Annotated in this window: 39 protein-coding genes, 2 tRNA genes and 2 pseudogenes (1 of these 43 only partly in view); 22 read left to right on the top strand and 21 right to left on the bottom strand. The window is 53.7% G+C overall.

Annotated features, from left to right (window positions below):
- Window positions 1-21 precede the first annotated feature (21 nt).
- Window positions 22-972: a hypothetical protein gene (locus tag L2731_RS08630; protein ID WP_249252703.1), complete on the bottom strand. Its 951-nt coding sequence runs from the start codon at window positions 970-972 to the stop codon at window positions 22-24.
- A 639-nt stretch (window positions 973-1,611) separates the two neighbouring features.
- Here L2731_RS08630 and L2731_RS08625 point away from each other — a divergent pair.
- The 3 genes and pseudogenes from L2731_RS08625 (at window position 1,612) to L2731_RS08615 (ending at window position 3,137) form a co-directional block, all read left to right on the top strand.
- The gene (locus tag L2731_RS08625; RefSeq protein WP_249252702.1) at window positions 1,612-1,896 is read left to right on the top strand and encodes a hypothetical protein; all 285 of its coding nucleotides are present in this window, start codon (window positions 1,612-1,614) and stop codon (window positions 1,894-1,896) included.
- Window positions 1,897-1,954: 58 nt separating this feature from the next.
- Window positions 1,955-2,551 (top strand): annotated as a pseudogene (locus tag L2731_RS08620) (glutathione S-transferase family protein).
- 88 nt (window positions 2,552-2,639) lie between these two features.
- Complete coding sequence (locus tag L2731_RS08615) at window positions 2,640-3,137, top strand: P-loop nucleotide/nucleoside kinase family protein (RefSeq protein WP_249252701.1); 498 nt, start codon at window positions 2,640-2,642, stop codon at window positions 3,135-3,137.
- A gap of 1,147 nt (window positions 3,138-4,284) precedes the next feature.
- Here L2731_RS08615 and L2731_RS08610 read toward each other — a convergent pair.
- The gene (locus L2731_RS08610) at window positions 4,285-4,689 is read right to left on the bottom strand and encodes a VOC family protein (RefSeq protein ID WP_249252700.1); all 405 of its coding nucleotides are present in this window, start codon (window positions 4,687-4,689) and stop codon (window positions 4,285-4,287) included.
- A 136-nt stretch (window positions 4,690-4,825) separates the two neighbouring features.
- On the opposite strand from L2731_RS08610, the gene L2731_RS08605 reads away from it, so the two are divergent.
- Together L2731_RS08605 and L2731_RS08600 are read left to right on the top strand one after the other, a co-directional pair.
- A complete protein-coding gene (locus tag L2731_RS08605; RefSeq protein WP_249252699.1) occupies window positions 4,826-5,086 on the top strand; it encodes a DUF5062 family protein in 261 nt (86 codons plus the stop codon).
- Between the two features lie 149 nt (window positions 5,087-5,235).
- Complete coding sequence (locus tag L2731_RS08600) at window positions 5,236-7,842, top strand: cation-translocating P-type ATPase (protein WP_249252698.1); 2,607 nt, start codon at window positions 5,236-5,238, stop codon at window positions 7,840-7,842.
- On the opposite strand, the gene L2731_RS08595 is transcribed toward L2731_RS08600, so the two are convergent.
- Window positions 7,808-8,680, bottom strand: a complete 873-nt coding sequence (locus tag L2731_RS08595) for a universal stress protein (RefSeq protein WP_239885984.1) — start codon at window positions 8,678-8,680, stop codon at window positions 7,808-7,810. The genes L2731_RS08600 and L2731_RS08595 overlap by 35 nt on opposite strands.
- Window positions 8,681-8,802: 122 nt before the next feature.
- Here L2731_RS08595 and L2731_RS08590 point away from each other — a divergent pair, with 122 nt between their 5' ends.
- Entirely contained in the window at window positions 8,803-9,996 is a 1,194-nt protein-coding gene (locus tag L2731_RS08590) for a cation:proton antiporter (protein WP_249252696.1), read from the top strand.
- Between the two features lie 90 nt (window positions 9,997-10,086).
- On the opposite strand, the gene L2731_RS08585 is transcribed toward L2731_RS08590, so the two are convergent.
- Window positions 10,087-14,637, bottom strand: a complete 4,551-nt coding sequence (locus L2731_RS08585) for an ATP-binding protein (RefSeq protein WP_249252695.1) — start codon at window positions 14,635-14,637, stop codon at window positions 10,087-10,089.
- Window positions 14,638-14,757: 120 nt separating this feature from the next.
- Here L2731_RS08585 and L2731_RS08580 point away from each other — a divergent pair, with 120 nt between their 5' ends.
- Window positions 14,758-15,669, top strand: coding sequence for a LysR family transcriptional regulator (locus L2731_RS08580; RefSeq protein WP_239849558.1), 912 nt, complete (start codon window positions 14,758-14,760; stop codon window positions 15,667-15,669).
- A 61-nt stretch (window positions 15,670-15,730) separates the two neighbouring features.
- Here the strand turns inward: L2731_RS08580 and blaOXA are convergent, their stop codons facing one another.
- Window positions 15,731-16,726 (bottom strand): class D beta-lactamase, encoded by a 996-nt coding sequence (gene blaOXA, locus L2731_RS08575; protein ID WP_249252694.1) that lies wholly within the window; start codon window positions 16,724-16,726, stop codon window positions 15,731-15,733.
- Between the two features lie 302 nt (window positions 16,727-17,028).
- On the opposite strand from blaOXA, the gene L2731_RS08570 reads away from it, so the two are divergent.
- The 6 genes and pseudogenes from L2731_RS08570 to L2731_RS08545 all read left to right on the top strand — a co-directional run.
- The gene (locus L2731_RS08570; protein ID WP_041510003.1) at window positions 17,029-18,177 is read left to right on the top strand and encodes a C15 family peptidase; all 1,149 of its coding nucleotides are present in this window, start codon (window positions 17,029-17,031) and stop codon (window positions 18,175-18,177) included.
- Between the two features lie 57 nt (window positions 18,178-18,234).
- On the top strand, window positions 18,235-18,807 hold the full coding sequence (locus L2731_RS08565) for a SprT family zinc-dependent metalloprotease (RefSeq protein ID WP_249252693.1): 573 nt from the start codon (window positions 18,235-18,237) through the stop codon (window positions 18,805-18,807).
- 231 nt (window positions 18,808-19,038) lie between these two features.
- Window positions 19,039-19,773, top strand: coding sequence for an endonuclease (locus L2731_RS08560; RefSeq protein WP_415837063.1), 735 nt, complete (start codon window positions 19,039-19,041; stop codon window positions 19,771-19,773).
- A gap of 3 nt (window positions 19,774-19,776) precedes the next feature.
- A complete protein-coding gene (rsmE, locus tag L2731_RS08555; protein ID WP_041510001.1) occupies window positions 19,777-20,508 on the top strand; it encodes a 16S rRNA (uracil(1498)-N(3))-methyltransferase in 732 nt (243 codons plus the stop codon).
- A gap of 39 nt (window positions 20,509-20,547) precedes the next feature.
- Window positions 20,548-21,495, top strand: a complete 948-nt coding sequence (gene gshB, locus L2731_RS08550; RefSeq protein ID WP_249252692.1) for a glutathione synthase — start codon at window positions 20,548-20,550, stop codon at window positions 21,493-21,495.
- 12 nt (window positions 21,496-21,507) lie between these two features.
- A pseudogene (locus L2731_RS08545) lies at window positions 21,508-22,824 on the top strand (alkaline phosphatase); the annotation flags it as partial.
- A 444-nt stretch (window positions 22,825-23,268) separates the two neighbouring features.
- On the opposite strand, the gene L2731_RS08540 reads toward L2731_RS08545, so the two are convergent.
- Genes L2731_RS08540 through L2731_RS08530 form a run of 3 tightly spaced genes read right to left on the bottom strand, consistent with a single transcriptional unit; the run spans window position 23,269 to window position 27,383 of the window.
- On the bottom strand, window positions 23,269-25,746 hold the full coding sequence (locus L2731_RS08540; RefSeq protein WP_249252691.1) for a putative bifunctional diguanylate cyclase/phosphodiesterase: 2,478 nt from the start codon (window positions 25,744-25,746) through the stop codon (window positions 23,269-23,271).
- A 4-nt stretch (window positions 25,747-25,750) separates the two neighbouring features.
- Entirely contained in the window at window positions 25,751-26,962 is a 1,212-nt protein-coding gene (locus L2731_RS08535; protein ID WP_249252690.1) for a hypothetical protein, read from the bottom strand.
- The gene (locus L2731_RS08530) at window positions 26,946-27,383 is read right to left on the bottom strand and encodes a type 2 periplasmic-binding domain-containing protein (protein ID WP_239849551.1); all 438 of its coding nucleotides are present in this window, start codon (window positions 27,381-27,383) and stop codon (window positions 26,946-26,948) included. The genes L2731_RS08535 and L2731_RS08530 overlap by 17 nt, the downstream gene beginning before the upstream one ends.
- Before the next feature lie 182 nt (window positions 27,384-27,565).
- Between L2731_RS08530 and L2731_RS08525 the strand changes: the two genes are divergently transcribed.
- The 4 genes from L2731_RS08525 (at window position 27,566) to L2731_RS08510 (ending at window position 33,396) form a co-directional block, all read left to right on the top strand.
- On the top strand, window positions 27,566-28,594 hold the full coding sequence (locus L2731_RS08525) for a methyltransferase (RefSeq protein ID WP_249252689.1): 1,029 nt from the start codon (window positions 27,566-27,568) through the stop codon (window positions 28,592-28,594).
- A 453-nt stretch (window positions 28,595-29,047) separates the two neighbouring features.
- Entirely contained in the window at window positions 29,048-30,718 is a 1,671-nt protein-coding gene (locus L2731_RS08520) for a flagellar assembly protein A (protein WP_249252688.1), read from the top strand.
- Window positions 30,719-30,832: 114 nt separating this feature from the next.
- On the top strand, window positions 30,833-31,933 hold the full coding sequence (locus L2731_RS08515) for a site-2 protease family protein (RefSeq protein ID WP_249252686.1): 1,101 nt from the start codon (window positions 30,833-30,835) through the stop codon (window positions 31,931-31,933).
- A 500-nt stretch (window positions 31,934-32,433) separates the two neighbouring features.
- Window positions 32,434-33,396, top strand: coding sequence for a LysR family transcriptional regulator (locus tag L2731_RS08510; RefSeq protein ID WP_249252684.1), 963 nt, complete (start codon window positions 32,434-32,436; stop codon window positions 33,394-33,396).
- A gap of 194 nt (window positions 33,397-33,590) precedes the next feature.
- On the opposite strand, the gene L2731_RS08505 is transcribed toward L2731_RS08510, so the two are convergent.
- From L2731_RS08505 to nrfD, 3 genes are read right to left on the bottom strand one after another with little or no spacing between them, the layout of a single operon-like run.
- Window positions 33,591-36,665: a molybdopterin-dependent oxidoreductase gene (locus L2731_RS08505; protein ID WP_249252682.1), complete on the bottom strand. Its 3,075-nt coding sequence runs from the start codon at window positions 36,663-36,665 to the stop codon at window positions 33,591-33,593.
- Window positions 36,666-36,669: 4 nt separating this feature from the next.
- Entirely contained in the window at window positions 36,670-37,386 is a 717-nt protein-coding gene (gene dsrO, locus L2731_RS08500) for a sulfate reduction electron transfer complex DsrMKJOP subunit DsrO (protein ID WP_239849545.1), read from the bottom strand.
- 9 nt (window positions 37,387-37,395) lie between these two features.
- A complete protein-coding gene (nrfD, locus tag L2731_RS08495) occupies window positions 37,396-38,292 on the bottom strand; it encodes an NrfD/PsrC family molybdoenzyme membrane anchor subunit (RefSeq protein WP_249252680.1) in 897 nt (298 codons plus the stop codon).
- Window positions 38,293-38,494: 202 nt separating this feature from the next.
- Here nrfD and L2731_RS08490 point away from each other — a divergent pair, with 202 nt between their 5' ends.
- Window positions 38,495-38,806 carry a hypothetical protein gene (locus L2731_RS08490; RefSeq protein WP_249252678.1) on the top strand — a complete coding sequence of 104 codons (312 nt, stop codon included), beginning with the start codon at window positions 38,495-38,497 and terminating at the stop codon, window positions 38,804-38,806.
- A gap of 26 nt (window positions 38,807-38,832) precedes the next feature.
- Entirely contained in the window at window positions 38,833-39,510 is a 678-nt protein-coding gene (locus tag L2731_RS08485; RefSeq protein ID WP_249252676.1) for a TorF family putative porin, read from the top strand.
- A gap of 160 nt (window positions 39,511-39,670) precedes the next feature.
- Here the strand turns inward: L2731_RS08485 and L2731_RS08480 are convergent.
- Together L2731_RS08480 and L2731_RS08475 are read right to left on the bottom strand one after the other, a co-directional pair.
- A tRNA-Leu gene (locus L2731_RS08480) sits at window positions 39,671-39,757 on the bottom strand.
- Window positions 39,758-39,808: 51 nt separating this feature from the next.
- Window positions 39,809-39,893: transfer RNA gene (locus L2731_RS08475), tRNA-Leu, on the bottom strand.
- A gap of 310 nt (window positions 39,894-40,203) precedes the next feature.
- Here L2731_RS08475 and L2731_RS08470 point away from each other — a divergent pair.
- Complete coding sequence (locus L2731_RS08470) at window positions 40,204-40,332, top strand: DUF3149 domain-containing protein (RefSeq protein ID WP_011867043.1); 129 nt, start codon at window positions 40,204-40,206, stop codon at window positions 40,330-40,332.
- Between the two features lie 106 nt (window positions 40,333-40,438).
- Here L2731_RS08470 and L2731_RS08465 read toward each other — a convergent pair whose 3' ends face one another.
- Window positions 40,439-41,050 carry a superinfection exclusion B family protein gene (locus tag L2731_RS08465; RefSeq protein WP_249252675.1) on the bottom strand — a complete coding sequence of 204 codons (612 nt, stop codon included), beginning with the start codon at window positions 41,048-41,050 and terminating at the stop codon, window positions 40,439-40,441.
- A gap of 229 nt (window positions 41,051-41,279) precedes the next feature.
- Here L2731_RS08465 and L2731_RS08460 point away from each other — a divergent pair, with 229 nt between their 5' ends.
- On the top strand, window positions 41,280-42,920 hold the full coding sequence (locus L2731_RS08460; RefSeq protein ID WP_249252674.1) for a sensor histidine kinase: 1,641 nt from the start codon (window positions 41,280-41,282) through the stop codon (window positions 42,918-42,920).
- 16 nt (window positions 42,921-42,936) lie between these two features.
- On the opposite strand, the gene pepT is transcribed toward L2731_RS08460, so the two are convergent.
- Window positions 42,937-44,166: a peptidase T gene (gene pepT / locus L2731_RS08455; protein ID WP_249252673.1), complete on the bottom strand. Its 1,230-nt coding sequence runs from the start codon at window positions 44,164-44,166 to the stop codon at window positions 42,937-42,939.
- A gap of 112 nt (window positions 44,167-44,278) precedes the next feature.
- Window positions 44,279-45,091 (bottom strand): tRNA cyclic N6-threonylcarbamoyladenosine(37) synthase TcdA, encoded by an 813-nt coding sequence (tcdA, locus tag L2731_RS08450; protein ID WP_249252672.1) that lies wholly within the window; start codon window positions 45,089-45,091, stop codon window positions 44,279-44,281.
- Between the two features lie 366 nt (window positions 45,092-45,457).
- Here tcdA and L2731_RS08445 point away from each other — a divergent pair, with 366 nt between their 5' ends.
- Window positions 45,458-46,516 carry a porin gene (locus L2731_RS08445; protein WP_249252671.1) on the top strand — a complete coding sequence of 353 codons (1,059 nt, stop codon included), beginning with the start codon at window positions 45,458-45,460 and terminating at the stop codon, window positions 46,514-46,516.
- Window positions 46,517-46,697: 181 nt separating this feature from the next.
- Here L2731_RS08445 and L2731_RS08440 read toward each other — a convergent pair whose 3' ends face one another.
- From L2731_RS08440 to L2731_RS08420, 5 genes are all read right to left on the bottom strand, one after another.
- Window positions 46,698-46,961, bottom strand: coding sequence for a DUF5676 family membrane protein (locus tag L2731_RS08440; RefSeq protein ID WP_160793719.1), 264 nt, complete (start codon window positions 46,959-46,961; stop codon window positions 46,698-46,700).
- A gap of 107 nt (window positions 46,962-47,068) precedes the next feature.
- Window positions 47,069-47,617, bottom strand: coding sequence for a c-type cytochrome (locus tag L2731_RS08435; protein WP_249252710.1), 549 nt, complete (start codon window positions 47,615-47,617; stop codon window positions 47,069-47,071).
- Between the two features lie 65 nt (window positions 47,618-47,682).
- Entirely contained in the window at window positions 47,683-48,048 is a 366-nt protein-coding gene (locus L2731_RS08430; protein WP_239849537.1) for a hypothetical protein, read from the bottom strand.
- Between the two features lie 32 nt (window positions 48,049-48,080).
- On the bottom strand, window positions 48,081-48,860 hold the full coding sequence (locus L2731_RS08425; RefSeq protein WP_249252709.1) for a copper resistance protein B: 780 nt from the start codon (window positions 48,858-48,860) through the stop codon (window positions 48,081-48,083).
- Window positions 48,861-48,973: 113 nt separating this feature from the next.
- Window positions 48,974-49,143: the end of a copper resistance system multicopper oxidase gene (locus L2731_RS08420; RefSeq protein ID WP_249252670.1), read on the bottom strand. It continues 1,657 nt past the right edge of the window; the window shows 170 of its 1,827 coding nt (coding positions 1,658-1,827); its start codon lies beyond the right edge, outside the window; its stop codon occupies window positions 48,974-48,976.

The raw sequence follows: 49,143 nt of genomic DNA, 5'->3' as shown, positions 1-49,143 counted from the left end.
TTACAGTCAGCTGAGACCACATCAATATAACGGTGGGCTAACACCTAATGAGTCAGAGCGAAGATACTGGCTTGAATACAAAACCGTGGCCAATTTTAGTTGACCACTACAAAAGCCGATACCCAATGCCAACGTAAACCAATAGCCAAAATCCGTCGCTAATGAATACTGGAAGTAATGCCAACTTGGAAAGAGCTGTCTTTGGCTCAACGTTTTATCGGCTGCATCCAACATTGCACCGGTGTTTGTGCCACCAATAACTCCACTGATGGTGAAGTTATGCCAACTGTAAAGTACCGCAAACGAGACCAATATTGAGCATCCATAAATCAAGATTTGCTTGGCGTAACCCATTCGGTCCTGTGCCCAATAAAAAGAAACAAGCACCATCGCCAAGAAGGTTGGAATGTATAAAGAGGCTTTTAGTGTGATTAACGCCGCTACTGAAGTGAAAACGCCCACGGCAACTGAGCTACGCCAAGAAAGCTGATTACTAAAAACATAATACAAAGAAAGCATTATCAAAAAAGTCGCAATAGGGTCAGTTCTAAAACTTGCCCCCATACGCACGTTGAATGAAAACGCAAAGTAAGAAAGTACCGCAAACAAAGCCCCCGAAACACTGCATTGGAGGCGACAGAGCCTGTATATACACAGTCCTGTACCCATTTGAAAGGCGATCATAACCAATCTGGCCGCAATGATTTGATCGACTTCATTGTTAGACACATAGCGTATCCAAGTGAAGAAGTGAATATGAAAGGTCTGAATATTGCTGATAGTTTCACCATTGATAAATTGGTGAACGAAAGAAAGGAAATAAAATTCATCCCAGTTTATTTCGTAGCGAAACGCCACATAAAGACGAGCGGCAATGGCAAAAAAAAGCACCGCCCCTAATATTAAAGCTGAATGAGGAAATATATCGCTCTTTGAATGGTTGGACTTGCCTATCCGATCGGTTGTTTCCATAGGTACACAATTCTTGTTGATCTACTTACCGTCCATGGCCTTTATATAATACTATAATTTTCTTCAATAATTTTTCGAAAATGCTAGTAGCCAGTATAGTTGTTACCAATCAATTATGCAGAATTGTTACTCAACTTGCTCAAAGCCAAAGAACACCACTCGCACAGCCAAGTCATTAGATAAGTACGGGACGCAGTACAAGAGTTACACCACATAGAAGGTCAGGACGGCGTTCAAGATCGAGTACATATTCCCCATTAACCCCAATCTAAAATCCTAGATTACTGAGTTGCTCACACCAGGGTGGCCCTCTATTCTCACTCTAAGACTTACTCTACCTGACTTCCTGCGTCATGTAGTTTCAGCAACTTTGTCGACGGCGTCATCGGTGCGATCTTTAGCTGTTTTTTGGTAGATTGACATCTGATTCTACTCACCCAACTCTTAGCCCTAACTCATACCTGACTCGCACTCTAATCCAGTATGCCATTGGTAATGCCATTTTGAGTATGAATACCAGCCCAGTGATTAGCACTCGTATTTTGGGTGCTTTTGGAGTTTGCCAGGGCATTAGGTACGCTTGATTTTTCCGATCTGACACCCATTTAAATTAAGACGATGAATTGATAGGGTAAGCAAATGGGTTTTGTTGGGCGATTAGGTGGTTGGGAGCCACTGCTGAGCTATTTTATGCTGGGTACTCTGTTTATCCTGCTGATTTTAGGGTTGGCAAGGTTAATCCGTTGGGCCAAGAGGATGCCCGCCGGCGCCTATCTCGCCTTGGCGCTGTTTCCTCTGATTTCACTGTTTCCTATCCCGCCCAGCGAGATCAAAAAGTTGCAACGTATCAAACAGGAAGAAGTAAAATGGGATCAGGAGTCCGGCGACCCGGCTGGCGATGATCCGCCTTCAGGTGCTTTGTAATTAGCGAGTTCAGTAAAAAGCGTCTGTTTGGCAGGCGCGAAAGACCTAAGGAGTATGTGTGAAAATCTACGGTGATCTACAATCTGGCAACTGCTACAAAGTCAGGTTGTTATGTACCCTGTTAGGGATTAAACATTAGTGGATTCATGTGGATATTCTCGCGGGCGATACCGGCAATAGTGAGTTTCTGGCCAAGAACCCCAACGGCAAGATCCCCCTGCTGGAGCTCGACGATGGCCGCTGCCTCTCCGAGTCCAACGCCATCCTAAACTTCTTAGCCGCAGGTAGCGAACTGCTTCCAAAAGACAGCTTTACGCTTGCCAAGGTGCAACAGTGGCAGTTCTTCGAGCAATACAGCCACGAACCCTTTATCGCCGTGGCGCGCTTTATCGCTAAGTATCTCGGGCTGCCCGACAACCGCCGCGCCGACTACGAGGCTAAACAACAAGGCGGCCATAAGGCGCTGGCAGTAATGGAAGCCCAGCTACTCAAGACACCCTACTTAACCGGCGAGCAGCTAACCACGGCCGATATTGCGCTATATGGCTACACCCATGTGGCCCACGAGGGCGGTTTCGACCTTACCCACTACCCGGCAATTCAAGCCTGGCTTGCGCGTATCGCCTCTCAGCCCCAGTATGTGGCCATGGTCTAATCTTCTGTGATGGCCGGTGCAGTGGCGATGGCTTGAGTATCTGGTAATCGCCGAAGCATCCAACAATGGAAAAACGAAAGGACGCTAGATGACACTACAGGGAAAACTCTTCTTTTTCTGCGGTAAGATGGGCGCAGGCAAGTCGACAAAGGCTAAGCTTATCGCCGATGAAAACAGCGCAATTTTACTGTCGGAAGATGAATGGCTGGCGGCACATTTTCCCCAGCAGATTCAGTCATTCGATGACTATATTAGCTACTCAAACCGAATCAAACCCTTCATCAGGCGACATGTGGCGCAGCTGATAAACCTTGGCACTAACGTGGTGATGGATTTTCCCGCCAACACGATAAGGCAGCGGCTATGGTTTGCCTCGCTATGCAATGAACTTGGCTGTGACCATGAGCTAGTCTACCTCGACCTGAGCGACCAGCAGTGCCTGACGCATATCAATAAGCGTCGCCAGGAGCAGCCCGAACGGGCGCGCTTCGATACAGAGGCCATGTTCCATCACGTCACGCAATATTTTGAGCCACCAACTGACGATGAGGGGCTGAACATCACACTTGTTGAAGGCGATGCCTAGGTAAGGGTGTATGGTTGGCACTTCCTTTATTTGCTTAAATAGAATTTGGCTGCATTTTAGTTTATTAAAAATGTTTGAGGGTCGTACCTTCATGGCTATCTAGCGCCTGCCCGGCAAGGGATGCCAAAGTACTCGATAGATAATGCCCGAAGCATTGATTGTAAACGCTCAGCATAGCTGTGGTAGGTTAAGTGAATTTGAAGGTCTTACCTTCGCCGTAATTAATAGCCTGCGGCTCGCTTATGTGCAGATACATCTGCTACACGCCATGAATACTTCCTTGTAGGCTCGACGATGGCATCTGACCTACATGGACGTAGGAAATGCCAATAAATGTAGGGAACATTTTTGGCCCTGCCATCGACGTCCGCAGATGCATCTACACCCGGTATCTAACGTCTCTTCGATTTAGCGTCATTGGGTGCCCATTGGTGAGAAACATTTGGCCACATTTGTATTTACAGGGGACTTGAAGGTCGTACCTTCATTGCTATCTATCGCCTGCCCGGCGGGGGCTGTGCAAGCACTCTTTTGGCACGCCGAGGTTCCGTCCCTGGAGGCTTCACGGCGGCGTCCATGCCGCCGAGAGCCAAAAGCGTGCTTACACCCGTATCTAACATCTCTTCGATTTAACCTCATTGGGTACGCGTTGATACAAGCGATTATTTTTAAGAAAAAAGCGCACTGATATGTGATATAGCTTGTTGATTGCCACTACAAACTGCCAAATGCAGCTCAATCGAAGAGATGGATAACTAGGTGTAAACATGCTTTTGGCCTTCGAAATCATGGATGATTTCGCAGAGCATCCATGGATGGACTTGCTGCGTGCCAAAAGAATGTTTGCACATAAGGCCTGCTGCCAAGCAATTGATTAACCATGAGGCTATGGTTTAAAGCTCCCATCCAAGCACCTAAGTCAGGTAGATGCAAAACATCAAACTGAAGCAACACTTCATTCAATCTGTCACAAATGTGTAAGCACACAAGGGTCGCTCTTTTGCGTCCCTGCAAGCGCGACATTAGTGCATCCATGCACTGCACCTGCTGCCAAGCAATTCAAAACAACTTAGGTTAACGCTACAGGTTAGTCATTTAAAACCATAAATATCCCCAACTTGAGAATGAGGAGTCTCAGCTACTCCAGCTACCCCTTCGCCAACTTCAACTCCACCACATTCCCCTCAGGGTCATGGATATAGAGGGATCGCCCAAATCCTTGGGCGCCATAGCGTCTGGCAAAGCCTTGGGTGGCGATGCCGTGATGGGCTAGGTAATCCAGCAACGCCTGTTCCTCCATGGCCTCGATGAGCAGGCAGATGTGGTCGACGTTGCGGCCATCCTGCACCGGAGGGCCGCCTCCGAGCCTGCCCAGCTTGCTGTCGCAGGTGACGATATCGATCAGCGCCTTGCCCGCCCTGAGTTGTGTGAGCCCCTCCTCTGGCAACTCGCGCTCCAGTTGGCAGCCCAGTATCCCCTGATAGAAGGCCAGCATGGCGCCCAGGTCTGTGGTGCGAAACACCAGATGGTCGATTCCTCGAATGCTTAACATAGTCACCTCATTTTCCTTGTCCCTCATCAGTATAGTCGCCGATAAATGAAGATAATCACTCACTTGTGACAATTGCCGGTAGGCGAAAGCGTAAAATTGGCGTAGCTTGTCTCTATCAGGCCTAAGGAGATACGTGATGAAACAGGGTAAGCACGACGCACAGCTGTTAAAACTGGCGCTGGAGATAGGCATAGGCTACGCCAAGAAACGCGGCTTTAGCGATTTTGGTCAAGGCATCTCCCCCAAGGACAAGGTGGAATGCATCTACCGCCTGTTGGTGCAGGACAAGCTCATCCAGCCCCTGGCCACGGATAAGGAAGATGGCCCCAACATGAAACACAAGTTGATCCTCTGGATCCATCGCCAGCTCCCCGAGGATCACCCCCTCAAAGAATAACCCTAAGCCTGAGCATGGCGGGCCATTCAGACCTTTGCTCGCCCTCAAGCCGTTGATCTCTATCAAACCTTAGGCCGATTCCCGGCAGCGAGGGCTGAGATGAGCTATAGATCTAGCATCACCTCAGCCTAAATGCACAAGGAGTTTCCGTGGCCGGGCCAGGACTCTCGAGTCAAGTGGCGGCCGAGCGGCTCGAACAACATGGGCCTAATTGCCTGCCCAAGCCGGCAAGACTCAGCTTCGTCCGCCTGTTTATCCTGCAATTTAAGAGCGCCTTCATCTACGTGCTGCTCGCGGCCTTCATCGCCTGTCTGCTGCTGGGTCAGTTACTCAATGCCATCTTTATCTTCGCCGTGCTGCTACTCAACGCCATCATAGGCACAGTGCAGGAATACTCGGCCCAGCAGGCGGCCGACGCCCTGAGTAAGATGGTGCCCTCCCAAACCAAGGTGATCCGCGACGGCCACCCCAAGCTGGTCGACAGCATGAGCCTGGTACCCGGCGACTATATTCTGCTCACAAACGGCGATCGCATCGGCGCCGATATCCGCATCGAGCACCACAACCAGTTTAAGGTGGATGAGTCGGCGCTCACCGGCGAGTCGCTGGCGGTGAACAAGACAGATCTCGCCTTCGCCGGCACCCTGGTCACCCATGGACGGGCCGAGGGCGAAGTGGTCGCCACCGGCGCCCGCACTCAGATAGGCCAGATAGCCGCACTGGTGCGTCAGGGCGGCAGCGCCAAGCCCCCCTTGATGCAGCGCATCGAGCGCTTCACCCTGATCATCGCCATCGCCACCTTAGTGATCATCGCCCTCATCTTCGGCCTCACCCTGCTACGGGGCGCCGATCTCTCCCAGGTGTTCCTGCTGGGTGTCGCGCTGGCGGTCTCCGCCATTCCCGAGGGGCTGCCGGCGGCCATCACGGTCGCCCTGGCCATCGGCATGAAGCGCATGTCTCAGGCCAATGTGATCGTCCGTAAGTTGGTGGCGGTGGAATCCTTAGGCTCCTGTACCTATATCGCCTCGGATAAGACGGGCACCCTGACGGTCAACGAGATGACCATCAGCCAGATCAGCCTGCTGAGCGGCGAGCGCTACCATGTGTCAGGCACAGGGCTGTCGCCGACCGGGCTGGTGCATAAACATGGCCACGGGGTGCCAGTGTCGGCCGGGCGCGATCCCCAGTTGCACCGCTTGGCACTCACCGGCGTGCTGGCCAACGAGGCCCACCTTATCTTCGAGACCGAGCAGGGCCATGCAGATCAGATTCATGCCGACGGTGACGGGGTAGACCTCGCCTTCCTGACCCTGGGCTATAAGCTCAATCTCGAGATGGATAAGGCCAAACAGCCGCCCCAGGAGCGACTATTTGCCTACGAATCGGAGAACCAGTTCAGCGCCAGCATCAACCTGATAGAGGGGCGCTCTGTGGTCTCGGTGAAGGGCGCGGTGGAGAAACTGCTGACCATGTGCCAACTCGATGAGCAACAGACTCAGGCGGTACTGGATGAGACCCACTGGCTGGCGAAGCATGGCTACCGGGTACTGGCGCTTGCCAGCGGTGAAGTAGATAATCCGAACCGCCCCCTGGAGCACCTCGACTTTCTCGGCCTGGTGGCCATGAGCGATCCCCTGCGGGAAGATGCCATCGAGGCAGTGGCCCTGTGTCAGCAGGCGCAGATCAAGGTGGCCATGATCACCGGCGATCACCCGGTGACCGCCCTGGCGCTGGCACGTCAGCTCAAGCTGGCCAAGGATAGCGACGCGGTGATCACCGGCGAGCAGCTGACAGGCGCCCAGCAACAGAGCCTGACCGACTTCGACAGGCTCATCGCCAGCCACAGGGTGTTTGCCCGGGTGCAACCCAGGCAGAAGATGGAGATCACCGAGTCCCTTATCCGCCAGGGTGAGTTTGTCGCCATGACGGGGGACGGTGTCAACGATGCCCCGGCACTGAAACATGCCCATGTGGGCATCGCCATGGGGCGTAAAGGCACTGACGTGGCACGCGAGAGCGCCGATCTGGTACTCACCGACGACAGGTTCAGCTCCATCGTCAAGGGGATCATCGAGGGGCGCATCGTCTACAACAACATCCGCAAGGTGATCTATCTGCTGATCAGCACAGGCGCCGCCGAGCTCTTGCTGTTTATCTTAAGCGTGCTGTTTGCCCAGCCTATCCCACTGTTTCCACTGCAGATCCTCTGGCTCAATTTGGTCACCAACGGGGTGCAGGACGTGGCGCTAGCCTTCGAGCCGGGAGAAGGCCATGAGATAGACCAGCCGCCACGCAAGCCCAGCGAGCCCATCTTCGATCGCCTGATGCTGGAAAGGCTCATCGTCAGCGCCCTATGGATGGGCATAATGGCCTTCGGCCTCTTCTCGCTGGTGCTGGCCATGGGCAATAGTGAGAATGACGCCCGTAATCTCACCCTGATGCTGATGGTGCTGTTTGAGAATGTGCATGCCCTCAACAGCCGCTCCGAGCGCAACTCACTGCTGCGTATGCCGATGCTGAGCAACCCGCTGCTGCTGTTTGGTATCGTCTTGGCCCAGGGGATCCATATAGGCGCCAGTTATACGCCCGGCTTGAGCCAGGCGCTGGGGATCAGCCCCATAGGGCTGGGACAGTGGCTGATACTGCTGAGCGCGGCATCGACGCTGCTGTTTATCGATGAATATCACAAGCGTCTCTGGCGTCAGCAGCACAGACCCAAGGTTAGGCAGGCAACAGCTGATCGTCAGCTGGAATGATGAGCACATTGCTGCGAATGCGACTCAACATGGCCTCGGCGGTATTGCCTATGACCATGCCCATCAGCCCCTTACGCTGGCGGGCGCCCATCACCAGATAGGCCGCCTTGAGGCGACAGGAAAGCTCATACAGGCAGAGATCGGGATCGCCCGCCAGGAAGTGGACATGCTCCTGATGCAGGCCAATCTCATCCAACTGGGGCTGATACCTGTGATAGGCGTCCTTCACCAGGGTGCGGGTGTCGATAAGATCCATGTCTCGCAAGATCTTGGGCACGCGTATGATATAGGCCAGATGCAACTGGCAATTCATGGCCTCTGCCAGCTGCTGGCCATGTTGAATGACGCACTGATTAAGTTTCTGCTTGATGGCGTTGTCGCTGCCCAGATCGACCGCCATCAGCACGGTACGGGCACGCTGCAAGGGGTTGTCACATAACATCATCAGGGGAATACGCACATGGCGGATAAGTTGCCAGTCCATCGGCAGATAATGGGTCTTGTGATGCACCGCCTTAACCATGAGGTCGAACCCATGACGAATAGAGTGATGACAGGCGTGTTCGAACAGATCTTTGCTCCAGACGCTATGTACGGCAACGTCATCGGCCTTAAGCTGTTTCAGCTTGGCGGCGATCTCCTCGCTACGCTGGCGCATCAGCGCCACCTTGGCCGCCGCCGCGAGCCTGGGGTTGTAATGCTCCTTACCCGCGAAAGATTCGTAGCTGTAGGCAAACACCTCCGCCTCCTTCTCCAGCCTCTTGGCCAAGGCGATCCCCGTCTCGATGGCATCGGCCTGCTGCTCGGCTTTCTGGGAAATAATAAACACCTTGTCCATGGTCATCTCCTGTCGGCAAGTATCCACTTGAGCTTAGTCACACTCCGTGAGTTACGCCTTGATCTCGGTCATCAAAATGATCAAGATCACATTATCACCACTGCCGGGGAGTCTCGCCTACCATGGCCATAGATAACTTCGTCTTGTCCCTGTGTTTGATTCTGCTCTTTGGTCGCTTGCTCGGAGAGGCCTTTAAGCGGCTGCAACTCCCCGCCGTGGTCGGTGAGATCCTGGCCGGGATCCTCATCGGCCCCAGCCTGCTGGGCTGGATAGCCCCCAACGAGACCTTGGCCGTGATGGCCGAGCTTGGCGTGATCTTACTGCTGTTTTCTATCGGCTGCGAAACCTCTATCAAGCGTCTATTTCAGGCGGGTAACAGCGCGGTCGGCGTGGCCCTTCTTGGCATCGCCCTGCCCGCCGTGGTCATTGGCCTGGTGTGCCTCCTCTATCTGGAGCTGCCTGGCTTTACCTCCCTCTATCTGGGCTGCGCCCTTACCGCCACCAGCATAGGCATATCGATACGGGTAATGGCGCAGGCCAATCAGTCACAGAGCCAGGAGGGTCACATCATACTGGGCGCCGCGGTGATCGACGATATTGCCGGGGTGATCCTACTTAGTCTGCTGTTTAACTTTGCCAGCTCGGGCGAGGTGGGGCTGATCTCGAGCGGCCTGTTGATCCTTAAGATCGTCGGCTTCCTGATGCTGGCACCGCCCATGGCGCGGCTGCTCTTGTATCTGTTTCGCGCCGTCAAACCCAGAGAGGAAGAGACAGGCTATGAGGCGATCGTCACCATGATCCTCATCTGTCTGTTTGCCTGGCTGGCCCACGCCCTGCACGCCCCCGCCCTGCTCGGTGGCTTCGCCGTCGGCCTGGCCTTGAGTCGCCAATTTATCTCACCCCTCAATCGTTACCTGCAAAATCCCTTCGCCTTCACCCACGAGATGGAGGTGGAGTCCAAGCCTCTGGTAGACATCTTCGCCCCCATCTTCTTCGTCTATGTGGGGATAAGCTTAGATCTGAGCCAGATAGACCTTGGCTGGACTGGCCTGTTTACCCTGTTGATGCTGTCCGGGCTGGCGATAATCACCAAGATGATGGCCGGTCTAAGAGTGCCTGGCTCGCTGAGATCTAAAACGATCGTCGGCAGCGCCATGGTGCCAAGGGGGGAGGTGGGACTGGTGTTTGCCGAGATGGGGCTGCAGATGGAGATTATCTCGCCTAAGCTGTTCACCGAGCTGGTGCTGATCATCGCCATCACCACACTGGCAGGGCCTTTGCTGCTCAAGTTAGCACTTGCGAAAGACACTAGATAGGGTGGCGAACACGGGTCTAAAATCCGGCGCTAACTCACGGGCAAAAAAATACCCGCCATCTGGCGGGTATTTAGCATTTAGAGTCTTAAGTTAGACAGGAGAGACTACGAACAGTAGCTCGCCCTGTGAAACCTGCTGACCATTGCTGTTCAGGATACGCTCGATGCGGTACTGCTTATCCTCTGGATAGAGTACGGCGCCCTGGCGGTTGAAGCCAGCCAGTGTCACCTGAGAGAACATCTTCATCGCTTCGGTCAGTGCCAGTGTCTGATCCACAGTCACTATGTCACCTTCCTTAACGAAGTCGGCTTCACCCGGTGCCGGAGAGGTGTAGAAGATACCTGCACCTTGAGCCAGTACCTTAAGCTCGTTACTCTCACCCACACGCAGCGACTCGGTATCAACACCTACTGTCTCGGCGGCGGCTTCCATCTCGGCGATCAGCGCCGGAATATCCAGCTCGGCCATGAAGCGCGGCAGGTAGTTGGTGTCGTAAACGCCTTCGTTGAAGGTGCCATCTTTCAGGATGCGAGTCAGCAGTGGGATGTTGGTCGCGATACCCTTGATCACTACCTGATTAGCCAGGTAGTCATGCAGCTTGTTGATCACATCTTCACGGCTCTCACCACGGCAGATGATCTGGGCGATCAGGCTGTCATAGTATGGTGAAACCTCTTTGCCTTCACCGGCGATAGAGATGATCTCGATATCGTCACGCTCTGGGATCACACACTCGGTGATCAGGCCTGGATGTGGCAATAGCTGCAGCACACCGTTGCTGTCCAGCGCGGCCTTCTCGGCGGTCACACGCACCTCGATGGCGTAGCCAATCTCTTGTGGCTCGAGATCTTCGATAGAGCGACCCGCGGCGATGTCGAAGCCGGCGCTCACGATATCGATACCTGAGGTTGCCTCGGTCACTGGGTGCTCAACCTGCAGACGTGTGTTCATCTCCATGAAGTAGACTTCGTTGGCATCCAGGTTGTAGATGAACTCTACGGTACCTGCACCCATGTAGTCTGTCGCGTCACCTAGGGCACGGGTGTATTCCATCACCTTCTGCTTCAGCTCTTCAGGCAGCATGGTTGAACCAGATTCTTCGATCACCTTCTGGTTGTTACGCTGTACCGAACAGTCACGCAGACCCAGTACCTTGGTATTGCCAAACTTGTCACGCAGCAACTGAACTTCGATATGACGCAGTGAGGTCACATACTTCTCTAGGTAGAGGTCGCCGTTACCGAAGGCCGCAGCCGCTTCGGTAGAGGTCTTCTGGAACAGAGAGATCATATCTTCTGGACGCTCAACGACCTGGATACCCTTACCGCCACCACCTTGTACCGCTTTAAGCAGCACTGGGTAGCCAATTTCGTTAGCCACGTTCACCGCCTGCTCGGCGTTGGTCAGAATACCGTGGCTACCTGGTACTACAGGCACGTTTTGCGACTGCGAGGTCTTGATCGCGTTCGACTTGTTACCCATAGTCGTCATTGAGTGCACACTTGGACCAACGAAGTTAACGCCGTTGTTCACACACAGGGCCGCAAACTGCGGGCTTTCCGATAGGAAACCGATACCTGGGTGCAGCGCGTCGACCTGCTCGTACTCGGCAACCTTCAATACCGAGTAGGCATTGAGGTAACTCTCGTCTGAGGTGTTACCACCGATACAGACCAGCTTGTCGTTTTCGTTCAGCATGTCGGCTGGTACCGAGGTCATGTCAGGGTCTGACGCCACCAGTACAACCTTGATGTCGTTGTCGTGAGCCTTGCGGATCAGTTTCACCGCAGTACAGCCACGGGCATGTACCAGTACCTTGTCGATCGGCTTCATCAGCTGACGCGGATCGTCCTGTACCAGCTCTTCCTCGGTGATTAACATCTCAGGCACCAGGGTCGACAGGGCGTTGCCAATCACATCCACTACCTTGGCCGTTGGCTTAGGCATGAGTGGATCTATGCTGCTGAGCTGATCGTCGATAGTGTCGCTAAATGGGTTGGTGACCAGGGCGTTCATGGCGCCAGGAACCTTAGACAGATAGTTCGACAGGGTCGAGGTAGACGGCAGGTACGCAGGTACTACCATCTGACCGGCAAACGGCATGTTGGTGCCAGAGAAGTAGTAGGTCTGTACTAACGGGTGAGTCACGAAGCTCGCCTGTGCACCACCGGTACAGTCACCGAAACCAAACATCAATACCGGCAATTCGTTGTCACGAATGAAACGGGTAATACGGTCGTTCACTACCGCCATAGAGAAGAGCGCCGCAGCACCTTCTTTAGTCTGCATACCACCAGAGCTGATGAAGCAGATCACCGGCAGCTTACGCTTAGCACACTCGATCAGCAGCGCTGAGAACTTCTCTGCAGAGGCCATATCGAAGGCACCGGCCTGGAAGGCGGTGTTAGACACGGCGACACCGACGCGCATGGTTTGTCCATTGTGCTCGAAGTCCGCGGTACCTGTGATCAGGCCGCAAGGACGGATCCCCTTGTCTAGCGCGTCTTCGATAGAGAGACGGAAGCCTGGGAAGTTCAGCAGGTTAGCCGACATCTTGTCGCCGTTTAGCTCTTCAAACTCGGTGAAGAACTTGGCAATCACACTATCCCAGCTCATCTTACCGGCGCGCTTCTCGTCACGCAGCACCTTCTGGATCAGCAGATCCTGATAACCCATGGTCAAACGGTTCCAGAAGTCTTTACGACGACCGATACGCACTGGGTTGATGGCACCCGTGTACTCGCTGCTCTCCTCTTCGCTGGCGAAGTATTCTGGCAGCAGGCGCTCGAAGAAATAGGTCAGGATAACGAACAGAGAGTCGTTAAGCTGAGGGAAACCAACACTCTTCCACTGCTCAGTCTTGGTCAGCAGATCGGCGCGGTTAGACTGAGACATGAAGTACTTCAGCCACTTGTAGAACTTGTTCTTGTCGTTCGCGGTATCCTGCTTAGAGATAGCACGATCGATAGAGTCATGCAGCAGGCCGTCAACCGAGGCGCGCGATAGGCTCTTAGACATCATGGCTTCTTTCGCGATAGAGGCAAGGTTGCCCACGACGTTGTCGTACAGCGCGTTGAAGATCAGGATGTTATGACATTGCCAGATGAAGTCTTCGCGCAGCTCTTCGTGCACGATCACATCCAGTACTGTCAGCTGGTTCAGCTCAGGCCAGTCTGCCTGAGTCACTTCGTCCGGAAGGCTCTCAAGGTAGTGGATCAGCCCCTTGAAGTTGTTCTCGGCGTTGCTCTTCCATCTGTGGTACAGCGACCAACCGATGTTAAACAACAGCGCCTTACGGGCCTTCTTATAGTTCTGCTTCGGCTCACCCAAGATGAGGCGAGTCAGCATGTTACGCTCGGTAGAGACTTCGTCACGCTTGGCGGTGAAGTTGCCCCACAGCTTGTTCAGCTCTTCATCGTACACCAGCTTATCTGGGCTAGAGAGCCAAGACTGGAATACCTTGTCCTGCTCCTGCTGAATACGCGCCAGCAGATCACCCTCAGGCACACTCACCTTAGACAGGCGACCGTACTGCTCCTGAGAGATCGAATGGATACGGCTACGCAGCGTCAGATAACGCAGGTAACGGTATGAGCTACCAAACAGGTTGAGGTGCATGGTGGGGTTGTTGGCCACCGACAGCTCGGCGTGATGCTCAAGCGCTTCCAAGTTCTTTGAAGGCTCAAGGAAACGGTTAAGGCTGCGATCATAGTGCTCGCGCAGATCCTTAGATTCGCGTACAAACTGTACCGCCGCATGCTCAACCGCCTCGATGCTGCTGATGATGGCGCGGCGTAGGTTGTGCTGACGCTCATCCTTATCAGAAGGTGAGAAGTCGATGATGCCGTCGATACAACCTGAGGTGTAAAGCTCCTCTGGCGACACGCCTACCGACTTAGCACACTCCTGCCAAGAGAGGTTGTACTTGCGAGCAATGCTTTGCAGACCCTGTGGCTGAATGGTGTTGAAGATACCGTCGCGCAGGGACAACAGAATGTTAGCCGCGGCCAGTGGGATGGCACCACCAGAGTAACCGGCACCGATAACGATACCTACGGTAGGCACGTCGACGTTGGCACTCTCGGCAATCGCCTTAGAGATGGTGTGCGCCTGGTTCTGACTGTTGGCAATTTCACCCGCATCGGCACCCGGTGTGTCGATGAGGTAAACGATAGGCATTGAAAGTTCGGCAAAATGACGAATGGCCGTACAGGCCGCCAGGTGATGCTCTGGCATCCAGGCACCATTGCTCGTGGTACGTTCCTGGGCGATAAAACCGATGCGGCGAGTGCGAGATCCAAAATTCAGTTCGATCTCGGCACTATAAAAAGGCCCCATATGTTTTTCGACAATTAACTTGCCTTTCAGATCCGCAATCACGCGCTTGGCGCCTGGGCGGCTCTTATCTAAGGTAGGTTGAATGACTTTGGCCACATAGCCGTCAACATCCAACTGTTCTAACTCTTTTAAGTTAGCTTGTATTTCATCGTCGCTGAGCAGACCCTTGATCTGCTGTGAAAGGCTCTGCTTGCTATGCTTAGGAAACAGAGAAAAATCCTGTGCCAAATGTTCAGCTTGAAGAAAAAGCGGATCGGCTGTTTGAACCTGAGTCGTGTTTGTGGGCTGATTGTTGCTGGTCATCAATAGATCCTCTGCTTTAGCCTCTAAAATTTTTAGCCCATAAATATAGCTTTGTTATAGGGTCAAATGCTATTAAACTGGCTTAGACGCTTTGTTCCATATTTGAGACAGTGATAAATAATGCCAGATTTGAACGGTATGATGCTCTTTGCGGCCGTCGTTCGCGCCAAGGGTTTCTCCCAGGCAGCCCGCAATACGGGCATGCCAAAATCAACCATTAGTCGTAAGGTGGCTCAGCTCGAAGAGCAGCTCGGCGTGCGCCTGTTACAGCGCGATACCCGCAATCTTAGCCTGACTCAAGTTGGGGCGCTTTTTTACCAGCATTGCAGTAGTATTAGCGATGAAATCGAGGCTGCCAAGGCGACCATAGAAAATACGCATAATGACGTATCGGGTTCACTGCGCATCGCCATACCGGTTTCCTTCAGCCAGGAGCTGATTGCCAGTCTCTGCAGCAGCTTCATGCGTCTCTACCCTAACGTAGATCTCGACGTCCAATTTACCGATAGCGATGTGGGCCTAGTGGGCGAAGGTTATGATATCGCCATCAAGTACGGGCCGCTGCAATCCTCCGACTTAGTCGCCCGCCTGTTGTTTGAGCGCCAACCCATACTGGTGGCCAGCCCAGGCTACCTCAAGGCCAAAGGCACCCCGGCGACCCCCCAAGATCTCAGGGAGCACAGCGGCATACTGCTGGGGACCTCACGCTCGGCGCCCATCTGGCCCCTGGGTAAGGGCGATCGCAAGACCATGGTCAACTTTAAGCGTAAGGTCAGGGTGAACAGCGCCATCATGGTCAAACAGCTGGTATTGGATGATTTCGGTATCGCCATGCTCTCTAACTCAGTGTGTAAGAACGAGCTTGCTGGCGGCAGCCTGGTGCCTCTGCTGCAGGAGTGGCCCATGGAGCCCTTCAAGGTGTATGGCGTCTATTCCAGTCGACGACAGCTGGCCACCAACATCAGCGTCTTCCTCGATTTCTTTACCAAACGCTTCAACAGCCATGAGTCGCTGCAATCTTTGATGATGTAGCTTATGGTCTTACATCTGGCAGCCTTAACAGCTTCCTAGCTTCTGCCATCACATCCTATCCTTACATCCAGCCCTTGGCCGTGAGCAGCTGTTTCACCACACGCTTGCGTAACGCCAGATCATTATCCGTGGCAATATCCATATTCATGGCGAAGAAGTAGGTGTTCTCCTCTCGCTCGAGCCAGCCGACCCACCAACCAAGCTTCTGTCCCTGGCGCACGCCATAGCCTGTCTTGGCTCTGAGCACCCATTCGCCGTTGGCCTGGTTAAGCATCATAGTCTTGACGATACGCTGACTGCGCTCGGACACCGGCAGTTGATTGTGATACAGGCGCCGCAGGAAGTGCACCTGCTCAAGGGCCGAAATCGCTAAGTCACCGTCGAGCCAGAAGCTGTCGAGTCCACCGCCGATATTGGCATTGCCATAGCCGAGATGAGTCAGGCCTTGGGCCATGCGCTCGGCCCCCAGCTGCAATGCGAGTTTCTGATAGATGGGCACCACGGAATACTTCATCGCACCAGTAAAGCTGTGGTCGCGATTCCAGGGGGTATAGGCACGTTTCACCCCATCCCAGGCAAACTGGCTATGCTCGTCTTTCACTATGCCCGCCTCAAGCAGCAACAGGCTATGGGGGATCTTAAAGGTAGAGGCGGGTATATAGGCATGGCGGCTGCGGGCGAGATCGTTGGTGCTTAGGGCTCCCCTGTTATCATCCATCAATACCAGGACGCCCCTGGCACCGAGCGCTTCGAATGCCGCCTGTATCTCACCGTCTAGCTCGATCCGCTCGGCCGTCTCATGTTCGGCGGGCTTATGTTCGGCCGCCTTATTTTCGAACACAGATAGTGAAGCCGCCTGCGCCTGAGACGCCGCGGCCGCACTACCCGCCCAGATAAACAGGCCTAAGCTGAGCAGCCCCAGATAACTTAAGGTGCAAATCAATCGATAAGCCAAGATTTTACTCAAGCCATTACTCAGGCCACTACTCAAGCCATTAGTAAGACGACTGCTCAGGCTGTCACCCAGCCGTTCACCTAGACTGACGCGTATTGTCATCGACCCCCTCCCCAAAAAACAGTTAGCCCCAATAGCCAAAATTCACCATCAGGCCCCATCAGATTACCTGGCTCAAGTCTAGCAAGTCATCTCATCGCCAAGCGGGCAAACTCATGATGATTTGTGTCAAGAATCTGGCATTTTATCAAGCCATCTCAAGTCTTTATTTGCAGGCAGATGTCGTGCATACTCAGTTGTTGACTATAATAATTTCAAATTGATAACCGCCCTGAGCCATCATTGCCCAACATCGGCCACTGGCTGAATGTCTGGGTAAGAGGTTTTTGCAAAGGAACCATCTCATGCGTAAAACAGCCATAGCCCTGGCGATGACCAGCTTACTGAGTGCCAGCGCCTTCGCCAGTCTGGATCTCGAAGAACTGCGCCTGCCTAAGGCGACACAGGCCATGCCCGACGTCGTCAATCGCTATCAAGCCCTGGTCGACAGTCTGGACGAGAAATATCGCCAGCAGAAAGATGAACTCATCATGACACAGATGGTGGCCCACCAAGGCGAGCGTCTATGGCAACAGGCCGTCAGAGACGTGCAATCAGGCGGACAGGATGACAGATCCCTCTACTGGAGCCGTCTGGCGATGAAGAAGACGCTCAAGCAGTCGAAGCCCGCCTTTAACATGGCCGACTGGCAGCGCACCATATTACTCAAGGCGGTAGAGAAATCTTCCCGCGGCTTCAGCGACATCCACTTCGATGAGGACAGCCAGATCCGTATTCTGCTCACCGGCTTCGACCCCTTCTTCCTGGATCGCCACATAGATCAGAGCAACCCCTCGGGATTAACCGCACTCGCATTAGACGGCTACAAGTTTAGCGTCGACGGCAAGAAGGCCCAGATAGAGACGGTGATGATTCCGGTACGCTTTGCCGACTTCGACCAGGGGATCATCGAATCCTTACTGACCCCTGTCTATCGTGAAAACAGCGTCAACGCCATCTTCACCGTCAGCATGGGACGCGACGACTTCGACCTAGAGCGCTTCCCCGGCCGCAACCGCAGCGCCGCCGCGCCCGACAACCTCAATGTGCTGACCGGCGCCACGGCCCAGTCGCCACAGGCGCCTATGTTCGATGGCAAGCCCCTCTATGGGCCTGAGTTCGTCGAGTTCTCGCTACCTGTCGGCGCCATGCAGTCGGTTAAGGGGAGATGGAAAGTCAACGACAACCATACCGTCACTACCCTGTCACGGGGCGAGTTCGACGCCAGCTCATTGGCTGAACTGCAAAACGCCACATCGGTCAATGGATCTGGCGGGGGTTATCTCTCCAACGAGATCTCCTACCGCGCAGTGTTACTGGGCCAGCGTTTCAACAGTGGCATCAAGGTAGGTCATATCCATACGCCTAGGGTAGCCGCCTATGAGGCCGAGACAGAGATGGCGATAGTGGATCAGGTCAAGGAGATGGTCAAAGCCGCGGCAACCCGGCTATAATCCTCCCCCTGAAGACGCCCGCCAAGACGGTGGGCGTCAATGACCCTAAGCCCTAATATGTTTCGACCACTGCAATCCCTGTTTCGCTCAAAGGCGCAAGACACACAGGCGCCCAAGTCAAGAGTCATCAAATCCGATCTCAATGCCCATCAGCAGCGCATCGTCGCCGCCGTCGAGTCTTGCTATCAGACTGCCGAGCAGAAGCTTGGACGCAGCTTCCCCCGCCCCGAGGTGAACTTCAAGCTCAGGGGCAAGAGCGCCGGTACCGCCCATCTGCAGCTCAACAAGCTCAGGTTTAATCCAGTATTGCTCGAGGAGAATCCAGAGGAGTTTGTCGACCAGGTGGTGCCCCATGAGATTTGCCACCTGATCGCCTATCGCCTCTATGGCCGGGTCAAGCCCCACGGCAAGGAGTGGCAGGCGCTGATGATAAACCTCTATGGCCTGACACCCAGTACAACACACAGCCTGAATACCGCTTCTGTCGCCGGTCAGACCTTCGATTATACTTGCCGCTGCGGCGTGGTCCCACTGAGCATTCGCAGGCATAACAAGGTACAGCGCCAGCAGACCCAGTATCGCTGTCGGCGCTGTAAGAAGACCCTGAGCCGAGTCCATGACCAACCATGATGAACCCGGCTTAACTTGCCTGAACTGAGTCGATTCCCGTAGAATCGGCTTAACTATCTGCTTAGATATCGAGTTAACTTTCGGGTTAGATATCGACATAGCTATCGGTGTCCTCACCATGGGGCCGAACACTCACCTTGTCACCAAGCCAGCCAACCCAAGAGCCAGGCAGAGATAGGCAAGGGATTTTTTGTTTTTTAGGGAATAAATGTGCTAACAACCTCATACGGTCTGAGGCCACTGCTGCGTGGCGCCTTGGCGCTGCTTGCGCTCGGCCTCTCGACAGGCGCCCTCGCCTCCCATCCCACCAGTTTCAACCAGGCCAAGAAGGTCGCACGTAGTATTTACAGCGACACGCTTCCGGCCAAGAGCTTCTACTGTGGCTGCGACATCAGCATCTCAGGCAAGCTATGGCAGCCCGACTTCGAGCGCTGCGGGTACCAGGTGCGTAAACAGGAGAAGCGCGCCAAGCGCATCGAGTGGGAACACATAGTCCCCGCCTGGGAGTTTGGCCATCAGCGTCAGTGCTGGCAAGAAGGCGGCCGTAAAAACTGCGGCAAGACAGACAAGCAGTTTAAGAAGATGGAGAGCGACCTGCATAACCTGGTACCCGCCATCGGCGAGGTCAACGGCGATCGCAGTAATTACCGTTTCAGCCAGTGGAACGCCAAGGCTGAACAATATGGTCAGTGCGCCATGGTAGTCGACTTCAAGGGCAGAAAGGTGGAACCGCCGAGCCAGACGCGTGGTCAGATAGCCCGCACCTATCTCTACATGCAACAGGCCTATGGCCTCAAGATCGCCAAAAGTCAGCTAAAACTGTTTCAGGCATGGGATAAAAGCTATCCAGTTGATACTATTGAGTGCCAACGAGACCAGGCCATCGCCGCCAGACAGGGCAACCACAACCCCTTTGTTCAGGCACAGTGCCAAAAACTGACCGAAACCCAGCGTATCGCGGAGTAATGCATGAGAATTCCAAGGATCTATCAGCCCGGCGACTATGCCCCTCAACAGCAGCTGATGCTGGATGAAGAGGCCGCCGGCCATGTCGGGCGCGTCTTGCGCATGGGCGCAGGCGAGCAGCTCGAGCTGTTTAATGGCGACGGCCACAACTATCTGACCGAGATCGTCGCCGCCAGCAAGAAAAATGTCGAAGTGCGGGTCCTATCTAAGGAAGCCAACGACAACGAGTCCCCGCTTAACCTGCACCTGGGTCAGGTGATCTCCCGCGGCGATCGCATGGACTTCACCCTGCAGAAATCGGTCGAGCTGGGGGTCAATACTATTACGCCACTGTTTTCCGAACGTTGCGGTGTCAAACTGACCGGCGAGCGTCTGGAGAAGAAGATACAGCAGTGGCAGAAGATAGTGATCAGCGCGTGCGAGCAGTCCGGTCGCAGCACTGTGCCCCAGGTGAGACCGGCGATGCATTTGGCCGATTGGTGCGCCGAGCCAACCCAGGCGCTAAAGCTTAATCTTCACCCAAGGGCCGCCCACGGCATTCAGGGGTTAACGATGGCGACCGACAGGGTGCGTCTGTTGATCGGCCCGGAGGGCGGCTTATCGCCCCAAGAGATCGCCATGACGGAAACCCAGACCTTCACCGACGTGCTGCTCGGCCCGCGCGTGCTGCGCACCGAGACCGCCGCCCTGACGGCCATTAGCGCACTACAACTGAAATTCGGCGATCTGGGCTAAAGGCCCGGCTCCCTTCGCATTAATATAAGGAAAAATGAGATGATTAAGCTTGGCATAGTGATGGATCCCATCAGCGACATTAACATCAAGAAAGACTCCAGCTTCGCCATGCTGTTGGCGGCCCAGTCGCGAGGCTATCAGCTCTATTATATGGAGATGCAAGATCTGGCCATGATGAACGGCGTGGCCATGGGTAACATGCGTCGCCTGAGGGTGAAGCAAGACCCTGCCTCCTGGTATGAATTGGACGACGCCGTCGATACGCCGCTGGCGGATCTGGACGTTATCCTGATGCGTAAGGACCCGCCATTCGATACCGAGTTCGTCTACGCCACCTATATGCTGGAGCGCGCCGAGGAGCAAGGCACACTGATCGTCAACAAGCCCCAGAGCCTGCGCGACGCCAACGAGAAGCTGTTTACCGCCTGGTTCAGCGAGTTTACCCCAGACACCCTGGTGACCCGCGATGCCCAGCGCATCCGCGCCTTCTATCAGGAGAAGAGCGATATCATCTTAAAGCCGCTCGACGGCATGGGCGGCAGCTCAATCTTTAGGGTCAAGGCGCAAGATCCTAACCTTGGGGTGATCATCGAGACCCTCACCAATCATGGTCAGCAATATGCCATGGCTCAGGCCTTCATTCCCGATATCACAGCCGGCGATAAGCGTATTCTGGTGGTCGATGGCGTACCTGTACCCTACAGCCTGGCACGCATCCCACAGAAGGGCGAGACCCGAGGTAACCTGGCCGCCGGTGGTCGCGGCGTGGCTCAGCCCCTGTCCGAGAGCGACTGGGCCATCGCCAATGCCATAGGCCCTGAGCTGAAGAAGCGTGGCCTTATCTTCGTCGGCCTAGATGTGATCGGCGATAAGCTCACCGAGATCAATGTGACCAGCCCGACCTGTATCAGAGAGATCGAGGCCGCCTTCGACGTGGATATCACTGGCATGCTGATGGATGCCATCGAGGCGCGTGTCGCACGTTAAACTGGAGCCAAGATGAAGTTCACCCGTTTATATAACCTGCTCTGCCTGAGTGCCGCCCTGGTATCGGGCAGCCTCTGGGCCGAAAACCTGCTCGGCCCGCAGACGGCGCCGAGTCGTCCCAAGAACATCGTCATCATGGTGGGCGATGGCATGGGCCCTGCCTACACCAGCGCCTATCGCTACTATCAGGACAACCCAAGCACCCAGGAGATAGAGCAGACGGTGTTTGACCGACTATTGGTAGGTAACGCCAGCACCTATCCGGCGCCTGTCAGCGGCTATGTCACCGACTCGGCCGCCGCCGCGACCGCCCTGGCGACTGGGGTAAAAACCTATAATGGTGCCGTATCGGTCGATACCAATAAGCGCCCGGTACCGACCCTGCTTGAGCTGGCGAAAAAGCGCGGCATGAGCACGGGCGTCACAGTCACCAGCCAGATCAACCACGCCACCCCAGCCGCCTTCCTAAGCCACAACGAGAGTCGCCGCAACTATGAGGCGCTGGCCGAGAGCTACCTAAATACCGAGGCAGATGTGATGCTGGGCGGCGGTCAACGCTACTTCTCCGACAAGCTGATCGAGCAGTTCGAGGCCAAGGGTTACCAGGTAATCAAGGATGCCGCCCTGCTCGATGGCGTGACCCAGCCTAAGGTGATGGGCCTGTTCGCCGACGTGCAGCTGCCCTGGGCAATCGATGAGCCAGAGGCCAGACGCCTGAGCACCATGACGGCCAAGGCGTTAGATCTCTTGTCACAGAATGACCAAGGCTTCGTGCTTCTGGTGGAAGGCAGCCTAATCGACTGGGCCGGCCACAACAACGATATCGCCACCGCCATGGCCGAGATGCATGAGTTTGCCGGCGCCATCGAGGTGGTCGAGCAATACGTCCGCCAGCATCAAGACACCCTCTTGGTGGTTACCGCCGACCATAACACCGGCGGCCTCTCTATCGGTACCCATGGCGACTATCGCTGGGACAGCCAGGTGCTGCGCCAGGTTAATGCCAGCCCAGCACGCATCGCCAGCCAGGCACTGTCCGAGGATGAATGGCAGAGCGGCGTAAGCGGCGCCTTGGGCTTTACCCCAAGCGGTGAAGAATTTAGTGCACTGGATAGTGCCCGGATGCAGGGCGAGAAGGTGTTGACCAGCCAGCTTAAGAAGCTTATCGACCAGCGCTCCAATACCGGCTGGACCACGGGAGGACACACGGGTGTCGACGTGCAGGTGTTCGCCGCCGGCCCGGCCTCGTCACTGTTCGCCGGCCACCAGGACAATACCGATATCGCCCATAAGCTGATCAGCCTGCTGCCTAAGCCCGCTAAGGCAAAGCCCGCTAATGCTAAACCCGCTAATGCTAAGCCTGTTAGTGCTAAGCCAGTTAGTGCTAAGCCAGCGAGTGTTCTGCCAGCAGAGCCTGAAACAATCGAATCACCTAAAACAGAGGCGCCCGAAACGGCGCCGCTAGAGGCCGAGGAAAAGGCTGAAACCACAGCCCAGGACATCGCTGCCATGAACACCTCTGCCCAAGCTGATGTGGAGGCGCAAGCGGCTGAACTGTCTGAAAAGATGCAATCGACGGCCAGTGAGCCCGATGCCGAGGAGGCATTTCGCCAGGCAAGCGATCTGCTTAGCGAGGGCGCCGAGAGTCAGTCTGCCGCCCCGGTCTCTGAGGTAGATAACCAAGACTAATGCCATCCTCCAGGCTTGTCTCTACCACCAGATTAGCCCCACCTCCTGATTAGCCCCTACTCCTGATTAACCTCAGGCGCCAGGCTAGCTCCCCTGCCTGACCAGCTTAGGTTGGGGAGCCTGGCTGATGGGCCAGAGACGAGTCTCCTCTATCTCCTGCAACACCACAAACACAGATGCCACATCCAGCGGGCGGGAGAAGTAATATCCCTGACCCAGTTCACAGCGCTGACAACTCAAACATTCGGCCTGCTGCTGTGTCTCTATCCCCTCGGCCACCACCTCACGTCCGAGGTTATGGGCCAGCTCGATAACCGTAGTGATGATGTGGGTATCGGCCTCGCCGTCGAGCACGTTGGCGGTGAAACAGCGATCTATCTTCAACAGGTCGAAGGGCAACTGCTTAAGATAGCTCAGCGAGGAGTAACCCGTGCCAAAGTCGTCGATGGCGATCCTTACCCCCAGCGCCTTGAGCGATGCCATGGCCGCCATTGCCAGCTCCACCTGCTCGATCACGCTCTCCTCCGTCACCTCTAACACCAGTGAGCCCGCCGAGATCTGCTGCGCCTCTACCTCCTGGCGTACCACGGTAAGCAGGTCGGCGGCCAGGAAGTGCTTGGCCGACAGGTTGACCGCGATATAGAGATCGTCCCATCCGGCGGAATTTAGCCGGGCAATTAACTCGGACGCCTTGCGGATCACATAGTTACCCACCTCGATGATCGCCTCACTGTTTTCGATATCGGGAATAAACTCCCCCGGCATGATGAGCCCGCGTTCGGGATGAAACCAGCGGATCAGCGCCTCGAACCCTCGCAGACGCCCAGACGGGAGTTCGACTATGGGCTGGAGGAAGAGCACCAGCTGCTCCTCGTTGATGGCGGTCCCTATGCTCTGTTCTATCATGAGGCGGTTATTGGCCTGATGTAGCATCTCCTCGCTAAACACCCGGTAGTTACTGCGCCCGGCGCTCTTGGCCTGATACATGGCCAGATCCGCATGCTGGATCAGCTCCTCCGCACTGAGGCGAGAGGAGTTACAGTAGGCCAGGCCGATACTAGTGGTAACAATCAACTTGTGGCTGCCCAGCACCACTGGATGTTGCAGGGCAGAGAAGATCCTGTGGATCACATTGCTGACCTCCTGCTCGTCGTGTACCTGCCTGAGCAAGATCAGAAATTCATCGCCCCCCTGGCGAAATACGGTATCCATCTCACGCACGCTGTTTGTCAGCCTGGCCGCCACTATCTTGAGTAGCTCATCCCCCTGAATATGGCCCAGGGTATCGTTGATCCGTTTGAACTCATCGAGATCCAGAAACATGAGCACCACGCAATCTTCCTTACTGGCGATACAGGCGATGGCGGTCTGTAGCTCATGGTGAAGCATCGCCTTGTTGGGTAGGCCCGTAAGGGTATCTAGCATGGCCAGGCGCTCCAGCTCATGGGTGTACTCATCCACCTCATTTTCCATGCCCTGCATGTTATCGGCCAGCTGTCGCGTCGCCAGATGGATCAGATCCACCTCGTCGGGAAACAGCGAAGGCTTGCTAGGTAAACTGGCGCGCACGCCCGCAAAGTCGTGGTCGGCCAGCAGCGGCAAGAGGTTGGCATGGCGCGCCAGGCTGATCACAGGTGACCAGGCCACCAGCATCACCAACCCCGCCGCCAGGATCAGCCCCACCAACAGGGTAACGACCATCCCCAGCTGAAAGGTCGATAGCATCTGTTGCCACTGCCCCAGGCTCATCAGCACCACTATGGCGGGGGCATTTTCCACCTTATCCAGGGGGAAGGACCACACAGCCCAGTGGTTATCCTGATAGTTATAGACGCCGTCGCCCATAGAGATCTGCTGCCAGGAGTAGCTATCGGCCATGTGACGCAGCAGGGCGAAGCTGCTGGGGCGATTGCTGATACTGTAGAGGTGACGCCCCCACAGTGGGCCAGGCTCGGCATTACCGGACTGGGCACCTAATACCGCCAGCTCTATCGACTTGTCGGTGCGAAAGTGGCTGATCACCTCGGTGAGTGCCGACTCGAAGAAGAATAGATGGGGCCTGCTGTTCACCAGAGTAGGTACCAGCACCTGGATAACGCAATCCTCGACGCAGACTACCCTGGATGTCAGCTCAAAAGAGGCTTCACTCTGCAACAGCCACCTGAGGTCGTCCTGAGAATGGGGCTCGCCCGCATGGGCCAGTCGCTCACCATCGAGCTGATACAGACCAAACCCCTTGAGATCCCAGTAGAGCTGTACGTCGGGCCAGTTCTCTGCAAGCAAGAGTTGATAGCCCTCGGCCCCATCATCGCCCTTGGCGTTAGCCACAAAGCCTAGCTGCATCGCCGCCTGCAGCGAATGCTCTACCGCTGTGTTCATGGAGAAGGAGAGAGACTGGGCCAGCTTATCCCGCTGGGCCTCGAGTAGCATCTTCTGTTGATTGAGTAGTTGCTGATAGGCCAAGGTACATATCACCCCGCCCACCAACGTCAAAATAAGAATCACCGCGATAAGTAATTTCCACTTAATACTCAAGAAGCGATCGGGGTGATTCACTATCATGGCATCACCACTGGAACTTGTAGGATATTTCGATGGCAAACAGCGACCAATCCTTGTCCTGCACCGCCGGATTAGGCATCAAGATAGGGGTCACCCAGGCGGCGCCGCGTACCTTGTGATATTCCGCCGCCACCATCCAATCTTTCGCCGGTAACCAGCGCATGCCGAGCGTCCAGTCTTGGGCATAACCAAAGTAACCGGGCACCCCGCGCTCAACTAGCTTATCGCCGTCGGGATCGCTCTCATCAAGCACCTGATGATCGTAGCGAACAAACACCTCGACATCACTCGGCAGATAGCCACGGACATCCAGGTAATAGCCATAGCCCCTCACCTCATAAATCCCCAGCTCAGGGGGGACAAACACCCCGCCCACATATCGGTCCCAGTGCAGATACTCGCCGGTAAATTCGAGGAAATTTACCCGGTACTGTGCCGACACTATCCAGTGCTTGGAACGCAGGCTGCCATCGCCGAAGGGACCGCCAAGATGGGATTGATAGCGACTCTCGGCATCGAAATAGGTGAGCCCCAGTCGCAGGCTATCGTCCTGATACTCGAGATCCGCCCCCCAATAACCGTCGGCATCGAAGTGACCGAACTCCTCGGAGCCTACCACGTTGCGGATTAGGTCGTCTGAGGTTTGCGCATCCCCAAGTGTCAGATGCCACTCGATCGAGCCGTCCAGCACGGGATGGCCACCAAATAGCTCGCCGCCGGTAATATGCAACAGGGCATCGCGAAGATAATCACTGTATACCGACTGTGGCAACAAGATCCCCGGCCGGGTGAAGGAGACGTCCCGGGTACTGGTATAGAAACCAGCCTCACTCTTAAACAGGCCACCTCTGGCCCCCACATAGCCCTGATCTAAGATGAACTTATACTCGGCAAACAGGTAGTCGGCACTCAGTCCCGACTCATCCAGGTTGCCCCACTGACGGTAACGTGCGGCGCCCGCCACCCGAAAATGTTCATCGGGCACCCAGGAGAGATGCAGCGCCGCCTCGGTGACATCAAATGCATCTCCCGACTCGCCGACGATAAATTCACTGCCATCGGCGGCAATATAACCCTGACCGACAAAACCATTGACCTGCCACTGACCGACCTGCGCCAACGCAGTGAAAGAGATGCACAGGGCCAGTGACATCCCAATCGCAAAGGCCAGCGGGCTTAGGCGTCTCAGACTTAAGTGACTAATGCTCGACTTCATCTTGTCCTCCTTGACGCTCGACACCTATCTCGACGGCGACCTCACCGCCTCCGGACACATAACCTATGGCACCGGGCGTATTTGCCACCCTCTCTCGCATCTCCACCTCCGAGTCTAAGGTGATCGGCCGCTCGCCTACTCCGGAAAACACCAGACGATCCCAGCGATGCCGCAGCACATAGGGCATAAGCTCCAATTGCTGATAGCAAAACTCTTGATGTATGGGGGAATCGCTGGGGAGGATAAAAACCTGGATCTTCTGGCCGTCAGGCCAATAGAGCTTCTGCATGGCGAAGATTAATTTAAGATCTTTCGGGGTAATATCTATGCTCTCCACCGAGGCATTGACGATCACCTGAGCGGCAAATACATTCGCGCAACAAAGGCCCAGAAGGCACATCCATGTCGACAATCGCCGCATCCCCGCTCCTCTATCTCCTACCTACCCAAGTCATGCGCCAAATCTCACATAACAAAGGAAATTTATCGTCTGATGAGATATAGCTTAGGCAAGAATCGGCGAACTGGCATAATAAATGTTACTGATAATATAGAGGCTTGGGCTATAATTGCCGCAAATTCCCCTTTGGCCTGTGGTTGCGCGTGTTATCTAATCCTTCTCAAGTCGTCCTAAGAAATATCGAACTGTTTGAATCAAAAAATGTTTTACTCATCAATCATGAGAGCGATCTTCTGGCGACGACCCTGTTGGAACATGCCACAAAAGTCACCACTTTGGCCCTGGATTTCAACCACTATCAGCATGTGCAAGGCCATGAAAACGCCCGCCTGCAATGCCATTTCGGCCATAAGCTGCCATCGGCGCAAACTTTCGATGTCGTGCTGCTCTTCTATCCTAAGTCCAAGAGCCTTAGCCCCTACCTGCTCAACCTGGCCGGGCGCCATCTGATCCCCGGAGGCGATCTGGTGATCGTCGGCGAGAAGAAGGGCGGCATCCGCTCGATAGCCAAGCAAATGCCAGACTATTTCGACGCGGCCATTAAGCGTGACAACGCCCGTCACTGTATGCTCTATACCAGCACCTTGCAGAGCGAGGCCCCCGAGATAAACCTGAGCGATTGGGTCAAAGCCTATTCGCTGAGTACACCACAGGGCGAGCTGACCATCTGCAACCTGGTGGGCGTATTTAGCGAGAAGCGACTGGATGAGGGCACAGAGCTACTGCTACAGCATCTGCCCACGCTCGAGGGACGAGTACTCGACTTTGGCTGCGGCGCAGGAGTGATCACCGCCGCCCTGCTCAAGGCCAATCCCGCCCTCAAACTCGAATGTGTCGACATCAATGCCATGGCTCTCGCCTCCTGCGAGCTAACCCTGGCGGCCAACGGCATGCAGGCCAAGGTCTATGCCTCCGATGGCTTAACGCAAACCCAAGGAATGTTTGACGCCATCATCTCCAACCCGCCGTTTCACGATGGACTGGACAGCACCACAGAGATCGCGACCCGCTTCGTGCAGCAAAGCGAGGCCCAGCTCAAGTCTGGTGGGATATGGCAGATAGTAGCCAACCGCCACCTGCCCTACAGTGACACCATAGCCCAGTTCTTCAAGATGGTGAATGTGACCGCCGAGAACAACAAATACAAGATCTACGCCAACCAAAAGGCGTAACTACTTTAAAAAGCACTGTTTAATCTGTTAGGGAAGGTGCGAACAAGTCGTCGCACAGCTCTGGCTTTGATAGCAGCGACAGTTCAAGGCATTCAACTGAGGGCATGCCGAGGCATGCTGAAGTTGAATAACGCCGAAATGGTGTTGCTATCAAAGCCCCGCGGGGCGAGGCTTACAGCGGTATTTTCTGCGTTACAGTTCTTGCGAAGAACTAGGGCCATTCGCTGCAACTGTGCCTTGCATCTATCCACTTTTAGCACACGCAGAGCAAGCACGGGACTTATTCGCACCTTCCTTAGTTATCGCCGGGGCCACCCGGCTTTTGTCGTACAAGATCTCATTTCAATCATGCGCTTCATCTGCATCATAAAATAGGGCTTCATAGGTCAAACTTTATGCTGTTATACTCGGGAGAATACTAACTAAAATAATAATTAACCTGCGGAAACTTCTATGCTGGATCCTGGACTGATTGAACTGAGTAGTGACGGAAACTTAGCCGAATTTAAAGTCATTCCCAATACCCATGGCCCATTGACGGTGGACGCCATTCTCGAACTGCTCACCCTGCCCGAATTTTGCCAGCTTTATCCCCGTAAGAATGTTATCGAAAAGGCCGTCGCTCAGGTCAACAAGGTGATCGGCCAGGACGATGGCCAGTATGAACTCTTCTTCGAGATCGCCGAGCGCCGCGACGCCGAGATCGCCATCAACCTCAGCGACGACAAGATGAGCGCCGAGATGACGCTCACCGCCCCCTGGGGGGGCAAGTCACTGACACTGCAAGATATCTTAAGAGCCCTCAAGACAGAGCAGATCAGCATGGGACTGAGCAAGGTCAAGATCGAGGCCCTGCTCGCCAAGCTACCGACCCTGCCACCGGGAGAGAGCTGCAGCGAGGTGTTCGCCCACGGCAAGCCCGCCATCAATGGCACCAACGCCATCGTCGAGCGCAAGGTGCCACTGGCGAGGGAGCGCCTGCTTCAGCCTCAGGAGCGTGCCGACGGCACGGTCGACATGCGTAACTTGGGCGAGATCATCATGGTCAAACCCAAAGACAAGTTGATGATTAAGATCCCCGCCACCGAAGGCACTAAGGGCTACAACGTTCAGGGTGAACCGCTACTGCCGATCGCCGGCAAAGATCTTAAACTCACCGCAGGCACGGGCGCCGAGCTGCTGGAATCCGATCCCAATGTATTGGTCGCCACCGTCGCCGGCCAGCCGGTAGAGACCAAGAGTGGCATGCAGGTCGATGATGTGCTGCAGATAAAAGATGTGGATATCGGCTACGGCAATGTCGACTTCAAGGGCAGTGTCCTAGTTACCGGCGACGTACATGAAGGCATGGTGGTCAAATCCACCGGCGATATTACCGTGATGGGATTTGTCGACTCGGCTCAACTGATCGCCGATGGTGATATCACAGTCAGCAAGGGGATAATTGGCCGCCAGCTCAAGGAAGATCAACTCTCTACCAAGCTCTCAGCCAAAGGGCAGATCTCGGCCCAGTTCGTCCAATACTCAGAGTTAAAGGCCGAAGGCGATATTCTGGTCACCAAGCAGCTATTGCACAGTCATACCCAGACCGCAGGGCACCTCATCGTCAGCGACGCCAATGGCCGCCGGGGCGATCTTGTGGGTGGTGTGGCCCAGGCCGACAAGGGTGTCAAGGCGGTGATCATTGGTGCCACGGCCGGTACCCGCACCGAGGTCTTCTGCGCCATGAAGCACGGCGAGCTCAAAGAGGAACTCAAGCAGTTGGATCAGGGGATCAAACAGATGGTGGTGGCCAAACTCAACATAGAGGCCAGCCTCAACAAGCTGCCCCCTAAGGCAGAGTGGCAGGACGACGCCCTCATGGTCGAGCAGGTCAAGGGGATGCTGGAAGAGAAACGCCGCATCACCCAGGAGTGGTCCCGCGAGGAGCAGGAGTTCAACGCCATCGAGCAGGAAGTGGAACGCTACTATCAGGAGTACCGCATCGAGGCCTGCAAACATATCTTCGCCAACGTCGAGCTACATATCGGCCCCGCCTTTAATCGCACCCAGCGTGAGCACGGCCCCTGCATAGTGGTCAACGAAGGCCAGGAGATCAGCTTCGACTACAGCAATCGCAAGTGATCGCAATCTATTAGCAGATCAACGAGGCTCGGCAAATTGTCGGGCCTCTTTTCTTTGCCATGACTTTACAGGCATAATCCCCGCCAGATAGCGGTAACGGATAACGGAAAACAAGTGGAACTACTGAGAATAGACTGTTTAGGCAAAGAGTTGCGCCTCGAAGGCTCGCTGGCGGGCTGGCAACAACTCTTCTGGGACAATCAACTGGTGTCGGTCAAAGAGGCCAGTGCCGATAATCAGGGACTGAGAAACCATGAGTTCGAGTTAAGCCGCCATAACCCTCAAGATCAATCGGTACAGAAGATCCCCCTCACCCTGGAAGTAGATCTCATCTGGCAACCCTTTAGCCTCAACTATCGCCTGCTGAGCGAAGATGCCGTACTGAGCCAAGGTAGCCGTGACGCCAAAGACATAGAGCGTCAGACGCCCGTCACCCCGGTTAAGGCTTCGCAGAAACTGAGCCTGGTGGGCCTGGCCTCCCTGGGCTTTAAGCTGCTCAAGAGCGCCAAGGTGATTAAGGTTGTGCTGGCCGGTGCCAGCGTGGCCGCCTACTCCTGGCTCTTCTCCTTCGAATTTGCCCTGGCATTGATCGCCTGTCTCATGTTCCATGAGTACGGCCATATTCGCGCCATGAAGTATTTCGGTATGAAGACCAAGGGGATCTACCTCATCCCCTTCATGGGCGGGTTGGCGCTGAGCGACGAGAAGATCAACACCCGCTGGCAGGATGTGGTGATCTCCATCATGGGGCCCACCTTCGGCCTCCTGATGTCGATAGCCTCCCTGATCGCCTATTGGGTCACAGACAACCCAATGTTTGCCGGGCTCGCCGCCTTCAATTCGCTCCTTAACCTGTTCAACCTGCTGCCCATATTGCCCTTGGACGGAGGACATATTCTCAAGAGCATCAGCTTCTCCATGAACAGTCTGATGGGGCTGATTGCCTGCGTGGCGGGCGCCGCCATCGGCGTCTTTATCAGCTACAGCCTAGGACTGGCGCTGCTGGGCTTCCTGCTCCTCATCGGCAGCCTGGAAATCGTCTTCGAATGGAAGACCCGCCATCAGAGTCATCTGCTGCCGCTGGACAGATACGGCCAGGTGTTTTCAGCCATCTGGTACCTGCTGACCGTCGGCGCCCTGGTCGCCATCATCTGGTATCTGGCCGGCAGCGGCGACGACATGCTTGGCCTACCGCTCAAGATCTTGCAAAGCTAGTCCTCTGATCTTTGCATCATCATTTAAAATACTGCCTCGCTCTTTTAGATGAGAGCCGAGGCAGGCAACCAGATCAACGAGACAATACAACATCCACATGCGTCTCCCATTTGTAAGCCCCTCCAATCCATTAATCTGTCGAATCAGACAATAGGGAATAGCTCTGAGACAACATGCCAAAAGCCTTCTTTCTAACCCGAAAAACGCTCAAAAAACATCCTCACCATCCTGTCCCTCTTTTTTTATACCTTTTTATAGTTAACTTTTTACGACAGCGATTATCGCTTTACCCCAAGATACTAAAAACTTTTCCAGGTAATCAGTTTTGCTTTTCAAGGCAAAAATCATATAAAAAAACAGTACACACAATTAAATTAAGTAGCACTTTTTAATCTTTATTAGGGTAGATGCCAATCCAATACACAAATTTATCCATTTAATTTGTTGTCGTCTCTATACCATGATAAAAATGAATAAATATCTCGAATTGCCTTCTCTTTATGAACATAGACAAACTCGATTATCAGTCACTGATCATTTTCGAATCCATAAGCCGTCACCTGAATGCCGGTTTGGTCGCTAACGAACTAGGCATAAGCATCTCCTCCGTTAGCCGCCATCTGGGCACCCTGCGTGACATTTTTAAAGATGTGCTTTTCATTCGTCGAGCACAAGGATTTGTTTTATCGGATAAGGCTGTTCAACTCCTTCCTTATATCAAACAGTTGCTACATGATTATCAGGTAATTAAACACAACCATATTCATTTCAACCCACTTACAGCAAAGGGTCACTTTAAGATCTACGCCTATAATGAGTTCACCTATGTGATAAACAAGGTAATCAACCAACAAATATTACCTCAGGCGCCTAACTTAACCTTCGAAGTACGCACCCTTTCCAGCGATTGTAGCCGCGCTATCGAGCATGGTGAAATAGATTTCGCAGTGGTTTATGAAAACTTTAAAGATCACAAAATAATTCACGAAATGTTATCACCGACGGAGGAGCTTTTTTTAATAGCCAAGGAAGGACATGCAGTATTTTCAGAGGAGTTTACCTTAGAAAACTTATGTCAGTATGATTATTTCGCTATGGATAATTATAACGACCTAAGTAAGCCATTAATTGCACAACTTGCCAAACAGCAGGGAATCGCTGTGAATGTAATCGGAGCTACCGATAATATTGCTGCACTCAGTCGCCATATCCTCGATAGCCGAGCTATTTCCATGAGCTGCAACGTTTTTACCCGTGAGTTTTGCGAAATGATCAAAGGCCTACGAACCGCCACTCTACCAAGCAAATTAACAGCGCATCTGCTGAAGCAGATTAATGTCGGCCGCAGGGTTGGCAACTACCTAATCTCTTCTGAAATAAACCAATCAACGACTCATCACTGGCTCAAGCAACAGTTGTTTAATAACATTCGTGATGAGTGGTATCTAGCGATGAAGCGCTAAGAAGAAAAAACTCTATTTATCAATTAGGGATAAATAGAGTATCTAGGTAAAGTCTTTGTCGCTAAGACAGGAGATGGGGGAAAGTATCCTATCCGAGTGATTGGCAACAAAGATAAGCCTAATAACAGAGCACATCTAATCTGAGCCAAGCAATTATGAGCGCCGTCTCACTTAAGACGACGCTCATATTGCAATTACACCTTGCGAATAGCTACCGGCACTCCGTGTCTCGCAGTCGAACCAAAAGTTTTATCACGGTAGAGACTGGCGCCCTTACGACTAGGATCCACTATGTTGAAAGGGTTAGGGCAGACACCCGTTCCTCTCGATGGAATGCCAGGGATCACCTGACCATCGACCTCCAGGTCGCTCGCGCCAAAGCACCAGTGGCCATAACCCATTCCCACCACTATGGTGTTGCGGGCCACAGTTTTGTCTGCCTGCACTATTCCCTCGATATACTTCCCCTTAGGAGACAACACCTGCGCCCTATCGCCATCCTTGATATCAAACTTGGCGGCATCATCCTCATGCAGATGGATATAGTTGGTCTCACCCAGGGCAGTGATGCGCGGCAGCGCCACAGAATAAGGGCTACGAAGATGCAGCTTGAAGGTCGACAGGTTAAAGGGATACTCATTCACCTTCCACAGCGCACGCACCGCCGAGCCGTCCCAGAAGCGATCCACATCATAGACGGGTTGGCCATCGTTAAACTCGCCACTGTAGGAGTCTTTCACCCTGGCCAGGGACTCGTTGTACACCTGGAACTGAGTGTCCATGCGCATCATGGGGTTGAAAAACTCCCCTTCGTAACGCTCATCCACCCGCTCGTAACGACCCCCACGGGTCAGCATATAGGCGGTCGGCCCCACCTCCTCGGGCTTGAGTCTGGCCTTGAACAGCGGCAGCACACGATCCACGCTGGTAAAGGCGATATCTTCCTCCGTGGGCGATGGCAACACAGATCCTGTGTGAGCGATATTGGCAAACAGCGGCACATAGAAGTCGGCCGGCTCATGAATCGGCAAGTCTCGTCCCTCGACGTCCTTGAACGCCTTCTCACCAAAGCCTGGCAAACCTATCGCCTTGCTAATATCGATCAAGAATTGCTCCATGTTGACCTCTTGGCCCTGAGCAGTCTTGACGTTACGTGAAGTCACCACGGGCACACAGGCCACATCGCCGACAAACTCGCTGCCCCACATGCGTGAGTTGGCCCACTGCTCATACTGCAAAGAATCGGGCACTATGTAATCGGCGAACACATTGGTCTCGTTGATGTAGGGATCTAGGGCGATGATCAACCCAAGCTGCTTAGGATCTTTGATTGAGTCCTCCACCTGATCCTGCAGACCTGAGCAACCATAAATCGGGTTGGTCGCCCAGGTGATCCAGGCTTTGAACTGAAACGGGTTCTTGTTGGCATGGGCCACCAGTAACTCGCCACTGTTGTCCTGCACAAAGGTATTATTCCAGGGCTGATCTGCAGGGTAAGGATCTAGACCCTTAGCCAGCTTCTGCTGATACTCATGGCTCAGTTCATAGTCGCCAGAGCGCTCGGCATTAAAACCGGTCAGCGAAGCGTGCTCAAAATCCATCAGGTTATACAGAGGACCGTCATAGATATCATACATGGCGGCGTAGCCCACACCGCCCATGTGCATCATGCCGCCCTTAGCATTATGCGCGCCCACCAGGGTCGCCAACATAATCATGGCAAAGGCGAATTGTCCGCCGTCTGAGGCATTACAGCCGGTATTAGTCTCGATAGCCACGCTGCGGCCATGGGAGGTGAACTCTTTAGCTAACTCCTCTATCTTGGCCACAGAGATGCCACAACGCTCAGAAAGCTGGCGCATCGAAGTTTCGTTGACCCGGTGTTTAAGCAGTGAAAAGGCTGTTTCCACCTGCAGCTCGACGCCATTACCGATCGCCAGCTTACCCTTGTAGAAGAGCTCCGCCGGTTGTTCGCTCTCGCCTGTCACCAGCTGACCCGTAGCCTTGTCGATCACCATCTTGATCTCGGCCTCGCCCACACCGCAAGCTTCGGCGGTCAGGAACTGGTTAAACAGGGGATGACCAGGCTCTTTCACCACCAGATAGGTGGCATTGGTGTAGTTGATCTCGCCTATGGCATCGGCGCAGGCCTGACTCGGCGCCTCAAGATAGGCTCGGCGATAGCGATCATGATTGATGATGTACTGCATCATGGCAAACATCAGCGCGGTATCGCCGCCCGAGACAATTGGCAGCCACTCACCCTGGCTGTTATCCACCTCTGAGGTCAAGGAACGTAAGATAGGATCGATCACCACATACTTAAAGTCAGGACGATCGCTGCGGGCCTTGGCCAGACGACGCGAGCCCACGTTGAGGCCGTTACCACTGAGCCCCGGGTTGGTGCCTATGAAGATGGCAAACTTGGTCTCTTCATAATCCACCTGGGGCAAGGCCATCTCGTCGACGGCATCGAAACAGCCCAGGGCGCAACCCGCCACCTGTTGGTGACCACAGTAAGAATCTTTATTGCCTATGTTGGGCGTACCCCAGGATTCCTTGACGAAGCGATGTAAAAAATCGGCCCGCGCCCCCTGCTCAGAAGAGGTAGAGACCAGCAGTTGATTCTTCACCGGACCAAAATCTGGATAACGCGGATTGGCCAGCGCAGGGTTGTCGTGGATCGTCCTCAGCCCCTCGACCTTGCCCTCGCCGAACAGATCGCCGCCCTCAATGACCTCCTTGAGCAGCTGCTCATAGGAGATGCTCTGCCAGCGATTCTCACCTCGCTTACCCACCCGCTTGAGGCACCGGGTGATACGGTGCTTATCCTCGAACGCATCGGGCACCGCATTGCCGCGGCCACACAGAGTAGCGCGATTGCTCTGGCTCAGGCCGCTGACGGCGGAGAGTTGTAACATCGCCTCCTTAGGCGGCGTCTCCATGGTAAAGGGCTGACCTGCGTTGTTGGTCAGGGTATAGGGATTACCCACGGCGCGTAGCACCTTGTCCGTCTTATTATCTATGCTGACCCGAGCGCCGCAGACGTTAAAGCAACCGAAACACTTGGAGAAGGCGAAACGCTGCTCAGGGTTTTCCACCAATTGCTTGTCCTGATCAAAATAGTACTCAGGAGTCAGCGAGGTCGGGGCATAACGGCTGATCTCGGCGTCGCTGGTGCTCGCCTTTGTTGCGGCCTTGGCACCTAAAGTGCCTGTTGTCATCACGGCGGCAACCGAACCCGCCTTTAAAAAATCTCTACGATCCATGCTGCTACCTCTGCCAGGTTTGAGGAGAATTGATACTGTTTGCCCTGTTGCTCTCGTCTTGGGTCAAGCCGATATAGAACACATTTGGGGAGGTTTGCTTACCGGCCTGCAACACTAGCGGCCTGTGCTGACGTATCAGCCTGGAGACCTCGCTCTCGGGATCGTTAATGTCACCAAAGACACGGGCGCCACCGGTACAGGTCTCGACACAGGCAGGCAGCAAGCCGCGGCTGGTTCGCTGAATACAGAAGTTACATTTATCCACAGTGCCCGTGGCCGAATGGGTGAAACGCACCCCATCGTAGGGGCAGGCCTGGATGCAGTAGTTACAACCGATACACAACTGTGAGTCCACCACCACTATGCCATCCTGCTCGCGCTTGAAGGTAGCGCCTGTCGGGCAGACAGACACGCAGGAGGGCTTGTCGCAGTTGTTGCAGAGGAGCGGCAAATTAAACACATACTGCTTACCATTTAGATCCACGCTGTGTTGCGGCACTTGGGTTCTGTGCTCGTCAGGCAGGTTGCCGTTCTCTATACCACAGGAGACCACACAGGCCTTGCAACCGTTGCAGCGACCGAGATCGATCACCATGGCCAGACGCTTCTTACCCTGACGACGAATATCGGCGATCACAGGATCGGCGGGGATAAACATCATGCCTGTGGTAGCGATGGCGCCGCCAGCCAGGAGTTTGAGTGTTCTTCTTCTATCTAACATCTTTAGCTCCTAATAAGACTGACCGGCCAGTAAGACCGAATAACGTAAACAGAAGGCGCCAACCAAGGTTAGTGCGGCGATGCCATACTCCTTAGCGTGAGACACGCCGACTCTGCCCATGATGGAGGTAAGGTTGAGCAGCAGCGGCAGCAACAGGCCAACCACTACGGCGCCAAGCCACCAGATCTTACCGGCCGATGTCGCCATCCCCAGCAGGTTATCCAGGCCATAAAACTTGCTCACATTGGCGATGACGTAAACGAAGATGCCCAGTACAAACAGCTCGATGAGCATCACCATGGAATCTGCCTTGGCGAAGTGATGATGTGGGTCGCTCTGCTTTAGCCAAGTCTTGACGATCAGCACCACTGCGGCGCCGGAGGAGATGGCAGACACCAGGAAGATCACCACCAAGATGCTGTTAGACCAGACGATGTTGTGCTTGATGTCGCCAATCAACAGGGCTGTATAGGAGGCGACGCATACAGCGAGGATAAGATTGATTAGCGCATAGCCACGGCTGGTAAAGGTCTCCTGATCATGCCGCTTGAAGGAGAAGCAAAACAGCAGCGCGAAGATGATCGCCAGGGTCAGCAGCCAGGTACCTATACTCATCATTGAGCTGGGCTCGAAGGTCATAAACAGGCGATAGAAGCGCAGCAGCTTACTCATGTCGCCATTGAAGATGCCGTACTGGAACGAGGTCAGATCGAAGACGATCATCCCTGTGCCCAGCATCAAGAGTAACAGGCCCGCGATGGCGCTAAACTTCGCCGTCGACCAGTGGTGGGCGTGAGCCACCTTTTCGGACAGAACCAGGGCGCCGCTGATAAACAAGGCCCCCGCTCCCGCACCGGCCAAGAACAGATAGGCTGCTACCAACAGCCCCCAATGCACTTCGCTCATAGACATTCCTTATTATTCTATATACCTCTTTATTCCAGCCGATTAATTCATTGGCATAGAAATAAAGAAATTCAAAACGATATATAACAGACCAAACGGGCGAAATTGTTTTTCACCTTGGTTAAATCATACAAACCAAAACGGAATAAATAAGGAGCCAGATCACACTAGTTATCAAACGTACCAGATAAATACCAAGAGTTTGAATAAAGTGGTTATTTTTACTTTACAAAAAAAATATTTACTAAAAAACAGAAAACTCAACCAACAAAAAACAACAATAAAATCAACTCAAAATCATATAGATACAAATGAAAAAACCTTTACCGCCATACAGAACTCACTCCTGAAAAATGCAAATTGTATTTTTAAAAAATCAAAAAAAACAAATCACATCACAAACAAAAGATATTATAACAGCTGGCAATTATTTTATTTAAATATATTTATTACAATCTACAAACCACAAAGACGTGGAAAAAAGCAAGCGCCAAATTATGTTGGCATTGATTAAAGACAAAAATATTTTAAGGGTTGATAATGAATAAAGTAATACTCTCCTCTTGCGCCTTAGCTATCGCCTGCACCATGAGCCAACCTCTATTGGCCGAAGAAAGCCAGTTCGCTACCTCAGGCGTACTCATGGGACTAAGCAACTACCTGTGGCGTGGTCAGACTATCAGCGACAACAAGCCTACCCTGCAGGGCGACTTGATGGTGGAACATGAAAGTGGCTTCTATCTTGGAACCTCATTCGAGACCTATCGCTATGAGGATGAAGGTAGCGTCTACAATGATTATGAAATTGATTACTACGGCGGTTACTACCAGATGATCACCGAGGATCTAGGCCTAGGCTTCAACGCCATGAAATACACTTATGGGGCTGGCGGCTACAGCATCGAGTATTCAGTCAGTCTCGACTATAAGGCACTTAATCTGATGGTAAACTACGACCAAGATGTAGAAGCTTGGTACACAGAAGTTAACTATGGCCTCGACCTTTTTAACGAGAGCCAGTTAACCGCCCATCTAGGGCTATTCACCGATGCGGAAAACTATGGCTATCTCGACAAGAGCAAGGTGGCAGACAGCATCTATGATATAGGATTGCGCTATCGCTATCCTCTGCTATCTCAACTCGATCTGATGTTAGAAGTCAGTTATCAGGAATTCGAACACGACCACTATATGGTTGGCCTTGCCTACAACTTCTAATTACCAGCAGTTAATCAGATAAAAATAAGCCAAAATGGAGCGCCGATGGCGCTCCAAAGTCTAAGGGGGGTAATTGCCGAGCAACGACAAATTTCAGGCATAAAAAAACCTGCTATTAAGCAGGTTCTTATCTCTTCAAGAGAGGATTGCATCAACAAGTTGGTACAGATGGCGAGACTTGAACTCGCACGGCCGTTAAGCCACTAGCACCTGAAGCTAGCGTGTCTACCAATTCCACCACATCTGCATCTTGTCTGTCTGATCTTACCGCTATTCTCTCAAGGAGAGCAACTGATAATGGTACCGAAGGACGGACTTGAACCGTCACTCCCGAAGGAAACGGATTTTGAATCCGTCGTGTCTACCAATTCCACCACTCCGGCTCATCAATCAGACCTTACTCTCTGTCTCGAGTAAGTGAACGGAATTATACCTTTGCTTTTACTAATGGCAAGCCTTTTGCGACAGCTTTATTACCGACTGCCGATTTTTCATCCTAAGCGCCTAAAACTCGGCACAATCAGACTATTCACACGGGGGAAATTTGCCACCAGGCTCACAAAATTCTCAAAACGATGACAAGGCGTTATCAAATTGACAGCATTAATTGATCGAGATCAGCATTTCTCATATCCATTCGCGCTAATTTAGCTTGGACAACGATATAAACAGCTGCGAAAGAGGACTTCTCACATGGCATTTTGGTTAGATTTAATGTTTGGTAACCCCATTGGTCTGCTATCTATGATAGTTATCTTCACAACCATTGGCATAATGTCATACATCATGTGGTTGTTTATCTCGAAGTCGAAACCAGAATAGATAGGACCTCGAAGTCCACAAAATCATATTTCTAATGCAAATGGGGGCTTATGCCCCCACTTTTTTATCTATCGATCTGCATTTCCCACCAATTCCCCAAAGGAGATCAGGCGGCGTGTTTACGACTGGACACCACACTGTGAATGAAGTGGGGTCTGGCCTTAATCAGCAGCTGTAGCTGCTCGGGATTGGGTTCGCCCTGAGGCAGACGCAATACCTGACGATTGAGATGGGATCTTGCCTCCATGGCAATCTTAAAATCTGCGGTCGGGCCATGAATAGCGTACTGTTGCTTGTTACCCAGATACTGCAAGATATTGGCCTCCAGCAGGCTCTGCACCGCCGCCTCATTCTCTGGCAGGGTCAGCACTGTCTCCCCTTGCAGGAAGAACTCTCTTAACAGGGCGCGCTCGGTCGGATCCAGCAGCCGCACCTTCTTCTCTATGGTCTCAGTGGTACGCTTGCCCTTGAGATGCTTGATCGCCTCATCGAGAAAATAGTTGGCCACCTGGGTCAGGAGATAGGCCGCGCCGATAATCAATCCCAGGCCGATGAAGTGGGCATATTGACTCACCAGCAGCTCTAGCCTCAGAGTCTGCATCAGGGAGGTGGGCGCAAAGAGTAAGGCGGCGCTGATCAGGGTCAGCCACAACATCAAATTGAAGATCACTTGCTTAGGACTCGTCTGTTTAAACAGCATCAGATTTAATTTTTCCATCTTGATACCTAGTGTCAAAAAACCTGCAGTAAGCAGAATAACTGCAAGTAAAATGCCAACCCGCAGAGCCACATAAAGACTTTACAAACATCATCTTGGCGACATTTTTATTCCTTTGCGCGAGCAGAACATAAGAATCAGGCTATGCTTAAAGCTATGTGATCTGGACAGCGCACCTAACGTCAATTGTCGGCCGTGCTTATGGTGCTTGGGATAAGCGATACCATAAATGGCAAACCACACAGCTCAGCTACTCAAGAGTCCCATCGGCAGAAAACTCACCCTGTCGATCATCCTCTTCAGCTCCTTAATCACCCTGCTCACCACGGGCTTCCAGCTGGTCAACGACTATCGCAGCGACGTCAATCGCATCACCCGCCAATTCGACAGCATAGAGAAGGTCAATCTGGACGTGCTGGCGGCCAGCATCTGGGTGATCGACGAGCGCCTGATCAACACCCAGATCGACGGCCTGATCCAGCTGCCTGACATCACCTACATAGAGATAAACGACGACAGCGGCCAACACTGGCAGGCGGGCACGGCAACCCCGGAAAACACCATAGAGCGCAGCTTTAAACTGGTTTATGGCTCAGGCAACGAAAACATAGACGTTGGTACCCTGTTGGTGCAGGCGGATCTGAGAGTGGTATATGAGAAACTGCTCGATCGCGCCATCATCATACTCCTCTCCAACGCCATCAAGACCTTCATCGTCGCCGGTTTCATCCTCTTCCTGGTGTGGTTTCTGGTCACCCGCCACCTGCATAAGCTCAGCGACTACAGCCAGAACATCAACCTGGACGGCGAATTCGAGCCCCTGGTGTTCGTCAAGAACAGCCATAAGAATGACGAATTCTGGCTGGTTGCCAAGGCAATCAATGAGATGCAGCAGCAACTCAGGCGCTCCTTCGATGACATCAAGGCCTCCAAGCTGGAACTGCAAGAGGCCCTGGCGGATCGCGAGCGACTGCTGGAACTGGAACGCAGCTACAAAGATGAACTGGCGCGCCAGGTGAAGGAACGCACCCAGGAACTGGAACAATCCCTGCTGGTGCTTAAACGCGCCCAACAGGTACTGGTCGAACAGGAGAAGATGGCGGCGCTCGGTGGCCTGGTATCTGGCGTGGCCCACGAGATAAACACCCCTATCGGCATCTGTCTCACCGCCGCCAGCACCCAGCTGATCCATATCGAGGAGCTGATCAAGTTGATCCACAGCGAAAACGCGACCCTGGAGGAGATCAATGCCATCCTGGAGGAGTATCAGCAAAGCTGCGAGTTGATAATCAGCAACATCACCCGCGCCAGCACCCTGATCCAGAAGTTCAAGACTATCGCCGCAGAGCAGAGCCTGGAAGACAAACGCAGCATCAACCTCAAACAGGGGCTAGAGGAGCACCATGAGTCGATGCATTTCATCTACGGCGACAAGCAGGCCGAGGTGGAATACCGGGTCGATCCCGACCTTAACATACTCACCAATCTCAGCCTGTTTAAGCAGATCGTCACCAACCTGGTGTCCAACGCCTATGCCCACGGCTTTAAGAATCGCAAGCAGGGTAAGATCAGGATAGACGCCGAGGTGGACGATGGCATGCTCAACATCCGCATTCAGGATGATGGGCCAGGGATCGGCAGCGAGGCCAGCAGTCATATCTTCGAGCCCTTCTATACCACCACTCGCTCGGAGGGCGGCACCGGCCTGGGACTCTCCGCCGCCTTCAACGCCGTTACCCTGCTCAAGGGCAACATTCGCTATCGCGACGACGGCGAATTAGGCGGCGCCTGTTTCGAGGTGAGCTTTCCGGTTGAGGTACTCGACAGCCCAGCCATCGAGCTCAACCTCTCCAACCAATCAGGCATTTAACCGCCCCTTTAGCTGCTTAGCCCTTTAACTGCTTAGCCGTTAAGCGGCAGATCGCCATGATCACCTCGGTCGCCTTCACCATAGACTCCAGGCAGATAAACTCATGCTTGCCATGGAAGTTGTGACCACCGGTAAACAGGTTAGGACAAGGCAGGCCCATATAGGAGAGACGACTGCCATCTGTGCCGCCGCGAATAGGCTTGATCTTCGGCGTGATCCCCAGTTCCCCCATCGCCTGCTTGGCGATATCGACAATATGAGGATGCGGGATCAACTGATCGCGCATATTGTAATAGCTGTCTGTGATGCTGACGCTTAATGAGCCCTGGTGCAGCTGGGCATTACAGGCCTCGACCCGCTCGGTGAGCCAGCGCTTACGCTGCTCGAACTGATCCAGATCGAAGTCGCGAATGATATAGGTAAGCTGCGCCTCTTCGGTAACCCCTTTCATTTCAGCCAGGTGGAAGAAACCGGCATAGTCCTGGCTGTTCTCTGGGGTATCGCCAAGGGGCATCTTGGCATGAAATCGCGCCGCCATGGTCTGGGCGTTCACCATGACACCATAGGCAGAGCCAGGATGGCAGTTGTTTCCCTTGGCCGTCACCACGGCCGTGGCGGCATTAAAGTTCTCGAACTCCAGGCCCCCTAGCTCGCCACCATCCACAGTATAGGCCCACTCGGCCTTGAAGGTCTCGAAGTCAAACTTATCGGCGCCGCGGCCTATCTCCTCATCGGGGGTGAAACAGAGATAGATATCGCCATGAAGGCTACCCGGCTCTTGCATCAGGGTCGATAGTGCGGTGACTATCTCGGCGATCCCCGCCTTATCGTCGGCGCCCAGCAGGCTTGTGCCATCCGTGGTGATCAGCGTCTGTCCCAGATACTGATCTAACTCGGGAAACTCCTTGGGGGAGAGCCGGTTCAGCTCACCAAGAGGAATATCGCCGCCATCATAGTTCTCAATCAGTTGAGGGCGCACATTGGCGCCACTAAAGTCTGGCGCCGTGTCCAGATGGGCGATAAAGCCGATGGGGGGAACCCCTTCGACTGTCGCGGGCACCAGGGCGGTCAGATAACCCGTAGAAGATAGCGCCACCTGACTGAAGCCTAACTTGATCAGCTCCTCTCTGAGTTGATCCGCCAGCGCCAGCTGTCCCGGCGTACTGGGGCAACCGGCCTGACTCGCATCAGACTGAGTATCAAATTGCACATAGCGTAAGAATCGATTTAACAGGGCCTGTTTCATAATCAATCACCAGCAAAAAAAGTCGACTGAGTCTAACAAGTGACCCCAAGGTGACTTTAGACTTAAATCAAGTTTTTGGTGATTTACACCTCAGGCCAGCAGGCGATTGGATTCACGCCTTGGCGGCAAGCTTAGTGAGCACACGACTCACGGCGGTAAAGCCAAAGCTGCCGGTGACCACGGTCACGGCGCCAAAGCCCGAGGCACAATCCATACGCATACTGCCCTCTGCCGTGGCCTTGACATTACAGACACTGCCATCGGCCTGAGGGTAGACCAGCTGCTCGGTGGAGAACACCGCCTCTATGCTAAAGCGGCGCTGTACATTCTTAGAGAAGTTATATTCACGGCGCAGCAGGTTACGTACCTTGGCCAGCAGAGGATCTTGATAGGTCTTGGCCAGATCCGCTACCTGGATCTGAGTCGGATCTGTCTGGCCGCCGGCACCCCCTACCGTCACGATAGGCAGCTTCTGGCGTTTACAGTGGGCGATCAGCGCCGCCTTAGGCTTGACCGCATCGATACAGTCCACCACATAGTCCAGGCTACCACCCTGCTTGCGACCACTAAAATAGTCATGCAGATTGTCTGTGGTGATGAAATCTTCCACCTGATTCACCCGGCACTCAGGATTGATCTGCATGATACGCTCGGCCATCACCGCCACCTTAGACTCGCCAATTGTCTCCTTGAGGGCGTGCAGCTGGCGATTGGTGTTGGTCACACAGATATCGTCGAGATCGATCAGGGTGATCTCACCGATGCCGCTACGGGCCAGCGCCTCGGCCACCCAGGTACCTACTCCGCCTATGCCGACTACAGCCACGTGGGACTGCGCAAATCGGGTCAGCGCCTTGGCACCATAAAGGCGGCCAATACCGGCAAAGCGATTGAGATAGGCATCAGAGAGTTCAATTTGGCTCAAGGTGGGCTCCGAGTAAGATAACTAAAAACCCGCCGATTTTACCGCAATCCCTGGCAAAATCCTAAAAAGAAAAAATGCGACAAGTGTTACAGCTATGGGGCGATTGCAGCAACTTGGCAAGTAGAAGGTGACGCAGCGTAAAGACCAAATTAACCCACTGTTTTTAAATGTAAAACAACATGATAAAACTCACGTAAAACCAATGATTTGCGACACAGATCACATCTCAAGCTTGCACTTCTGGGCACACTGACGCCGCAACACAGCAATGCGGCCAAGAAAGCTCCCTCTGGGCCCGTGACTCTCGTTAGCTAAAAATTCAAAGGCCCTCTTCGAGATGGGCATAATCGCTACAGGAAGATGACAATGAAAAAATCTGTTCTATCGGCAAGCATTTTCGCCACGTTCGCAGCCACCTCATTCACGGCACTCGCCGACGGTCCTCAGTTCTACGGCCATGCCGATCTTGCCTTGACTCACTCAGATAACGGCATCGCGACCCAGAACCAGAAAGATGGCACCATCATAGAGAACAACTTCTCCTGGTTAGGGGTGAAGGGCAGCGAGAAAATCAGCGATGGTCTGGAAGTGATCTACCAGATGGAATTTGGCGTCAGCAACTACGACAACTCCGGCGACACCTTCAACGCCCGTAATACCTACCTTGGTTTAAAAAGCGTTGCCGGTACGGCACTCATAGGTCGTAACGACACTGTGTTCAAGTCTGCTGAAGGCGGTTTCGACCTGTTTGGCAACACCAACTCAGACATAGATCTACTGGCTGCCGGCCAGTCGCGTAAGGCCGATGGTATCACTTACTACTCACCAAAGATTGCCGACCTCTTGACCCTAAACGCGACATACCTAGTTGAAGACAACTACGTCACCTATGATGGTGACGAGCGCGTCTCTCCAGATAGCATGTATGCCCTAAGCGCAACCATCGGCGATAAGGCACTCAAGGCGCAGAACTACTATGTTGCCGCAGCCTATAACGAAAATATCGATGACGTTAAGGCCTATCGTGGTGTTGCTCAAGTCAAATTCGGTAACTTCATCGTTGGTGGCCTCTATCAGAACAGTGAACATATTGACGCCAAATATGCCAACCTAGAGGGTGATACCTACTTCGTTAACGCCGCATACGTGCTGGGCAATGTAAAGATCAAGGCCATGTATGGTAGTGACGACTCAGGCCTGGGTAAATATGTCAGCCGTTTCGTGGGTAATGCCGATGGCGCTGGCATGGAAACCGTATCAGACGTTGACTTACAACAGTTCAGCATTGGCGCCGATTACCGCATCAGCAAGAGCACAATGTTTTATGGTCACTACACTAAATATGATGGCGACCTGAAACTGGCCGGCACCAAGCAGGATCTGGGTGACGATATTGTCACTATCGGCATGCGTTTCGACTTCTAATACCAATCACAGGCAAGTATGCGCTCAGATAAAGCGCAGGAAAAACGCTTGAGAACACAGCTGGATTTTTAGATAAATCGTTATCTGCTGATTAAGAGGCGGCCACTGGCCGCCTTTTTTAGTGATAATCGCCACTCAATCTCAGTTGCCGCACAAAAGATTCGAATGACCTGCTGGCGCGTCAATCGCTCGTGGAAAACCGATTATAGAATATGGCGATTAACCATCCTATAAGACCGGCGACCAGCGCCCAGACGATGCCGCCAAGCACAAATCCACTGAAGGTTAGCTGCCACCCCATAGTCTGCCAGTCGGTATGCAACATATGCCCCGTCATGTCAGACATCATCATGGGCATGGCCACAACCAAGAGGGAGCAGACTATCCAGGCTAGGGCGAAGGCAAGTGCGCAGGCAAAGGCAAATGCCGCTTCATTTAATTTCATTTTACCCTCCTATCGCCTCTTCGATGATCGAGGCGTCGGTCGAACCCTGCTTGGCGCATTCAGTCCATAAAACATCAGGCTTAAAGGCTCGACCTTGCTATAGCACGTCAGTGATGACCACCGCCATCTTCCTCATCTCTGGCCGTCAGGATCTGATATTGCTCTGGCGTCAGCTCGGGCAAACGCTCGAGGAAGGCCACCATATTCCAGATCCTTTCATCATCATGTGTGGGTCCCCAGGCCGGCATCCCAGAGGCTTTGATGCCATGTTTGATGATCCAAAAGTGCTCTCGCCGCCTCTGCACAATATCCGCCTCCCTCTCGGATGCTGAACGGGTCAGATTGGGCGGCGCAGGATAGAGTCCCTGAGTGAAATCACTCTGTGCACGTCCCGGCCTGAGGTGACACCCAGAACACATCTCGTTGTAATCGGGACCACCCGCCAACAATCGAGACGGTGTTGCTATATCGGCGGGCACAGTGATCGCCTTGGCGGCACGCGCCACCGAGTTTTCCCTCAGGGTTTCCAAGGCCCAGTAGGTCAACTTGTTATGTGGCGTATCGGCACCTATAGGATAAAGACCTGAGTACAGATACCCGCCCAGAATCACCACGCCCAACAGCACTATCACCACTAGCGTCTTTACATAAACCATTAATCTCACTGCTATTGTTCTCCTCTGCCTATTCGGTTTGCCTCGACGCTAAACCTGATATCCGATTACCCGTGTGAATGACCCTTGTCATGCTGCTCCATCTTGTGGTGATCGTCTTTTTCCTGCTGCTCCTTCATGCACTTTTTCCTTAACGCCTGCATCACGGGGTCGTCCATATCCATCTGATGCTGATCTTTATGCATATCTTCCTTATTCATGTGCATCTGGCTTTGATCCTTATGCATCTGACTTTGATCCTTATGCATCTGGTCCTGATTCATATGCATCTGGCTCTGATCCATTTGCATTATGCTGCTGCAGTCTGGCTGCTCGTCTTTTGTCATATGTTCCTTAGGATCATGGGCCTGCGCCGACAATGACAACAAGAGCGCCGACACGGCGACCAAAGAAGTTTGTATACTCGTTTTCATGAATGACTCCTTCTGTTGTTTGACCAATAGGGTTAAAACCAAAATCGGATCCCTGCCAGCACACGGGTGTCTCCCGCCGATTCACCGGCCGCCTCGAGATAATCAGCCGTCGTGCCGAATGTCTCTTTGCGCTCGATACCCACATAAGGCGCGAATTGACGAGAAAACTCATAGCGTAATCTGAGGCCAAGGCTGGCATCGGATAGACCACTGCCTATGCCGTTTTGCGGATCGTCCTTGCCATATAGGGTCAGTTCGGCTCTGGGTTGTAAGATCAGCCGCTGGGTCAGCAGCCACTCATACTCTGCCTCCAGACTCAGGGCGCTGCGGCCCTGCTCTCCCAAATAAGCCGTTAGATCCAACTCGAACCAGTAGGGAGCGAGCCCTTGCACGCCAAGGGCCAGCCATTGACGGTTTTGACCATCTGCATAGTAGTCAAAGCGTGTCCCCAGCTGAAAATCGAAGTAGCTGCTGATGGCATGCCCCCAGAGCAACTCTGCCTGGGTCTCCTCGAGGCCATCCTGGTTATAATCTCCCTCTAACTTTAACCACACTCGGTCATAGGTACCGCCGTACCATACCGAAAGATCAAAGGCGACATCGTCATCGTTATCATATTCAAGACGATCGCCCATGACGGCCCAAAAGGCATCCTCATCCGCCAACCTGAGGCGTTGTGAGCCAGGCAGAGCATAAGGACCTTCACTCAGGGTGTGCCCGCCTGAATAGGCATGGGGGTCACGACTATCTGCCGGTGCATCGCCGCCCTGCATCTGCATCTCTGGCATGGCCTGCATGGAAGTTGCTTTCATCGCTTCACGCTGCTCCTCGCCTTCCGTGCTCGGCATGGCGCCACTCCCCGCCAAAGCCTGAGCCGATAGCAAGCACAAGGCGGCTGTGATTGAATGGATTAGGTGATGATTTTTCATGACACTAGTACCTCCCTGAACATGCCGGCATCCATATGGAACAACAGATGGCAATGCCAGGCCCAGCGCCCGACCTCCTGTGGCGTCGCCAAGAAGCTAAGACGTTGAGCGGGTTGTACTGGAATCGTGTGACGCCTGACTCTTAACTGCCCCTGGGCATCTTCGA

This window comes from Shewanella aquimarina (genome assembly GCF_023349185.1).
In the GTDB taxonomy this organism is placed as follows: Bacteria; Pseudomonadota; Gammaproteobacteria; order Enterobacterales; family Shewanellaceae; genus Shewanella; species Shewanella aquimarina.
This window is presented reverse-complemented; position numbering and strand designations above follow the sequence as displayed.

What these genes read in the sequence shown, in the direction of transcription:
- L2731_RS08485 (WP_249252676.1), top strand. Translation starts at nt 38,833, where the DNA reads ATGAATAAAGTAATACTCTCCTCTTGCGCCTTAGCTATCGCCTGCACC.
- L2731_RS08425 (WP_249252709.1), bottom strand. Translation starts at nt 48,860, where the DNA reads ATGAAAGCAACTTCCATGCAGGCCATGCCAGAGATGCAGATGCAGGGC.
- L2731_RS08530 (WP_239849551.1), bottom strand. Translation starts at nt 27,383, where the DNA reads ATGCGGCGATTGTCGACATGGATGTGCCTTCTGGGCCTTTGTTGCGCG.
- gshB (WP_249252692.1), top strand. Translation starts at nt 20,548, where the DNA reads ATGATTAAGCTTGGCATAGTGATGGATCCCATCAGCGACATTAACATC.
- L2731_RS08610 (WP_249252700.1), bottom strand. Translation starts at nt 4,689, where the DNA reads ATGTTAAGCATTCGAGGAATCGACCATCTGGTGTTTCGCACCACAGAC.
- L2731_RS08435 (WP_249252710.1), bottom strand. Translation starts at nt 47,617, where the DNA reads ATGGTTTATGTAAAGACGCTAGTGGTGATAGTGCTGTTGGGCGTGGTG.
- L2731_RS08535 (WP_249252690.1), bottom strand. Translation starts at nt 26,962, where the DNA reads ATGAAGTCGAGCATTAGTCACTTAAGTCTGAGACGCCTAAGCCCGCTG.
- L2731_RS08440 (WP_160793719.1), bottom strand. Translation starts at nt 46,961, where the DNA reads ATGAAATTAAATGAAGCGGCATTTGCCTTTGCCTGCGCACTTGCCTTC.
- L2731_RS08585 (WP_249252695.1), bottom strand. Translation starts at nt 14,637, where the DNA reads ATGACCAGCAACAATCAGCCCACAAACACGACTCAGGTTCAAACAGCC.
- L2731_RS08615 (WP_249252701.1), top strand. Translation starts at nt 2,640, where the DNA reads ATGACACTACAGGGAAAACTCTTCTTTTTCTGCGGTAAGATGGGCGCA.
- L2731_RS08520 (WP_249252688.1), top strand. Translation starts at nt 29,048, where the DNA reads ATGCTGGATCCTGGACTGATTGAACTGAGTAGTGACGGAAACTTAGCC.
- L2731_RS08605 (WP_249252699.1), top strand. Translation starts at nt 4,826, where the DNA reads ATGAAACAGGGTAAGCACGACGCACAGCTGTTAAAACTGGCGCTGGAG.
- nrfD (WP_249252680.1), bottom strand. Translation starts at nt 38,292, where the DNA reads ATGAGCGAAGTGCATTGGGGGCTGTTGGTAGCAGCCTATCTGTTCTTG.
- rsmE (WP_041510001.1), top strand. Translation starts at nt 19,777, where the DNA reads ATGAGAATTCCAAGGATCTATCAGCCCGGCGACTATGCCCCTCAACAG.
- L2731_RS08510 (WP_249252684.1), top strand. Translation starts at nt 32,434, where the DNA reads ATGAACATAGACAAACTCGATTATCAGTCACTGATCATTTTCGAATCC.
- L2731_RS08570 (WP_041510003.1), top strand. Translation starts at nt 17,029, where the DNA reads ATGCGTAAAACAGCCATAGCCCTGGCGATGACCAGCTTACTGAGTGCC.
- L2731_RS08430 (WP_239849537.1), bottom strand. Translation starts at nt 48,048, where the DNA reads ATGAAAACGAGTATACAAACTTCTTTGGTCGCCGTGTCGGCGCTCTTG.
- pepT (WP_249252673.1), bottom strand. Translation starts at nt 44,166, where the DNA reads ATGAAACAGGCCCTGTTAAATCGATTCTTACGCTATGTGCAATTTGAT.
- L2731_RS08580 (WP_239849558.1), top strand. Translation starts at nt 14,758, where the DNA reads ATGCCAGATTTGAACGGTATGATGCTCTTTGCGGCCGTCGTTCGCGCC.
- L2731_RS08470 (WP_011867043.1), top strand. Translation starts at nt 40,204, where the DNA reads ATGGCATTTTGGTTAGATTTAATGTTTGGTAACCCCATTGGTCTGCTA.
- L2731_RS08565 (WP_249252693.1), top strand. Translation starts at nt 18,235, where the DNA reads ATGTTTCGACCACTGCAATCCCTGTTTCGCTCAAAGGCGCAAGACACA.
- dsrO (WP_239849545.1), bottom strand. Translation starts at nt 37,386, where the DNA reads ATGTTAGATAGAAGAAGAACACTCAAACTCCTGGCTGGCGGCGCCATC.
- L2731_RS08540 (WP_249252691.1), bottom strand. Translation starts at nt 25,746, where the DNA reads ATGATAGTGAATCACCCCGATCGCTTCTTGAGTATTAAGTGGAAATTA.
- L2731_RS08460 (WP_249252674.1), top strand. Translation starts at nt 41,280, where the DNA reads ATGGCAAACCACACAGCTCAGCTACTCAAGAGTCCCATCGGCAGAAAA.
- L2731_RS08595 (WP_239885984.1), bottom strand. Translation starts at nt 8,680, where the DNA reads ATGGACAAGGTGTTTATTATTTCCCAGAAAGCCGAGCAGCAGGCCGAT.
- L2731_RS08445 (WP_249252671.1), top strand. Translation starts at nt 45,458, where the DNA reads ATGAAAAAATCTGTTCTATCGGCAAGCATTTTCGCCACGTTCGCAGCC.
- blaOXA (WP_249252694.1), bottom strand. Translation starts at nt 16,726, where the DNA reads ATGACAATACGCGTCAGTCTAGGTGAACGGCTGGGTGACAGCCTGAGC.
- L2731_RS08630 (WP_249252703.1), bottom strand. Translation starts at nt 972, where the DNA reads ATGGAAACAACCGATCGGATAGGCAAGTCCAACCATTCAAAGAGCGAT.
- L2731_RS08590 (WP_249252696.1), top strand. Translation starts at nt 8,803, where the DNA reads ATGGCCATAGATAACTTCGTCTTGTCCCTGTGTTTGATTCTGCTCTTT.
- L2731_RS08625 (WP_249252702.1), top strand. Translation starts at nt 1,612, where the DNA reads ATGGGTTTTGTTGGGCGATTAGGTGGTTGGGAGCCACTGCTGAGCTAT.
- L2731_RS08505 (WP_249252682.1), bottom strand. Translation starts at nt 36,665, where the DNA reads ATGGATCGTAGAGATTTTTTAAAGGCGGGTTCGGTTGCCGCCGTGATG.
- L2731_RS08465 (WP_249252675.1), bottom strand. Translation starts at nt 41,050, where the DNA reads ATGGAAAAATTAAATCTGATGCTGTTTAAACAGACGAGTCCTAAGCAA.